Genomic DNA, 42,648 nt, shown 5'->3' on the forward strand with positions numbered 1-42,648 from the left:
AGACATAAAATTCTCTTACAAATATACATCTCTAATACTAATGCAAATTTTTGACTAAGTCAATTGATGCTGTATAAACATTTATGAATATTTGCTGAGGGATCCCCTCGAATTTGACCATAGTATCAGCTCTTTTCCAGTTTGATGACACCCCAGTCAAACTCTGCGGCCCAGAGCGTGACTTGCCGTCTTGCCGCTTGTATCTCTTCTTCAGTTAAGCCCAGCTGGGCGGCCTTTGATAATCGCATTCCCAGGTAGTTAAATGAGAGTACTCGCCGATGTTTGATGCTGTTAGCCTGAAACTGCAAGTGCTTCCCGGCCAGCTCTGCCGCCAGCCCTATCATGTAATGCAACCAATTTGCCAGTGCCGCCAATAGCAACAGCACTTCCAATCGTTCGCGTTTATAAGTACGGTGGGCTTCGCTACCTAAGCCATAGGTCTGGCTTTTCTGGTCGCGGAAGCTCTCTTCTATTTGCATGCGTTTGCCGTAGCATTTGGCAATCTTCGTCGCGTAATCGAAGCAATTGGGCAAGGATGAGACCAACAACCACGGCTCTTTATATTGCTTGTGTTTGTCGGATTTTCGCAGCTTCCAACCGGTGCCCACCAGCACGGCTTGAGTGCGATATTGCTGGGCTTTGGTCAGCTTAACCTCACCCAAGACTTGGGGCGTAGGGCGTGCTTTTTTGTAGGCTTTGGCAACCGTGATATAGGCATCCTGGCCGGGTAGTTGCAGTGTCTGGTTGCCACGAACTCTGGCAATGTAATGCCAGCCGAGCTTACGTATTTGCTTAAACCACGGCACTTTAAAACCCGCATCGGTAATAATCACCGGCTTAAAGTCTGCCGGCAGTACCTGCTTTAACCGGTATAAAAACGCCCTGTGTACGTGTGGGCACGTATACTCGTCCATCGGCACAACAACTTGATGTAACGTCAGTGGGCGACCTTCCAGCGCCAGGCTGGCACGCAGGATAAAATGGCGCTTTTCGGTGTCGGCATTGCTCCAGTCCACTAAAATCAGCGGCTGTTTGCCCTGACGTAGCAAGCGGGTCATTTCGCCATAAATAAGCGGCGCCTCTGCTTGAAGCGCTTCATTTCTTAGCAAACGGTCAGCTCGTTTGATGCCGTGTTTTTATGACGTTTCACTGTCAAAATTACGGCCGATAGCCGTTACCGTGCATTGGCCATTCTGCATCAAGCTTTGTACTGCCGCCCCCACAGCTAAAAATCGGGCTTTGTGCATACATTTGGGGGTGACAAATGAGAGGAAATCGGCGAGCATTGTTTTTACATTCATGGCAGCATTCATGGTTAGGTGTTTTTGGCGAAAGATCAGATCGGGAACTGCCATGAATGTTCCCTTCGCCTCTAACTATTTGTTTTATCTACGCCATTCGTGGGGATTCGTCAGCTATATTGCTTTAATTAAACTTACAAATACTTTTAGGTACATCTGATATTTGTGCAAGCTATAAATTCGTTGCTCACCATTGACTAGAAGTGTCCGCTTTTGGCACTCTCCAGCCACTCGACAACATAATAATTGGTAAAGTATTTTACTGTGTCTGATGGCGCTTAGCTTATCCGACCTACTCTGGCACTAACTGAAAATACTTTTACTCTAAATTAAAATTGAAGCTCTAATCAAAAATATCAATTTTTGTGCCCTGTTTTACTTCAAATTGTAGTTATTCTCAAGCTGTGGCTCAAAATCATCTGAAATGATGGTACCCACAAGCCCACACTTGATATCTAATATTTCATAATTTATACGTTGATGTTTGTCGAATCAAAATATTTTAACTAGCTTAAAGGCAGACTGGTCAAAAACTTAAATACTTATAAAACTAAAAAAGCGCCCTGATTAACTCGGAGCGCTTTGTGTTTAGGACAAATAAACAGGTTTTATACAAATTTAAATAACAAATATTTGAGCGCTATCTTCATACTACGCTTATTGCTTTGGCAATATTGCTCATAGTTAATTATGCCAATAGCCATTTTGCTACAGAATAAAGTGAGCGAAATAAACCACGCAAAATTTTGAGTTGATTGATATTGAAAAAATAGTATAGCTGAGCCAATGAATGCAATAGTCGAATAGACGACTTCTATTCGATATTGATTAATAGTTTTCAATATTTTGTGCATTAAAAACCATCATCAAACGAGTCAAATGCATCAAAACAGTCATCATTGTTTGAATCGGCTATCGAATCTTCAATCTCATAAACAGTCATTACCCTGTCTGGCTGGCCCACTACATTGCCGCCAACATCTACAATATTAGCGCTCGCATTTGTGATAGGTAATCCTGTTGTTGGATTAATCGCGATATCAGTAGCGTCATTATTTTTCATTTTTTAAACCTTCTTAATTATTAATTTATGCTTTCAAATTTAATGATTTCGTGATAAAAAACAAACTTGTTTGACTGCGCAGCTCAGCAACAAAAAGTTTGAATTAAGTAATTAGCCCTTCCCTTATTCCACCTAATTTTATTAAGTAAAAACCCCTTTATTCTTTATCTAAAAAGTTCATTAATAAGTGCAATTTGAAGGCGGTTTTTGTCTGAAAGACGCTCTTAAAACGCATTTTTCGGCACGACAAACTGCAAAAATAGCGCCTCAGAATGAGGCCAACAAGCGCGTAATGTGGTGTAGGCGAAGCCGTAGACACATGGAGACAGCGCGAATGTACAGGCTGGTCTGTACTAACCGCGATAGTGTTTCGCATAAGCGAAATTCGATATCAATTTGGCACAAATTGATATCGAACCATAATTTTCGTCAGAAAATAAAAGCAGATGAAAAATGCAAATTATGGGGGACCCATTGCATTGTCAGGCGCGGCAGTATGGCGGTTAGTACAGAGCGTAGCTCGGTGCATTCGCGCGGGGTCTATAACGCTAGCGCGATAGCGCGTTGAGCCAGCTCGTTGCGGAGCAACAACCAGAGCTGGCGGGCGTTTTAGGCCCTATGGTTGAGTAGCGCAGCGACGAGGCCATCCGCTGAAAGCGGCTTTTGTTGCGATTATTATCGCGACAATGATTCCGTGCCTGCTGTCAAAGCATCTCGGAATGAAAAACGGCAATATAATTATAAAAAGATGATAATTTTTGTGTTGCGGTACTAGTTAATTTTACTAATTAACTCACTAAAAGGATTTTGTGAATTGACTCAGCAACCATCAAAAAATTTAGAAACGAACAACCCACTTCATACTCTCTACCCTCGTTTTTTTGATATTGATATGCGGTATTGTGCAGGCGCAAATAATCATCAAAAAGGCGTTAATAGAGTCAAGCTTTCGGTGCTTATTGCAATTCGGTTTTCTATTGTTACACCAGGCATTGTGCGTTGGCTCTACGGCATTAATCATCGCCTCGCGTTGGAACACCTAAACAGGCTAGAAAAAGATGGTTTTTTGCGGGTGGTAAAAACACACCGCAGTCCAGACGGTCGAGTCTATGTACCCACGTATACTGCAGCTAAATTTGCCGAGGAATTAATGGGCATCGATGTGTATTTTAGGAGTAATAAAAACCCTGCTCTGCAGTTCAATCAAAATAATGTAGTACATAATCTTATAAACGCATTTGTCATGTTGCGCGGTGTACATAATTATCACAGTGATGAAACGTACACCCCAATGTGGAGTGGATTCATTACCGAGCCTGAATTTAAACGTATTAATAACCTATCTGATACACGAACAGTGGATGGTGCTGTGCGACTCATAGATGGCTCTGTTGCAGCAATTGAAATTGAGCATTCATTTAAAAATAAAACGGCACGGCAGGCTATTTTACTAAAATATTTGGCCTCGTTAAGAAGTCGCGATTACAGTAAGATTTTTTTGTTCTCTCAGTCGCTCAAAATTTTTGATGACATTAAACGACTCCACGAACAGTTATTTGAGGAGATGCCACAGCGTTTTGATAAAAAAACGCGAGCACCACTTCTCAGTGAAAGTGATGCTGAGCTGCTGCGTGCCTCAATAATATACCGAACTAAATTGTGTGAAGAAATTAATGAAATGTTTTACTCGTAATGCAGTAGTATAAACATTAAGGCTTTATGGTTTTTTTGTTCAATTGTTTAGAGTAAAAAATCTTAGTTTCATCGTCACCAAGGATTTTTGCATACGTTATACAGCGCCTTATATCGATTTTTGCCAACCTAAAAGCAGGGTTTTGATTCTGTTTTAACAACTCATAAGTCCTTAATAGCTCGAGATTTGCACGAGCCCACTCGCCCTCTTTAGCTGACCCTTTTTTAACTTTAGGGCGGCGAAATAGATGCGGCCTGGCTATATGTTCACTTTTACTAGGGCATTGGGTGAAGTACGCAAACTCAATCGCAGTAATACAATTGCCCATTTTTTGGGGCTTAAACGTTACGCATATATCTGTGTGGGCATTGATTTTTTCAATAGCAGGTATGAGTACGCGAGCCTTAAAATCCCGCCATGCTCCGTATGATTCGGATAAAAACAACTTCTTTTTCATCTCTGGTAATTGAAAATTCACAACTACCGCACCCCGTCGTTTGTAATTGTGGTAATTTCGCACCCGATTAAGGAGTGCGTACAATCGAAATGATGCCAGACTGTTTAATTTTACTGTGTTATGAAAAAATAACTCTGTGAAATCACCCTCAATATTAAAAATATACGGCTCGATGGCTTCTGAAAACTCAAGTGTAATGAAAGACCCTTGATTTTTCACCTTTTCGTATGTAGCGCTACTCATCCAAGGAATTGAAAGCGACTGCCCGCTATCGTCTAAAATGCTTACAGATTTATCTCTGAGTGACTCTGCGGCAGAACTCAGCTGCTCATAAACGCTGTGCTTACTCAGACCGAAACACTTGGCATATTCCGTTGGATAAATCAGAATTTTTCCTGGGTTAGACTTTTTGGAATTAATTTTAGACAACGCTAGATTTATTAATCGCTGCTCATTAATATCGAGTGAATAACCCGCATGCAACAGCTTATTAGCGAAAACAATTTTTGGAGAATTTTTACTGCTCATCTCTCTACCTCATTTTTAATTGATGGTGTTATGCTAAACGCGACCCAACCAATAAAAGAAATTTCGGTAAGTTTTTTGGTAAATAAAATTTTTATTTATTCACGGTAAAAGTGCCCCCCTAAACCGTATAAATTGCCTACTCATTTCGTATAAAGTGCCACAAAAAACATATAAATTGCCCACCAAACACTTAAATATTTCATTTCATTACACAAGCTTATGACTCTCTAAAAGTATTAAAATAGAAAAAGATAAAATAAAGACACATTTGCCACTTTTATTTTTTATTAATTAATTTCTGACGGTTAAAAAATAAATTAATTATTTTTTATTTTTTTACCCCGCCACTATCATTTGTAATAAAACTACTGAGTGAACTGACTTACTGAAATACGCAAAAGGGAGATAGATGTAAATCTACCTCCCTTTTGCATTTGACCTATGCGCCTTGCCAAACATTATTACAATGACCTCGCTTTTGGGACATCGTAACGAAACCCTGTATTTGCGCAGGACCTCCTCCCAGGTTTGATACTCAGTAACTGAGTAAAATGCCCTATTAAACGCTATTGCAGTTAGGGCAGCGAATCAGCAAATAATGATTCATGGCATATTTTGGGAGACATGATTAGGCTGTATTTTGATTTTGAAAATAACTATTATGACCTCAGTTTCAATCGCTAATTATTTCCAACTTGACCCTAAGAAAAAACATCATCCTCGAAGTCACACGGCAGCTCCACACGCTCTATTGGGTCGCTAATGAGGCTGTGCATGAGCTCATAAGTGAGTTTTCGCATAGCGTACTGATTTAGCTCTTTATTCGCTGTAATTTCAGAGCCAATAACCTCCCACAGCTCATCTAAATTCGCATTATCACTGCGTAATTCTAATAAGTTAATCTGGTGGTCATTCGCGGTGATTACCCGACTAAATGTGTGTAATAAATTTAAAAAATCCAATGTTGATACGTATGCATGTTTCATGTGTTCACTATCCTTGTGTGGTTTGTTATCAAAATCGATAACTCATTATTAGGTAATAATCAGGCATGGGTATTTAAATCGGTTTACGAAAAAAAATATCATAAAAAAAGCGAACAAATGTTCGCTTAGGGGGGTTATGCATTGTCGATAATATCGACCCAATCACTCTCTGCTGCTACAAAAAATGTAGTTGGCGTTTGCATAAATATTTGCTGAAACTCCTCAGAGAAGAGCTCACAAAACTGTGTTATTTGCTCTATGTGGATAAGTAAAAAAAGCGTCATGTCTTGTCCTTCTAAATATCTATTCTCAAAACTTGGATTTTTTTCCAACATACTATTTGAAATACTAATGCCAAGTATTTTTCCAACGCTATCTCTATGTAAATAGATGTAATTATTGAAATTTAACTCTAATGTTTGTTCATTAACTACATCTGCTAACAATAAAATTGTAGAGCAGTCATCCCACGGAGATCTACTGGCTCGAACGTATTGGCGAATAAATTGAGATTTAATATTTTTCATGATTTGTCCTCGTTAATTGTCCTGAAATTAACTAGGGCCATGCGATGGGTAAAAATAGAAAATCACGTTTATGTAGGCTAAATTTGCAAAAAGAATAAAAATCATTAAGGTTAAAAAAGTTCCTAACTTTGAGGTAGAACAATATGACTGATTATATTTGGCTATTACCTGCGACCATACTAACAATAGTTTTAGTCAAGCTTATTAAAAAGTCCAGAAAGTAAACCTACACTTTAAGTGCATAAATAATTCAGTGTGAAAAATAACTTAAGCCTACCTATTGATAATAAAAATATTGAACAATTAATGAACCAACCCTAACGATCGCTTAAAAAAAACACAAATAAAATTACTTTATCCTCCATTTATCTAAAAAAAATTAAATAAAATTTTGTATATTTTTCTGAATTTTAATCAAGATGAAACGTAAATCTCCATTTGGCGGAGGTATTCAGAAGTTCATCAAAAAAATCACTAAACTTTTGAAATTTATTGAAATTAGTTATCATAGTACTATTAGTTTGATTAATTAAAACTTCAAGCTAACCAATTCTTTTTTTAATAAATTAAAGGTTTCTATGCAAATTATTTTTTCTAATAATGATGGACTTCAAATGCAAAAAGGATTTGCGCTAGCGATAATTACCAATCAAGGTAAGATTATTCAGTCAGGAATGGTTGTTGAGTCAATGGTCTTTGAAGCCATGTTGGCCCACACTATTGAAACCTTTTGTTCTAAGTTTACAAGTATTGACCCTAATTATTTTAAAGAACCTCAATAGCTAAGCCCTTTAGCTAAGTAATATTAAGTATGGCCTGTTGCAAGGTTAAACTTGCAACTGACCTCTTCGTAATTACGTCAAAAGTCATAACCACTAACTAGCTCACCAGTATGTTTATGCAGACGTAACAAACGCCTCTTATCATTATGAAATTCAAGTAAAAGCTCACAGTAATCAGCATTTGAGGTACCTAACAGACGCTCAAATACATTATTGAGGCCACCTTTATCGCCGCTAAATGTATTTAATTGTAAACTGATGCTTTTAAAAGTGTCTTTAACTAGTTGACGAATAGCTAGACGTTCGTCGTTGGAAAGTTTTATAAGGTTTTTAGTAATTGATAACCACCGATCAGTTACTTCATCACGAAATGAGTTATCAATTCTAGCTAACTTATTTTTACTAATACTAATCTGCGACTCAACATCACGTGCCTCAGACTCAAGTTTGGATATTTTGTTAGCAATGGCCTGTGGCGGAGTTCCATTTAAAGTCAGAAGAGCCTCAGTAAATAAATCTATATCACCATTAATTTTAACTAAACGCGCCCTAAGATTAGCCTCTTGGCTGTTAATGGCCTCCCTATCTCCACCTTTTAACAAAATACGCTGTAGGTTAACCTTATCTTGGCAAAAAGTGACAACTGCTTTTTCTATCACATCAATTTGGACGGTTGAATTCATTTCACAGTTATTTTTTCGCCGTGCTTCAACACAGCCATATCGTTTATGGCTGCTTTTTACTTCATTCAAACATTTGTTTCGATAAACAACATGTGAACCTACAGACTTTCCGCAATTGCCGCATTTAAATACACCTACCCCAGATAAAATACCAACAAACTTCTGTGATTGTTTAGTAGCGCCACGCTTAGATGAATCAGCGACTAAAAAGTTAAATTCAGATTCACTCATCAGCGGAGGATAATAACCTTTAAGGCCATACTCTGCATTCCCTACTTTTACATTGAGCTCACCAATAAGTGAACGACGCTTAACCTCTTTATATACATTGGCACCAGTATGATGAATAGTGCCTGCACCAAACTCACTATTAATTAACATTGCTATTTTTATGCCGCCATATCCTTTTTTAAAAAGCTCTATTTTGCGGAGCATAATTTTTTTATGATGTGGCTCAAATTCAAATATTTTTTTATCATCATTCCACACAGTCCAACTAGGCGGCTTACCACAATTTACTCTGAATCCACGCTTGCCCGCACTCCAATCATCACACTGCTGTTTCAATACATCTCGTACACGTTGAGATTTGGTTTCACTCTCTTCATTTGCTCGCATGAAGATCATCAACATGGCAAGTAACTCAAACGGGTTTTCATCAATAAGTTGGCTGTTATATTCTTTGTTGTCTATTGCGGTTATTACTGTAATACCAGCATTGATTATCTGAGTTACAATACTTGCGCATTCTGAGACCTTCCTTCTTGACATTCTATCTAGACTTTCAATAAGCAAAACTGAGCCTGAAGGGATATTACCGTCCTCTATCGCTTTTAAAAATACTCCAAATGCACCTTTTTTAATATTATTTCCATGATATGCACTAAGGCCTAGATCTCTCATTGTAAGAGACTCATCCAATAATAATCCTCTTTCCTTAGCTACTTTATTTGCATAATCTAATTGCCTTTTAAGGGAATGTCCCTTGGCTTGCTCTTGAGTAGAAAATCTCACATAGCTGAACAACAAAGGTTTTTCTGACATAGGGCTTTTCAAATCGTTAGTTATCTATTATGAAAGGACTGTATCACAATCTAGTTTAATTATACATTGTCTGGCCAACAATAGCGGTGGACACGCACATCGACCGCGTATCAAACCGCACTAAATTTGCCATGGGTAAAAACGTGGTTGAGGTTGAGAGAAAACTCGAAAAAGTAGTACCTGCCGAGTTCAAAGTAGATGTACACCACTGGTTGATTCTTCATGGCCGCTACGTGTGTACCGCCCGTAAACCTAAATGTGGTAGTTGTATTATCGAAGACTTGTGTGAGTTTAAAGATAAAACTGACTAGCCTAGAGCAAATAATATTAATCAATAAAAACAAATAACCAGAATAAAATTTTGCATTCATCACAGCCATTGAAATTTTGCTATTGAACCTTCTATGATACACGCTTACAGTCAGTGGTGAGCGTTATGGCTTTCAATTTAACTTTTCCTACCTTACTACTTATTTAATCGATTAAAAACAAATCATTCACGCTATAACTACTTTGTTTCGACCAGAGTTTTTAGCTTCATATAGAGCAACATCAGCTCTTTTAATTACTGACTCATAGTCTTTATCGCCAGGCGATATTTCCCCGCCCCCAACACTCATTGTTACCTTTATTTTCTGAGTGCCATGCTGGACAATACTCTTTTCAACAGCTAATCGAACTCTTTGAGCAACAATAAACGCGTCTGACTTCTCAGTATTGGGAAGTAAGGCAATAAATTCTTCGCCACCATAACGTGCTAAAATATCAATGTCTCTTAAAGACTCTTTTAAAGTGCAGGCTAAGCTTTTTAATAATGCATCACCACCATCATGACCGTATCTGTCATTCACCTTTTTAAAAAAATCTATGTCGAGCATAAGGATACAAAAAGAAACCTTATCTCTCTGAAACATATCAAAAGTTCTCTTCATTACCTCATTGAAGTACCTTCTATTGTTAATCCCTGTTAATTCATCATTAATAGCAAGTTCATTTAATTTTTTAGTGAATAATACTTTTTCGGTAGTATTAATTGCTATCCATAAAACAGCCCTCAGATCAGACTTATACTGCTTTAGTGGGAATATTCTCCCTTGATAAAACTGATTGCTACAAAATTCAGGTGAAAGATATTTCTTTTCTACTTCATAATCTATACAGATTAGGGATTCATCTTCAATCGCCTTATTTATTGTATGTAAACATTTGTCAGCAACCTCTAATGGAAGTGTTTCGTGCAAGTATTGGCTTTCTCTAACATTGGGGAAGCAATTAACTTCATGTGAACTACCGCCAAGTACCCTAAGAATTAAACCGTTTCGGTTGATGACAAAGATCGGATCAGGCAATGCATCGAAAAAGATGGTTAATACTTCTTTAAAATAGTCAGAAGTAAAATCATCAGTGTACTGAGTATCTTTCATTCGACCTCTCCAAATTGTGTACGATTAATTAAATCTCTTTCATATGCTCGGTTGTTAATTGAGCTGCATGGCGCGCTGATGTCGTTTATGCTGTATTTAATAATATGACAATAACAATGCCAGTCAAGATCATCACCGCAAATGCTGTTCTAGTTTACATAAACTTTAAAACCTTCTTAATTGACCTAAAACCTCCTTTGCTTTGTAGCAGAAATAATGATCGACGTAAGTAATTAACTTCTCCATTTAGCTAACTATTTGACCAAAGAAAGTAGTAATCAAACCTAAACGTTGGGTGAATTATTATTACAGAAGAGCTTTACCTAGCACCTGCTGAATTCAAAGTTGACGTACACCACTGGCTCATTTTACATGGCCGTTATGTTTGTACTGCCCGCAAACCTAAATGAGGCAGTTGTATTATTGAAGACTTGTGTGAGTTTAAAGATAAAACAGAGTAAAAGATAAGTTTACGTATAGTGATCAACTTTTTACTTTAAAACAGTGGTAGGACATTGGCTTGCTTGAACTTTTATTGTGAATGAAACATTAAACATGGACGTGCATAAAATACAATTAATGCACATTTACAAAGTATTAATTTCACAAGTGCCAATGCATTGGTTATGCTACTGAGTATTATAAGCTTTTATTACGAAACCCCTTATGTTGCCTTTACTGCGTATATTATTAATTGAGCAAGACCAAGCCACTTTAAAAGAGTTGTCTACAAACCTTTCTAAAGCGATACCAAATTTTGAGCGCGATGATATCCATATCAAGATTCTTGAGCGTTTTACGCTTGAAGATGCGATAACAAGTGTTGAAGAAGATGGTGATATTCAAGCTGTTGTACTTAGTTGGGATTTACAAAACAAGGTTGGGGAGCGAACGTATAGCCGCTTTATTGAGCAGTTAAAGGCTATTCGATTAGAACTTCCAGTTTATGTAATTGGCGATGATACTAAAGGACTGGAAATAGTTAACGAGTCAGAAGAAATTGAGTCGTTTTTCTTTAAAGACGAGGTTATTTCTGACCCCGAAGCTATTTTAGGCTATATGATCAATGACTTTGACGACCGTTCAGAAACCCCGTTTTGGACTGCGTATCGCCGTTATGTTGGCGAGTCGAACGATTCATGGCACACACCGGGCCATAGCGGTGGCTCTAGCTTTAGAAACTCGCCTTATATTAAAGACTTCTATCAATTTTATGGCCGCAATGTGTTTGTTGGCGATTTATCGGTATCTGTCGATTCCTTAGGCTCTTTATCTGATAGTACTAATACTATTGGTCGTGCTCAAGAATCTGCTGCGGCAACGTTTGAGGTAAAGCATACCTACTTTGTAACTAACGGGTCTTCTACTTCAAATAAAATTATTTTACAAACCCTGCTACGCAAAGGTGATAAGGTCATCATTGACCGTAATTGTCATAAATCTGTTCATTATGGCATTTTGCAATCAGCCAGTTTACCCATTTATTTATCGAGTATATTAAACCCTAAATATGGTATTTTTGCGCCACCTTCGTTAGCCGATATAAAACAAACAATAGAGCAAAATACCGATGCAAAACTACTGGTGCTTACCGGTTGTACTTACGATGGTTTATTAAGCGATTTAAAACAAGTTGTGGATTTTGCCCATCAACACGGTATTAAAGTATTTATTGACGAAGCCTGGTTTGCTTACTCTTTGTTTCACCCGAGCCTGCGTTACTACTCAGCCATTCATGCTGGAGCCGATTATGTCACTCATTCAGCACATAAAGTGGTATCGGCGTTTTCACAGGCCTCTTATATTCATGTGAATGATCCAGACTTCGATGCAGACTTTTTTAGAGAAATTTACAGTATTTACGCCAGTACATCACCCAAATATCAGCTTATTGCCTCGCTTGACGTATGCCAAAAACAATTGGAAATGGAAGGCTATAAATTACTTAATGCCTTGTTAAACCATGTCGACGAATTTAAACAACAAATGGCATCGTTAAAATATATTAAAGTGCTGGGTAAAGACGATTTTATGGAAATATTTCCACACTTTAGTGAAGATAATATGGGTCACGATCCACTAAAAATCCTTATCGATATTAGTGAATTACCCTACTCATTCAAAGACATTCATAAGTTTTTATTAGATGAAATTGGCCTAGAAATTGAAAAATACACTCACAGTACAATTTTGGTATTATTAACGCTTGGTGGTACTCGTTCGAAGATCATTCGTTTATACAATGCATTAAAAAAACTTGATAGTGGGAGAGTAAAACTAGCCAAATCAACAAGGCGCTCTCGCTTGCCAGAAAGTTTACCAGCCATCGATTTAGCGTGTATTCCAGGCGATGCTTTTTATGGCGAACGCGAGTCGGTGCCTATTGCTAAAAGCAATAATCGTATTTGTGCTGGCTTAGTTACCCCCTATCCTCCTGGTATACCGCTATTAGTTCCGGGGCAACACATCACTGAAGAACATATCGAATACTTAAAAGAGCTTGCCGGGCAAGGGTTAACTATTCAAGGTAGCTTTGATGGTGAAATTTATGTTTTAAAAGGTAAAGTAGAAAAATAACGAGTTGTGTACCCATTCGCTTAATTAAGTGATCTATTTTGAGGTTTGAAAAACGTGTTGATAGCTAGGCAAAAATATCGCTATTTAGTTGCTCTAAATGAGCGTTTTTTAACGCAAGTAGCGACACGTCTAGCCCCAAAGATGATTAAATATTTTGTGGATTGGTATTATATACAATATTTTTCGAGGAATTAGTCAGCAGTTTTTAAATACTGCTGACGTTATTTTCAATACCAAATACTCTATCTTGGTCAGGCCTTATTTAACATAGCCAACATTAATTAACCGTTTAAATACAAACAACGCCTGAGTGTGCCATATAACTCGTTGATATCGATTGGTTTAGGAACATGAGCGATAAAACCTTCCTGGTAGTAATGTTTTACGTCTTTATCCATTACATTGGCTGTTAACGCAATAATGGGTATGTGTGGCAGTATTGCTTTTATTCGTTGATTGGCTTTAATCCCATCCATAACCGGCATATGAATATCCATAAATACCAAATCAAACAACTCTAGTTAAACTGCCTCAAACGCAAGTAAACCATTTTCGACAATTGTGATGTCGGCATTCGTTTTAGCCATCATGGCTTTAATCAGCACTTGGTTAATATTGTTATCTTCAGCAATAAGTATTTTTTTACCCTTTAAATTAGGCGCTTTAAAAGATTTTTTAGGGGCTTTATCTGCTATGTTATTTGCTTTAGGTAGTGGTAATTTAATCGTGACAGTTGTGCCAAGCCCTTGCTTACTTTGGATATCGATTTCTCCGCCCATCATTTTAACTAAACTAACAGTGATAGGCATGCCAAGTCCTGTTCCACCATACTTTCTAGTTGTAGATGAGTCTGCTTGAGAAAACCGCTCAAAAATATGATCGGTGACCTCTTTGCTCATCCCTATTCCTGAGTCTACAACCTCTAAAAATATAGCCTCTTTCTCTCCAAATACTTCACTGCTTACGTTTATTATCACACTGCCTTTTTCGGTAAATTTAACTGCATTTGAGGTTAAATTTAATAGTATTTGTTTTACCCTAACTAAATCACCAAGCCAGTATTCATTATAACTTTTGCTTTTGTTTATAATAAAATCAATGCGTTTTTCACTCACTAAAGAGTCTAAATCATAAGTAATAGAATCTAATACTTCAGTTAATGAAAAGCTCACTTTTTCTAATTCTAACTGGTTCGACTCTATTTTAGAGTAATCTAAAATATCGTTAATAATGGTCAAAAGGCTTTGTGCTGAGAAGGATGCATTATTGAGAATTACACTTAATTCGTCAGGTAAATTAATATTTTTTAACAGCTGTAGGCCGCCTAAAATTGCATTCATGGGGGTACGAATTTCATGGCTCATATTGGCCAAAAAGTCACTTTTTGACTGTGCTGCATTTTCAGCAGCTAATTTTGCATCAAATAACACACCTATCGCATCAACTTGTTCAGTCACGTCGTAATTCACACCAACTACTTTAATAGCGGCTCCATGCGAGTCTTTTAATATTTCGGCGCTGGCTTTAATGGTTCTGACGTTACCGTTAGGATGAACAACCCTAAATTCGGGATCATATGTTCCCACCCCGTTGATTGCATTTTCTAACTTCTTTTTTGCACCTTCTAGATCATCTGGGTGCACACAACTCAACCATGCATCATACGCACCCGAAAACTGAGATTCGGTAATACCATACAATTTGTACATCCAGCTATCCCACACAAGCTGACCTGTAATTAAATCCCACTCCCAAACACCAATACCCGCAGAATCATTGGCTAACTGCATTCGCAGTGCTAAAGAGTCTGCTTTTTCTTTTGCCTCTTTAATTTGTTGTTCGCTTTCTTTTTGATGAGTAATATCTTGAACAACCGACCAAATAAATGCTTCCCCCTTACTATCTGTAATTTTTATTCCAGAGAGTAAAACGGGATATACATTTCCATTTTTATGAATGTATTCTTTTTGATAAGGCCCATATTGGCCATATTTAGCAAGCAACTCCAATTGCTCATGCTCTTGTTTTTTGTACTTCTGTGGAGTTAGTCGCCAATAATCCATTTTATTTAGCTCTTCAACGCTATACCCAGTTATATGGCTAAATTCTTCATTAACAAATTCAAAACTACCATCTAATATTGAATTAATCGCGATGCCTACTGGGGCTAAATCCACAAACTTTTCAAACTTTTCCTTTTCACCCAGGTATGCGCGTTCAAAACGTTGTCTTTCTTGTGCCTCTGTACTAACTTGGTTTTTTATCGTTTCTAAATCTGATATGTCTCGCCCTACAGCCAGAACTAATTGGGCATTACCAATAAAAATAGCGGTTAAAGAAACCAAGCAATTAAACGTTGAGCCATCTAATCGTGAGTGTGTCCACTGAAAACTCTGAGACCCAAGTTGTACAGCGTTTTCTATATAGTTTTTAGCTAAAATATCGGAGCGTTTACCACAGGGCTGTAATTCTGGTGACAAATCAGCGGGGCTAAGGTTTAAATAGTTGTTCATGCTATTAACACCATGCATGTCAATAGCCGATTGATTGCACTCTATAAACTTGCCTGAACTTAAATCAATAATTGAATAGGCATCTGCTGATACGTCAAAAATTTTTTTGTATTTATCTCGTTGCTTGGTTAGCTCAGCAATTGTTTGCTTTAATTTTTTGTTTTCTTGCTCAAAATTATTTTTACCAGCAGGCACTGCTTTTAACCCATTAACAACACGTTTTACTTAGTATAGAAGCGATGAAAAGATATGGCACCTTAATTACAAAAAAATCAATCATCTAAATAGTTTATGTATAAAGACCATTAAAACATTAATGGCTAGCTGCACACATACAACACTTAGTAACTAACTTTCTATCTGCTCAAAGCTATTTAGAATCTCAGCCATATTAACCAAGTGCTTGCCAACTATAAATTGAATACTGGCCTTAACCCACTCCTTAGAAATGTTTTTATAATTTAATTTAGCCAGTAACCACACTGTAACTATAAAAAGTAATAGTGACGACAAAGAGTAAAACCAAGTCATGTGCTGCTCTAAATACGGATATAAGTCAATGCCAAAAAATAGGTCAAACCCTATAAACACATAGGCAAGATAAAAGGGAACTGACATAAGTAGCAACTTGGTTAGCTGTAATTTATGTGCGCAAACATGGTAAAAATCAGTCTGTAGTTGGCTAATCGGTTTTGAGTAGTCAATGTTTGAAATTAAAACAATTTGGCCAATATTGCCTGCAAGCCCAATAATGGCAAACACAGTGAGAATAAAAGCTGAAATTATTGGCGCTGAAAAAGTAAAGCCTGCTGCAATGTATTTCCACAACATAATAATGATGACTAAAAAAACAACACTTTCAATTATTCGTGCCCATTTCATTTTATTAAGTGCTTTCATCTGTTTATTTATTTTTATTTCAGCAAGCTTTGCTTGATTAATTTCAATAGCACTATGTGTACCCGTGCTTTGTTGTTGCCAAGCGCTTTTAAAGTTATCTACATTCATATTAAGAATCCTGTGTTTCAAATTGAAGTTTTAATGTGTGCTTAATTCGACTAATTCGCGTGGCAACATTGGTTTTACTAATCCCTAAGCTGCTAGCTATACCTTCATAAGGTTCACTTTCTAAATAAAGGAGCATAATTGCCTTATTTAATTTATCGAGTTGGCCAATAAAGTCATATAACTGTTTTACTGCCTCACTGCTCTCATCTTCTTGCGATAAATCAGCAATCTTTACTATGCACTCTTCATTTGCTTTATCTTCTCGCCGACTGTCTTTGCGGTAATAAGATATGGCTACGTTCAGCGCAATTCGGTACATCCACGTTGAAAACTTATAAGCGCTATTGTAATTATCATAAGCTAGCCACATTGTTGTTAATATTTCTTGGGCTAAGTCTTCTCGATCATCTTTGTTTTGACAGTATGAATTCACAATTTTATAAATAATGCCTTTATGTTGCTCCATTGCTTGAGCAAATAGCGTTTTTTTAGTTGAGTTCATTTACTGGTAAATCCATCACTTTTTCTTAATTTCATAATATTGAGGCTTTAAAGTTTATTTATCTAATAGCATAAAGCACCCTAGCCCTATTTACGGGTATGCCTTTGAAATGCTTTAAATACTATTTAAATGTAAACAACAACCCTAAAGTAATATCTGCTTAATTTATTACCTAGTTATTCGCAGCAACTGCGAAATAATCACAAGTTTAAATAAAAAATTTAATTGAAGTATTAAACGCGTTGTTATCTCTCTATTTTTAGTCGATGGTAAACATTGCTGAAGAGTCTTAATTAAGTGGGTTTAATATTTAAACGGTGGCTTTTAACCTCTCTGATAAGGTTAAATAAACTGAAGTATTTTTTGATAGTAGCTAGCCAAATAGGTATGAGCCGCGCAGTATTTCATCGTAAATTTAAGCAAGCAACTAACATGCCCCCTAAATCAATGAGGCTTAACCATGCCGCCATGAAAATAACACAAGGTACCAACGTCAACGTTGCGGCCATGGAAATGGGTTATGTAAGCAGTTCTCAGTTCAGCAGAGAATTTAAAAGAATGTATGGCTTGTCACCCAAGCAATGAAGTCAGCAAAAAGAAGCACAATAAAGGCAATACTTTATCGCCATAAACTAGCAAAAGAGCAAAAATTTAACTTGTGATAACTTAAGATTATTGGCTTAGTTATACAATATAACTCAGTGCACCTTATGATTCATAAATAATTTTATAACGATCTTTGCCAGACTTTTTAACTTGGTACATTGCGGCATCAGATTTTTTAATTTGATCGTCTATATCAGTGCTATTGCTTGGTGATACCACGTTTAGCCCCATACTTACAGTTACATTTATTGTGTTTTCACCTTCAACTGGCACTTTAAGATTTCTAATTGCATTTATAAGTTTTTCGGCAACGCGTTCAGCATCGTCAACTTCTTTTAAAATAACAGCAAAAGCAAACTCTTCACCACCAAAGCGGCAAAAAACATCATCAATTCTCAGTATGTGCGTTAATATATTTGCTAATTCAACCAGTAAGCGGTCACCCACATTATGGCCATAGGTGTCATTCACTAATTTAAAGTTATCAACATCAAATATTCCAAATGCAACTGGCCCCCCGTGTCGAATACTAGACCTAACCAGTTTATTGACTTGATCTGAAAAAAAGCGACGATTAGGAATACTGGTTAACGGATCAAAAAACGCTATTTTTTCAAGCTGCGATTTAGCTTGTTGTAGTTCAAATGTTCTTTCTTGTACTAAGTTTTCTAGGTTAATTTTTAATTCTTTTAGATCTTTATTTCTTTTTTCTAACTGTTCTGTTTGAAATTTACTTTTTGAAACGTCCCGTTGAATCGCTGCAAAATGAGTAACCTCATCAAACTTATTTTTCAACGGGATAATATTCATTTCAACCCAGTAAGGCCTCCCTCTCACGTCATAATTTAACAGTGTTTCAGTTACTTCTTCGTGACGCTCTAATGCAGAATAAATTCTTTGCTTAGCTTGCGGGTCGGTTAAGTTGCCTTGTAAAATTCGGGGTGTTTCACCAATTATCTCTGACGAACTATAGCCTGTAAGAATTTCAAAAGCCTTATTTACATAAATTATTTTAGGCCCTTCAGGGTGTTTAATATTTTTTGCATCGGTAATAACCACCATGTCTTGCGTATTTTCTACTACATCGTGAAACGAAATTTGCTGCTTAGCATCAGAAATATCACTAAGAGTCACTACTATAAAATTTTTATCATCGTCATGCCCTTCAAAATAAGCATTAGCCATAAACCAGCTTATTTCCTTACTTGACCCGCCAACAACACCTAAAACTTTATTGACCACTTTCTTTCTTGTTGATTTAACAACATTAACGGGATAGTCCTCAACGGCCATGAGGTTGCCTTGCTCGTCGATGAGTGTCCAATGAGGATCGTAAATATCTCTTCCAATTGCTTGCTCGTAGTCTAATTTCAATAACGCTAACCCCGTCGGGTTTATGTAAACAATCGATGTATCCCAGTTATGAATAACCACGCCTACCTGAGCGTATTCAAGTAGGTTTTTAAAATTTAAATCACTAATATCTTTCATAATTTTTTCATAAAAATTAAGTTCATAATAAAAAGATAGGTTAAAACTAAAAAAATAAAAGTAATTAAAAACCATTCGTACTAAATAAATGATGCGTTACTTCGCAAGTTAAACTTTTAATACCCTCCTCAATTAAATAGTTATTTTTAAGACACCTAAACCTGATCAGTAACCAGGCAAATGCTTTGCTATGCGGCTGCCCTCTTCAATACATTTTTTAGCACTGTTAACATCAAATTTAATTGTAAAAAAAAGCAAGCCGTAATGGCTTGCTTTTTACGCCCGTTCAAAGGCTACACACTTTCAACATAAATTTTAAAAACGGTAACTAGCACCAAACGTAATACGACGGTCAGTAAGGCCTTGGAAACATAATAGCGAGCCTTCGTTAACACATGACTGACTAATTTCAGACTCTGTGATATTTACGGCCTCTAAACCAATATTAAGCTGCTCGTTTACATCATAGCTAATACTTGCATTAAGCTGACCACGGTCTTCTTGCACCACTGGAAAGCCCCATGGGAAGCTAGATGTACTACCGAAATCATTAGAACGGTAACCTTCACGCCATGTGTAACGCATACGTGCTGATAAACCAAATTTTTCATAGTACAGAGTAAAGTTATAGGCATTTTCTGATAAGTTAAGTAGCCCTTGTATTTCGCTTACTTCAATACCCGATGTACCGGTACTTGCAGCAAATACATTGCTTGCTCTTGAAGTGGCCTTATTGACAGTTTCACCACCAGAAAACTCTTGAATGGTATAGTTAGCCAATACACCAAAGCCCGACGCCCAACCTAAATCTTTTTCAAAGCTAGATAGGTCATACTGGAACGCAAACTCAATCCCTTTTTGGGTTGTTTCGCCAGTGTCGTTTACTTTAGTTTCAGTCCCCACACACACACCACGACCATTTTCAGGGCCAAATACGTTAATGTCGGCAATCGGGTTGAAAATTCCCCCACCTTCACATGGGTCTGTTAAATCTCTGTATCCTGTTACTGGGTCTTCTACCGGCGAAGTTAGCTGATTAACATGAAGTTCTTTACGTGTTTTATGAAATATACCTACGCTAAATACGCTCGCTTCAGTAAAGTACCAATCAGCTGATAGATCGTAAGATAATACTTCTTCTGGTTTTAACCCGGGGTTGCCAAATTCAACTTCATCATTTGGGCTGGTGCTGTAAGTGATAGAGGTAGATAGGTCATTATAATCTGGACGACGAATATCTTTACCTGCACCAAAACGAACCACTACATCTTCTGACACATCGGCAACTAAATTTAAACGTGGTAACACAAAGCTATAATCTGATTCATTGGTAATACGCGTTACAAGCTCGTTACCACTGCCATCTTGTGTTACTGAGTTACCTGTAGATTCAACATCGGTTTGAATATAACGTAAACCAAAGTTACCGCGGAACATGTCGTATTCAAAGTTAGCTTGCGCGTAAAAAGCGTGGGTAATTTCTTCTATGTCAAAAAAGCCAGAAGAACTTGAAGTTGGTGCATTTAGCGTGCGGCTAGAACCATGAGTTTGTAATGCTTGCTGAAGTGTTGCAAGTACTGCATCTGGGTCTGAAGCCACGAGTTCTGGGTCAATAAGTAAAAAGTCGCCAATATATAACGAGCGGCCATCAGCCTCATTAAAGTTATCCGGGCCAGCTACTAAAAGGTCAGCGAATAAATCACCTCTTGGGCTATCTGCCATTGAACGCAAACCCACACTTGATGTGATCTCATTCTGCTTACTCGCTGATTTGCTGTAGCGATAACCAAAATCAACAGAAGTAACAATTGAATCTGTGTAGTATGTTGAATCTATACGGAACGCATCTTCAGAGTTCTCAACGGTATCTTGCCCAATGTTTACGTCACGTAGTACCACATTTGCCGGGTCAAGTAATTGCTCAACCGTAGGCGCATATTCAGCACCCTCTGCAATACCAAAAGCTAATGCACCACCTGATAAGTCGTATTCAAATGGCACGCTGTTATCGTTACCGCCACCAGCATCTAAAGGGGCATTTGGGTTAATAAAATTAAGCGTAGTATTAAAGCTTGGTGTTGTTGTATCAGAAGATGACGATGCAACCTCAGCGCTTACAAACCATTTGTCACCTTGCCATTCACCGCCTAATCTAAAAATATTACTGTCGGTTACGCGTGAGTTTGTGTCACTCGAAAAACGTAAATTTGGATCGTCATCATCATTTGCTAAATTTACCGGGATTACACCGCGTAAAGCCGCTTGAATTGACCCTAGGTTAGTACCACCTAGCGAACCTAAGTTAACTGTTTCAAAAGCATCAGGAACAGAGATGTCATTGAGTGCACTGACACCTGACGCCTGAACACGAGAGCTTTCTTGGCGACGCTCTTGGTCGTTAACTACCGCATCAAAATATAGCTTAGTATTATCGTTTGGTGCCCACTCAAGTGTACCTACAAAGTTTTTAGTTTCGTATTCGTAGTTATCGTAATCTTGCACAAAGAACTGAATAGGCAGAAAGTCGAAAGACTGTGCACTCGCGACCCCGCTATCAGCGGTAATTATGTTATCTCTATCTGCACGAGGGCGAAATGCAGTCACATCTTGCTCGGCATAACTGCCACTGACTAAAACACCAAATTTACCAAAGTCACCTTCCCAATTATCTGCAAAGGTACCTGAAAAACGAGGTTGTAAACCGCTATCAGTGCTTAGGCTACTATTCTCGCCTTGCACTCTAATTGTGGCTAATTGTTCACCTAGTTGAAGTGGGCGAATTGTTTTAAGATTTATTGTTCCACCTACAGAACCTTCAATTGTTTTAGCTTCAGGAGATTTGATGACCTCTAAACTAGATATGATCGACGCTGACACATCTTCAAAGCTAATACCACTTCGTCCAGAGCCTGAACCCACTGTTGATACACCGTTTATTTCGGTACGGTTTGCATCGGTACCACGAATTTGTACACCCGTACCAACACCTGCTTGACGTGTAATTTGAATACCCGTCACGTTCTCAAGTACTTCAGCTAAGTTTTGGTCAGGTAACTTACCAATATCCTCTGACTGAATAATTTCTACAAGGCTATCTGCTGAACGTTTTTCAGCAAGTGCATTAGTTAAAGACTGACGTATACCAGAAACTTCAATTACCTCCAGATCATCCTTAACCTTTTTGGTCTCTTCTTGCGCATGAACAGAGAGAGACATATTCATAGCTGTTGCAGATATAACCGCCAGTGTGATTTTTGATAAATTATAATTCATAGTTTTTTCCTGTGTGTGTGAAACGCTATGCTACTTGTTACTTTTCATACAAAAAGTGAATTAGTGTATTACAAAAGGTTAACTGAATATTTACACTCAAAACCAAAAAGGTCAACCACCCTGTAAGTCAAAAATCACAAATCAACCTGAATTTGTTATTACCAAAAATCATATTTTTAAACTTATCCACAACAAGATTATAGTACAGAAATACAACTTACTGTAATTAATATGGTTTTTAAAATAATAAATCAATACTATATCACTACACGCTAGGTATTTTTTGGTTACTTGGTCGGTTATATTATTTAGCTATAAACTGTGTTTTTTTGAGTATAAAGTGAAAAAAACCAAAAAATTGGTTAACCAATTAAAAGTCTATTAGACTTTTAGCTACATAAAAAAAGCAATTAAATTAGATAATGACTCGTTTTATGATAACTAGCTCAATAAAGTGATTTGTCTTGAGGTAGGAAAACATGCCTAGAAAGAGTGAAAATATATTAATTGATTATGCTAAATGAGGGTTATTGTGCGCCTAGGATCAAATGGGGTGACTAAATGGGTAAAGCACTAATGCGCATTGATACTTCTTAACCTAAACGCTGCTTAAGAGGTTTAATAACCAGTTAAATATTGATGATATTTAATTATGTTTTCTAGTTAGCATTTTAACTAAAAAACAAAGCAAATTTGCACGTCAGTAACGAGTCAATAGCAGAAATATTCAATACCGTTGGCGCTAGCATAGCCGCTTCAAATCAATTTATTACCCAAAGTTTGGATTATTTATTTTATTGGTATAACTAAACATAAAAAGCCCCAATGGGTATAAACCAATTGGGGCTTTTTAAGTTATAAACTATTACAGTTTATAACTTAAACCTAAGAATAAGCGTGGGCCGTAATCGTTTACTTCACCTAAGTTGTCTTCAACGAAGAAATCTTGCGACTTAGGAGCACTAAATAAATTAATTGCTTCTGCTTTAACTCTAAAGTGCTTATTAATTTTGTACGATGCACGCATTTCCCATACACCTACCGAATCAACATAACGTAAGCGTGTACCATTGCTTGTATAAGGTTGGAAATACTCACTACGGTATTTGTAAATAACCGCAGTATCAAAGCCACCTATTTGGTAATAAAGTTGGCTACTAAATACATGTTTAGAAAACCCTGGGACAGAGCCTGGCTCAACAATACCCTCTTGCAGCTGCGTCGTATTGCCATCAACGTCTGTTACAAATGTATCACCGTATAAGCTGTCTTCAAATTCAAAGTCCGTGTCGGCATAGTTATAACCAAACTTAACACCAATGCCACTATCCCAACGGTATGAAAAGGAAGTTTCTAGACCTAAGATCTCACTTTCTTCGTCGTTTGTTACTGAATTTGTAATAGGCAATGAAACGGTTTCACCCCCAACAACAAAATCTTCAATAACTGTGCGCTGTTGGAAGCCGCCTTGGAACTGCTTATAGTAAAGGCTTAATGCAAAAATTGAATCTTCATTAGGATACCACTCAAATGCTGCATCGTAGTTCCACGACATTAGAGGCTGTGTATCTGGGTTACCAGAACCGTTAACACCCACTAACAAGTCACTAATTGTAGTGGCTGTATCAGATGTGTCTTCTTGAAAAGAGCGGCTATAACCCAAATCAGATGGATCTGCACGCGACATACCACGGTAAATACCCGCACGTAATAAAATATCTTCGCTGTAATCAACCACTAAGTTAAAACTAGGTAAAAACTTGGTGTAATCACCGCCACCCTTTATTTTATCAAGTGTGCCAGTGTCTGATTCAACCAGAGAAAGAACCCCTGTATCACTGGTAACAACATCAAAACTATTTCTAAAACCAATTGATGTTACTTCAGTATCTACAATACGCAAACCAAAGTTACCACGAATGAATTTACCAAACATTTCTGTATCGTAATTAGCCATTAAGTAAGCAGCAGTTGTTTTTTCAGTTACATCAATGGTTCCTGCGTTTTGGTATTCGACCTCAGGGTATTCAAATACGCCACCCTCATTAGACGCGACAACTGCACGAGAAAAACATTCGTTGTCGTAAGTCGCCCATGATGAACCTGTACCTGAATCTACAACATTACCGTCGCTATCTACATGCGTGATGATATTTCCATCTGACACGCTAGACAAAAAGCCTGATTCAGGAAAGTCAATTTGACAACCCTGAAGCACGTCGAGTGCCTCAGCGCCTGAACCTAATGTAAACTGATTACGAGAACCGTTACCGTTAGTACCACCAAATTGTGTAAAGCTAAGCTCTGAAGTACGAATGCCACCTTGAATTGTAGTGAACATGCCGCTATCAAGTAAATAGTCAAAATCTAAACGCGCAGACACTACCTTATTATCACGAACATTTTCGCGGTCTATGCGTGTTCTTAAGCTATCAGTAAAGTTAGATATATCTGTTACGTCAAAATCAGTAAGCGTAAAATGTGGGATGTTTTCGCCCATATCCCACGAAAAGTAATTACGGCCAGCGGTTCTGCCTCGGTTAGAAATTTGCAGCTCTTCACGCGACGTTTTTGAATACGCTAAATCTAAATCAATGGTCAGTCTATCATTGACCGTATGTTCGATATTTAAGCCGTAACCACGGTAATTTTCTTCACGAGAAAATTGCTCACCAGCTGACTCAATACGCTCTTCACCTTCCCAATGCAGAATGCCTCCAACATCGTTAGTAACAAGTGATGGGCCTGTTATGCCTGGCGTTGCACGCTTTTGTAAAAAAATTAAATCATGGCGTGCTTCTCGTTGCGTTCTATCAGAAATTTGGCTATCAAAATTAATATCCCATTCTGCAGACGGTTGATACTGAAATGCAAAAAATACCGCATCACGCTCGTCAGACGTTTCGTTTTGACGAAAGCTTCGACTGCTGCCAGTCCATGCGTATGGAGTACCATCACTAACCGCTTTTCCTGTATCTGGATCGATCTCAGTGTCATAACCTTGGTTATTACTGCCGTTTACTTGATCCTCACAATCCCCAGCGCTACTTCTGTAAAAGCCTTCATTGGTATTAGTAGGATCGTTTAAACACGCCCAAAGTGACGAACCAGATGGGCTAGAACTACGATACTCTGCTTCTGGCTGTGAAATATCTTGGCGCTGTACACCAAAAGAAAAACCAACTGCTTGGCCATTGTCGAATTCAAACTGGTCAACATAACTAAATGTTCCGCGGTAACCTAAGTCACTTTGTAATGAGTTATCTACATTACTTTCATCCGGGTTATAGTTTAGTTTAACTTCACCTTGCAAGCGCTGCTTGCCAAAATCTAGTGGGGTTACAGTTTCAAGTGCAATAACACCTGCAACCCCCCCTTCAATCATTGAAGCATCTTGGGTTTTATAAATAGCTACTTTCTTTACAAGTTCAGATGGAAATTGTGAAAAGTTTACTGAGCGGTCACCGCTACCATTGGTCGCTTCACGGCCGTTTATGTGTGTTGCACTTAAAAATGGGCCTAAGCCGCGAATGGTAATTTCTGTTGCCCCACCATTTTCACGATGTGATGCAGCGCCTGTAATAGACTCTAATGCTTCACCTATCGATAAAGCGGGTAAATCACCAATATCTTCAGATGAAAGACCGTCAACAACGGTTGTGGCTTCGCGCTTTATGGCTATTTGATCTTGAATTGTTCTACGAGTGCCTGTAACACTGATGATTTCTACATCAGGCTCGACCTCAGTCGCTTTTGCTTGTTCTTGTTGTGCGTGCGCTGAAAATACACATGAGCTTGCTACACTCGCAATAGCGGCTGTTCGTACCCATTTAGCTACCGGGCTCAGTGCGAATTGACCTGAACGCATTTTATTATTTTTTGAAGACTTCAACGACATTTTTATGCTCCGTTGGTTATTGTTGTGTGAGTGTTGTGTGTTGACTTGTTATTCATCTGTATAAGTTATGTGACAACTGTTGTTAATATACTCAAGTAACCACAGATGATCAACCAATTTTACAGCCAAAACATTACCAATTAACATACCAATTTTCACAAACCAGCATTACCAAGGGGTCAAGCGGCGTTGTAATGAAAAATAATTAGAAAAGCAAAGGCATTTTTCGGTCATATTTTACTCACAGGCATAAAAAAACCCCAAAGAAGGGGCTTTTTATTTAAGAGTATTTACCAAGGTTAATCGTTCTTAACAACCCATGTTGAGCCAACACCTACATCACTCGCTTGAATGTAGTAAAGCCCTTTTGCACCTGCCACAGCTTGTAAACCAGCTGGATCTGTTTCAAGTAATGTGCTTGCTGCAAATACATATTCAAGTATTTCTTTACCGTTTGCAGCTGGGTCTTGGTCAATAGCACCATCGGTATCAAATGAGCCGTTACCATTTAGGTTTCTGATTGCAACCCAATCGCCACTTGTATCACCAGATACACGGCTATCCATGTAACCAAAGTTGTTGCTTAATACCGACGTATCATGCTTGATTAAATCACAGTCGTATTCAAAAGCATGGTCGCTATCAAGCGTATTTGGATAAAATAACCCTTGTGTTAAGGCGCTACTTTCAATGGTATCTGCATCAGTTTGATCACCTAAGCCATTAGCAATAAGGTTTCCATCAAAGTTTATAACAAATGCATTTTTAGTTAAGCCATACAGTACAGGAGCATTATCCACTGTAAGTTCATCACAATCACCCACTGGGGCACGAGAACCTATTTCAGTACTAAACACAATTGGTTGCTGAGAGTTCAAAACCGTGTTGTTTGTTACCGTCAACGTAAAGTCACCCGCAGCGTCTAATACGGCTTGGTTGCCTGAGTTTGGTACACCACCATCAGCTTGAGAGAATGGGTTTGCAGTAAATACAATTCCACCAGCCTCTTTATTACCAGAACGAATACCTGCAATGTAATTGTTACTAATAGTATGCCCAAGAGGTGTAATTAATACGCCAGCAGGACGATCGCTAGAGCTTGCAATATCAGTAGTACGAATAATAACGTTGTCTGTCACGCTGTTAAAACCACCATCCTCTAGTGAAATCCCGCCATTAGGGTTAACAACAGTGTTACCTTTGATAGTTGCTCCCGATGTTTGCACACGCATTAAACGACGACCGGTTACAAAGTTTTCTACGCGGTTATATTGAATCTTAAAGTTTGCATCGTCAGCGGCATCTGAACCAGTAGTACTTCCCGCATTAATTAAATGAAGGCTTGAGTTACCAAAATTTGGATTCGCACTGGTGCCACTAAATAAATTGTATTGAACAACATGGTCGCTGCCTGATGAAGCAATTTTAATAACGGAGCCATTTTCAGCATTATCACGGTTACTAAATGTATTTCGCTCTATTAGCGCGCCCGTACCTTTGATCATTAACCAGTGGTAAGTCGAATTATTTAACTCGGCTTCATCGCCATCCATTGTATTTTGAGTAAACTCGAAGTTATTACCTTCAGAATAAATAATTGCACTTTCTTCAGTCTCACAAAATGAGCCTGATTTTGTATCTATATTTTTAAACGTAAGCCCTGTTAACGCAGCACCTTCTACCCCTGCGGCAACATGAATACATACTTCCCCGCTAATCACTGGCGTTTGCTCTTCAACAGCGCGAAGCGTTACACCACTAGTCAGTAAAACTTCATCCATATCAGCGTAAACACCGGTATTGAGGCCAACAACATCACCATCAGCAAGGCCGCCACTTACCGCACTTAGTAGCTCTGTTGGTGAGCTAACAAGTTGAGAATAAATAACCGTTTCTAGTGAACCAGTTACAGAACCCTCAAATCCGTCGTTATCGGTGTAAGAAGCACTCACAGAAATAATCGCACCTGCATATGCCGCAGGTGAAAACGTGTTACTGTTTGTATCGGCTACTTCAACGCCATCGGCAAACCAGCTGTAGGTTACATTTGTTTCTTCAATACCATTATTATCTGTTAGTTGCGCTGTCAATTCACCGCTAACTATGTAAGGTGACGTGCCTATAATTGCAATACTTCCCGCTTCATCAACCGCAACGGCAGATACGGGAATTGTTTTTTCTGATGTATTATCTTCTGCAAAACCATTGTCATCTGTATAAGTTACCTGTACTGATACAGCTTGCCCAATTAATGCAGCCTCTACAATATATTCGCTTTGGGTTGCACCCACTATTTCTTCATCATCAGCGAACCATTGATAAGTAATTTCTCCGGATACGCCATCCATGTCTGTAATATCGGCGCTAAGCGTATTGCCGACTGTCGGTGTGCCACTAATTGCTACATCACCTTGCGCATTAACGCGCGCAACAGGCGTTGTAGCAGCTGAAGTCACAGACTCAGCAAACCCGCGTTCGTCTTCAAACGATGCTGTAACTGTAATTACACGGTTAAACTGTGCTTCTGTAAGCATGAGTGAAGAAAGCACTTCTCCCTCAATAACCACGTCATCTGCTAACCACTCGTACACAACAGTTAAGCTATCAAAGCCGTTTTCATCTTCAACATTTGCTGTTAGCTCAGAGCCAATAAGTGCATCCCCTGTTATTGTTACGCTTGCTGGAAATGCAATGGCGGCAACATCTGAGGTAGGATCTGAAATATGCGACTCGTTAACCCCTCCATCATCGGTGTATTTAGCTTGAGCTGTAATAGCTAAGCCAATTTGATCGTCTGTAAGTGTAAACGATGCGCTATTAGCACCTTCTATTACTTCGTTATCTGCATACCAAAAATAAGAAACAGTACCTGATATACCATCAGGATCTGACACGTTTGTTGTTAATGTTTGACCACTTGTGGCTGTCCCTGACAAAGCAATGGCGCCCAATTCGTTGTCATTATTATTTGCGTCAGTGTCACAACCAACTATTGCAGCTGCAATAGCGCATAGTGCAAAGTGTTTTAAATTCATGATGCCTCTATTCTCCATTTTATAGGTTAAATATTTGGCCAGCTATTGTGTGTGTTACCAAATAATCGTACTGGTTGTTACCAAACTTACTTTATTTGAAAATAAATTGTTAACCAACTTGGTCATATAACCATAATGAGAATGATATTTCCAGCTTATTTACTGAATTTAGTGCGGCTTTGCATAAATAAAACATAGGTGGTGCAAGTAGAAATGAAATAAGGTGTTTACCAATTGGTTTTACAAAGCCATATAAAAATACAAACGAATACTGAACGAGTTTGTATAATAAAGAGTTCCTAGAACAAGAAGATTTGTAATTAGTTGAGGAGGAAAGTAACAGAGAAAAGCGTTCTCTGTTACTAAATAACCGAAGTGAAGGGTAATGAATTAATTTAGCGCTGACTTGTTAAAATAATCAACCGGTTCAGTTGAACCTAGAGTAACGGGTACTCGTTGGTGTAAATCGTCAGGAGCTATCTCTAAAATTCGAGCGCCACGTGATGTGGCTTTACCGCCTGCATTTTCTGCAAGCATTGCAAGTGGATTGGCTTCATATAAAAGTCTAATTTTGCCATTATCATTGCCTACCCGCTTATCTTGCGGGTATAAAAATAAACCACCGCGACATAAGATTCGGTGTACATCGCCAACCATTGCCGCATTCCAACGGATTGAACTTTTTTCAAAGCTTTCAGATGTGTAAAGCAACTTGTCAAAATAGACTTGTGTAGGCTCATCCCAATAACGGTAATTTGCCATATTTACGGCAAACTCACGGCTTTGAGAAGGAATGTGTAACTGTTGGTTTGTTAGTAAATACCCGCCATGTGTTGAGTCAAGCGTATAACAGCGTGTTGGCCCACCGGTGGTCATTACAAGTAATGATGAAGGGCCGTATAATACATAACCTGCACACACTTGGTTTACACCCTTTTGGTTAAACTGCTCATCACTGTCAAAAGGTACGTCATCTCTTGCCAAGTAAATAGTAAAAATTGTGCCTATTTGACCATTTACATCAATATTAGAAGAGCCATCGAGCGGATCAAAGGCAACAATAAATGCACCATCAGGGTGGCCACCTACCGCGTGATCTTCTTCCTCAGAGGCCACTGTTCTGACCGAACTGTCCTCAAGAAGAATATCTTTAAGCAATTGATTGGCAATAATATCTAGTTTTTTTTGAACTTCACCCTGAATGTTTTCATTCATTGTGGAGCCTAGCACCCCTGCAAGTTCACCTTGACCAACCCTAAACGCAATCTCTTTACTTGTGGCTAAAATGGTACGGATAAGCAAAATTAAATCCGTTCTTACACCGTCTTCTTTTAATACTGTATTTAGTCTTTTCATGAGCTATACCGATTTACACAATTAAGATCTTTAAAGCATTGGGTTAGTCTAGAAACCATATGCTGCTCAGAGTGGCGAAGCCACACGCGTGGGTCGTAGTACTTTTTATTTGGTTTATCGTCACCGTTGGGGTTACCAATTTGACCTTGCAAGTAGTCCTGGTTGGTGTTGTAGTAATCTAAAATACCCTTCCAACATGCCCACTGCGTATCGGTATCAATATTCATTTTAACTACACCATACGTTAATGACTCCGCAATTTTTTCTTCCTCAGAGCCACTGCCACCATGAAACACAAAGTTAATTGAATTACTTGGTAAATTGAATTTTTTAGACACGTAAGCTTGTGAGTCTTTTAAAATAGTAGGTGTGAGTACAACGTTTCCTGGTTTATATACGCCGTGAACATTGCCAAAAGACGCAGCAATAATAAAATTAGGGCTAATAGCAGTTAAGCGTTCAAATGCGTAAGCCACATCTTCTGGCTGAGTATAAAGCGCTGAACTATCAAGGTGTGAGTTATCAACACCATCTTCTTCTCCGCCTGTACAACCAAGCTCAATTTCTAGTGTCATCCCGATTTTAGCCATGCGTGCTAAGTAGCGCTCACATATTTCTATGTTTTCTTCTAAAGACTCTTCAGATAAATCGATCATGTGTGAGCTAAACAGCGGCTTGCCTGTCAATCTAAAATGCCTTTCGCCTTCATCTAACAAACCATCTATCCATGGCAATAGTTTTTTAGCGGCGTGATCGGTATGAAGCATAACAGGCACTTCGTAATGTGCCGCAACACTGTGAACATATCTTGCCGCGCTCACAGCACCAAGAATTGCACCTTGTTGTTCAGGCAATGAAAGTCCTTTACCACAAAAAAACTGTGCTCCGCCATTAGAAAGTTGAATAATAACTGGCGACTTCATTTTTTTAGCCGTTTCTAAAGTTGCATTAATAGAGGTTGTGCTAACCACATTAACCGCAGGCAGTGCATACTGATTAGCACGCGCATGATCATATATTGCACTTACCTCGTCACCCACTATTACACCAGGTAAAATAGTTGGAGATAAATCATTCATTTTAGCGCTCCCTCCTATTTGATTGCTTGAATGCATGAATCAGTAATAGCTTGCCAATTTTCTTGTGCAACCCATTCCTTTTTAGCAACCCAAGTTCCACCCACTGCAAATACGTTATTTAAAGAAAGATAATCCATTTTATTACTTTCACTTACCCCACCCGTTGGGCAAAAGCTAACTGCTCTAAACACACTTGATACAGCTGATACAAATGGCGCTCCTCCAGCAAGTGAAGCTGGGAATAACTTTTGCTCCTCAAAACCATATTCTAACGCCATTAAAATATCACCGGTATTTGATACGCCAGGTAAAACAGGCACCCCACACTTTGCTAACGCGCTAAGTAATTTAGGGGATACTGCTGGGGTAACAATAAAATCAGAACCAGCATCAATTGCTTGCTGTAAAATAGTTTCGTTAATAACGGTACCTGCGCCAACTTTAAGCTCTGGGACTTGCTCTTTAATCGCTTTTAAAGCATCAATTGAGGCGTCTGTTCTTAGCACAACTTCAACCAAAGTAAGGCCTGCTTTAGCCATTGCTTTTGCAATTTGTACACCCTGCTCTGGTGTATCAGCTTGAATTATAGGTAGCAGTGTTTGCCCTGACATAAGTTCAGAAAAGCGAGTCATAACGTTGTTCCTTTATTTTAAGTAATTTGGCCGAGGTATGGAGGCCTTAAATTTTATTAAATGCCAGCTTCAACCATTGCCTGTTGAAAAACATCTTTTGGTGCAATGGCACCCGGTTGTTGAATAACAGCTCCGGCTGCTTTGGCGCCCAATTGCACTGCATCTGCAATTGGCTTACCTGAAAGTCGAGCGCCTAAATAGACTCCGTTAAAGGCATCGCCCGCGGATGTTGTATCTATAACTGTAGTAACAGGTATTATTGTGTGACTTTGAAGTGTATTGTCTAATTGTGTAATAACAGACTCAGGACCATTTTTAACAACGATCTCATTAATTTGATATGGTTTTAAGTATTCGATGACCGCCTCAACACTATGCACATTATAGAGTGTTGTTAAATCTTCAACCCCTGGAAGGGTTACATCGGCAATACTAAACGCTAAATGGTACTGCGCTTTAGTGTCTTCAACACTCTCCCACAAACGGGGTCGGTAATTAGGATCGAATACAATTTTTACACCAGCGTCTTTAAGTTGCTTTAAAACATCCCAAAACTGGTCGCGTGATGTTTTATCTATAATCGCTAAAGATATTCCTGAAAAAAAGAACATGTCACCTTGGCATAGTTGGCTAACACAATCGGGGGTTAAAAATTCAACGGTTTTTTTTGCTGCTGAATCATTGCGCCAGTAAATAAAGCTTCGTTCACCATGTTCATCTGTCTCAATGTAATACATACCCGGCACTTTGCTTTCGTGACTAAATACGAGCTGTGTATCAAGTTGCTCACTTTTAAAGCGATCGCGCATTTTTATACTTAGGTTGTCTTGCCCTAAAGCCGTAATTACAGATGTTCCTACTTCAGGAAAACAGCGTTTCAAATATACAGCTGAATTATATACATCGCCTGCAAAAGATTGATGTAACGTAGCAGCGCTCATAGCTCTGAGCTCTACCATGCATTCACCCATAAAATAAATAGTATTCATTTTTGAAAGTATCCTTTGTAACTAACTGCTATGCGCAGACACTGGCGTGTTGGCATAGCAGTTGAAGCAGATTAATCAGGCTTTTTAAGGGGTTCGATTTTAGGAATTAAAATCCATACAGCCGCCATAGCAATAATGGCAAGTGATGCACCAATTATGAATGCCGGAGCATAATTACCATCAGCAGTTAATATTGGTACCAGTGAAGTAAGGCCTACCGCACCCAGTTTTGCAGCCATGCCTGAAAAACCAGACAAGGTACCGACCGCCTTTTTACCTAGTAAGTCACTTGGTAAAGTTTGGACATTACCAATAGCGGTTTGAAAACCGAACAGAATAACAGCCATTATAAGAACAGCCGTAGTTGGGCCACCTGGGTTTGCCATAGCTAATAATGCAGGGAGCATAATTAAACAGCCAATCGTAATTGTCAGCTTACGGGTTTTATCTGTATTCCAACCCGATTTAAGTCTGTTTTGAGCCAATAGACCTCCAAACCATGCGCCAAACATTGCACCTACGTAAGGAACCCAACCATATATACCAATAGATTTAACGTCCATTGCATATACTTCGTTTAAGTAAATTGGTATCCAAAAAACAAATAACCACCAAATAGGATCTATCGCTGCTGATGCAATAATGACACCCCAGCTTTGTTTACGAGAAAGCAACTCGCCAGTAGAAGGGTTGTACTCTTCTTCGTCTTCGCCCGTTACGTCGCCGTTGTCATCAACACGTCTTTGACCGGTTAGGATATATTCGCGCTCTTCCTCGCTTATCCAAGGGTGAGAGCCCGGTGGCGCTTTCACTAAAATCAACCACGGTACTAACCATAAAAAACCTAAAGCACCAACAAAAACAAACACCATTTGCCAGCTAAAATATACCGTTAAGTAAGCAATTAATGGTATTGCTATAATGCCACCAATTGCAGCACCTGAGTTAAAAATACCCTGTGCAAGCGCACGTTCTTTAGTTGGGAACCATTCAGCGTTACCCTTGGCTGCACCTGGCCAGTTACCGGCTTCAGCTACACCTAAAATGGCACGAAAAATACTTAAGCTTAAAACGCCTTGCGCAAATGCATGAGCAATTGTTGCCAACGACCACACACCAATTGATAACACAAAACCAAAACGGGTACCCACCCAGTCAAATATTTTACCAAAAATGGCTTGGCCAAATGCGTAGGCAAATACAAACACAATAGAAATGTTTGCGTAGATTTGTTTACGTTCTAATGCAGATTCATCAGGAAATAGTTCTTCTACAATATCTGGCCAAAGTACACTTAGTGCTTGGCGGTCAATGTAATTTATGATGGTTGCTAACGCGATTAACGCAATAACCCACCAGCGTAAGCCTTTAAGTTGCATAATTATTCCTCAAGAAAGTCTTCACGGGCTGGACTAAAGGTATCGATTAAAATACCACCTGTTGGGCACGTAGCGCCATGATCGGCAAATGGAGGAATAAAACAGCTATCACCCGGTTTCAAAATTTCAGTTACACCGTCAATATTAAAGTGAAACTCGCCTTCAACTACGTAGGTTACTTGTGAGTGTCTATGCGCATGGTTATAACCAATTGCGCCTTTTTCAAACCAAATTTTAACGGCCATTAGTTCTTCGTTAAATCCTAACATTTGACGCTTTAAACCATTGCCTAGATCTTCAATTTCAGTTTTGTCACCAAATGAAAAATGTGCACTTTGCTTTTGCATCCTAATTACTCCTAATTATTCTTCAACGCATAAACGCCAAGTCGGTCGCTTAAGGTGAATGACTTATTTTTAAATGTGAAATCGTTTTTAGCTGCGCTTTGTGACTTATTAATTGCAACTAAATATGGCGTATTCTTTACGTTTAGTTCAACAAGTATTAAGTCACCCTGTGTGCTGTACGTTAACTCTGAAACACGGCTAACTGCTTCTAATGTGTATTCTTTGCTTGGGTTATATTCACCATGAGGCTCTAGAACAGACACAAACGTGTGTTGTTTTTGCCCTTCTACGCGACGAATAAAACCATTTTCGTTGCGTAGGTTAAAGTTAGGGTCATTTGCGCCTATTTGAGTAAATAAAAATAACTCGTCGCCGTTAACTAGGCTTGTTTGTGTATAGAAGCGGCCATTATCATTTAACCATGTTACCTTTGCTAACCCCTTTTCAGGCGTTGCTTGTCCTTTTAACCATAGGTGTTGATAACCATTGCTTTCACCTAGAGCCTTTAGCTGCTTTGTATTAGCACGTAAGCTAAAGTTGGTATCAATCAATTGGCCTTTATAGTGTAAAGGCAAATCAAATTGATGCGCTTTATTTGCATCTATATCGAACATGTCAAGTGCTACAGTGCTTTCTAGCTCTGGTAAGTTAACAAGTGCTAAAATACGTTTTAATGCAATCCCTTTGTAGGCTGTGGTTATTTCCCCACTTGCGACAGTGCCAAACTCATTGGTTTCAAAAAAGTTAAGCTTAGGATAGTTATTATTTCCTACTTCTACATTGGCATTAAAGTGAGATGTTTCATCTACAACAACAGTGTTATGCGCAACAGTATGTTTTGCATAGGTTTCGTTCTCTGGAAGATAACGGCCACCGTACTTAGCCTCTACATTTAAAAAGCGTGCCGCGCCGTAGTCAGATATGATTTCGTTACCATGGTCGTAAAACTGCCATGTAAGCTTATCAAAGTGACCATGACCTAAACCTTGTGCAGCAGGTTTAAACAAAAGGGCTTGATCGCCGCCTACCTTAGTTCGCATAACCACTAAAGCGCCTTGCTTTCCATCGTTACCGTCGCCAAAGGCAACTGATTTGAATATGTATGGCGTTTCATTCTTATCATCTAGCGCTTGAGCCACCTTTAAACCGTCGCCTGTAAGGACTACCTGATCTTGATACTTAGCAATGTCTAGGTAACCCGCATCGTTAGTTAAACCGTAAGCAGCCGTTACACCTTGTACTAATTCAATCGTGTCAATACCTTTACTTTTTATGGCATCGTTAATCGGGAAGAACAAACCGTTATAACTAAGCTGAATAGTGGTATCAATTGCTTTTGGTAAAATGCCATCGCGGTAATCAAAAATTTTTCTTTGTGGCTCATTGTTTTCAATTGCTTTTGCAAAGGTAACAAACGGCAGTAATGCAAAACGTTGATAATAAGGTCCTTCGTTGTAATAGCCTTGTGGAGAAAACAGCATTTCTAATTGCTTAATGAAACCACCTTTGCCCGATTTGTTTAAATCATAGAGTGATTTTTCTACCCACTCAGGTTCATCTAACACATAACCTGCCATACCCACACCTGCAGTAGCCCAGGTACCATGGTTATGCACTTTATTAAATGTTGAAGGCTGACCTACTGACGTAAACAATGAAACAGGACGTAATAAATCGCCTTCTATCACTTTTTTATTTTCATCACTTAGCGAATCATGAATTAAGTCGTATGCCTGAATTGTATAAACAAGCCACATTGCTTCATTCAAGCTTTGCCAAAAAAACTTACCTGGGTTTTGAGAATTCATTTTACGTTTTGGGTGTAACCCTAGCGTAGGGTAAAGCTCAGCATATTGAAGCAACATATCGCGCACATAATATGCGTATTTATCATCTTGGCTTAATTGATAAATAATCCCAGCGTTATACATTAACTGGTAGTTCTTTTTATGACGTTCGTGCGTATAGCCGCCCCCACCATCTTTAGGCACGGGCACCGTAATAGGTTGCGTTATTTGCTCGTCTACTTGTGTTTTTAAATTTTTATATGCCGCTGTAAACTGCCCTTCGCCTTTTATTGCTTGGCGCATAAGCTTTACGTCGTCAACAGTAATAACCAGATTTGGATGCGATGCTGCACTCACAACTGACGACAATAATAATGAAAATAAAGCTAAAATAACGGCTTGTATGTGTGTATTTCGTTTAAATAAATTCATTAGTTCAAAGCGCCTTATTTATCACGTTGTTATCTTCAAGTATTGCGGTGTGAGGGCCTGCGACTCTAAGCTCTTTAACACTTGGGGCGGATGTTGCATCAAATGTGTTGCGCGATACCTCAGTGATTGGCTCGCCAACAGTGTGCTCAATTACAACGGGTGCTGAATTAACAAATGCGTTATTTTCAATTTCAGTTACCTGCACTCCATGAACATAAATACTGGCCTTTTCTTTATTGCGTTTTCCAAGGCCAACATTATTTAGCGTGTTGTTTTTCATTTCAAAGTGAGGGCCAAATGTACTCTCATCTGAGCCGCCTCGGTATAGCTTTAGCAAGCCGCCTTTTACATCATTAAAGTTGTTACCAATAACAGTAACGTATTCAGCGTTGTAAATACCTAGGTCTTCTATTTCTGTGTTAAGGCGTAATATGTCACCGGTTACGTTGTTAAAAGTATTATTTGTTAGTGTAATTTCATCAGCCATTGCACCTTTACCCGTTACAAAAAAGTGAAACGAGTGATTAATATCTAACTTAATTAATTGTGAGTTATGAATTTCAAAACGGTAGTTATCGACCATACCCCATTTTTGAGTACGAACTACACTGTTGCCTATAGCATCGGGTGCGCTTTCACCAGAGATAACTAAACCATCTAGCTTTAAGCTACCGCCATCGTGAATTTCAAATAAAGTAGAACGCTGATAAGTAAGCTTTGCTTTACCTGGGTTTTTAGCTTTAATAGTAAGTGCTTTACTAATCTTAATAAGTTTTGATACATCGTATTGGCCATCTGCAAGCGCTAGCACATCTCCAGATTGGGCGTTATTAATTGCATTAAGTAAGTCGCTTACATTTGCTTTAACTTGATGCGTTTTACCTGAGTCAAACTCAACAACCTGCGCTATTTTTGGATACCAACTAACGCCGGTATCGTCCTTTTTTAGCACATTTAAACCACGTTTAGCACCTGCTTTCACATTACTTGATTTAGGGTAAAGTAAGCCGTTACTTGCTTTGCTAAGTGTTACATTTTGCTTTTTAACACCATAAGCAAGCTCTTTTAATACAGTGGTATTTGCAACGTTGTTGGTCAAAGCAATACCACTTACATCATCGAATGTAGTAAATGGCTGCTCGCCATTTTGATTAATAATCAGGTTATTTTTCATTACGCTGTTAATAGGTGCAGCACTTCGCTCTGCATCGCTACCTGCAGCAAGTTGTACATGGCTTACATTTACAAAGGTGTTGTTTTCTAAGGTTGCGTTTTCAACTTGGTGGTAACGGTTAATTGGCGAGTTTGGTACACCGTTCATAACGGTAAACCCACTACCAAATCGGTAACCTGTGAGCCCTTCAAGGTAGTTATTTCTTACAATTTGGTCTTTATTGATAATACGAATACCGCCAGTGTGGTCTACGCCATTACCAAAGAAAATGTTCTCTTCAATTACATTGCCATTACCATGGCGAAGGGTTAACGTACCGCGAGATTCAAAAAATACGTTATTACGAATTTGGTTTTTACCTGATTTTACCGAGATGATTTCTACTTCACCGTTAGTGCGTTCAAAATAATTTTTTTCAACTACTGTAAATGAATCACTTAGTGAGTAATGGCTAGTGCCAATACGTAGGGTTTCACCACCATTAGAGCCAAAAGTAGGACGGTAACCAAAGAAATTATGATCTATTTGGTGATAATTTTGCTGGCTTTGCTCGCTATTTAATCTTACAGCAACCGTAACACCTTTATTTCGCTTGCCGATTAAATGGCTGTGATCAAAGCGGTTGTGCTTACCATATAAAGCCACCCAGTAATCTGACTCTCGCTTATCTGGATTATTATAATTATCGATTACAACATTGGTAACACGTGAATGGTAAGCTAACTCTTTTTTATTGCGACGGAACTCTATTACCGCTGAACTTGGCGTATAACCCTCTTTGAAAACTAAGCCCGAAACCTCAAGGTACTGGCCCGCAAGACGAAGATTAGATTGGCCTGATAAAATAACCTTGCCGTGTGTTTCGGCTGTTAACGTAATAGGTGCATTTTTTGTGCCTTGACCTTGTAATAAAATTTCGAAATCAAGCCAAGTTCCATTTTTAAGAACAACCTTATCGCCTGCAACTAAGTTTGCCGCAATATCGTTAAAATCCTGTTTGTTGTCTACAAAATAATCTTTGGCCGCTATTTGTGTAGATAGGCAACCGATGAGAACTAGACTAAGCTTTATTGTACTAATCAAACGCATAGTTAACTCTTTTTCGTTGTGACTAAGTAAATGCGCTGTCAGGGGTTACTGTGCTGACAATACATAAAGACTTAAGTCGATTGGTGTCATGTGTGTTTAAGCGCTTTAAATTAAAAAACTTAAAGCGCTTTATAGCTCAAAATTACTTTTCTAGTTTTTTGAAGTAATCGAAAATTTCTGGCACGTTACCTTGGCCCATACCTGCGTCAAATGCTGCTTGTAAGTTAGCAGACGACCCTTCAGCAATTTTTGATTGAGTACCTAAGTCTTCAACCATTTGTAAAAAATAACCAAGGTCTTTATTTGCATTAGCAATAGAAAAGCCAAGGTCGCTTACGTTGTCTACTGCATAGTTTTTACAAAAATGCATGAATGGAGAATTTGACGGGCCGGTAGACATAATGTCGAACAACTGTTGACGGTCAACACCTGCAAGTTCTGCAACTGCAAATGCCTGTGACATTGCACATACTGTGGTCATCCCCATAAAGTTATTGATCAGCTTTGTCGTGTGGCCAGCACCTAAATCACCTAAGTGAAAAACGTTCTCGCCTTGATCTTCTAACACTGACTTCACTTTGTTAAAAGTTGCCATGTCGCCAGAAGCCATAATATTTAATAAACCATCTTTTGCATGTGCAGGTGTACGACCAAGCGGTGCGTCAATCATACCAGCACCTTTTGCAGCTAAATCAGCGCCAATTTTTTTAGTTGAAGATGGAATTGATGTACCAAAGTCAACAAGTACTGCGCCTTCTTTAATGCCCGCTAAAATACCGTCGTCAGCGTAAACTATTTTTTCAACAACAGCTGACGTTGTTAGACAAAGCATTACAATATCTGCACCTGAAGCTAGTTCCTTTGCTGTGCTTGCTGTTTTTGCGCCTCGAGCGACACATGCAGCAACTGCATCCTTACTCAAATCCATAACAATCAGCTCATAGCCTTTGTTTTGTAAATTTTCGGCCATATTGCCGCCCATAAGGCCTAGACCGATGAAACCGATTACAGGTTTTGACATGAATAACTCCTAGATATGATGGCGCAAACTTTTATGAGAGTGAGTGAGTAATTATTTACCCCATAAAATAGGTACGCTCTGTCTTTATTTAATTCAGTAGAGCCACTTTATTAGATAAATAGAATAAGGTTTGTACTTGTTAAAGTAAGTAAAATGGCTTATCTAACTCTCATTAAACGCAGCATTTTTTATCTCTTATTTACTTATATAATCATGTGTAACTCTGATTATTTACTAAGCCATTTAGCAACAACGCTCAGGAGGTTACCAATTGGTATGTAAAAACATTATTACCAAACGCCTTTATTGTCAACCAATAAGTTATTTTTGTAAGCTGAAAAGTTACAACCAAAAGTTAATAGAAATAATATAATTCAATAAATACAATATGATGAAAACTATTAAATTAAATTTTCATGCCAAAACGATGTTAAATAATATTTAAACGAATAGGCCTTGGGAGGTTGACCAATAAGCACAAATAATTCGCTAACCAGCCATATGAAAAGCCAAAATTGGTAATTAAGTTAAACTGTTAACCCATATATCAACAACAGATGATTCAATTCGACAGACTTTAATATTAAAGAAAGCTTTTTTGCTTGTAATACACATTTCCTGCCCTCATATAATTTAAAACTTATAAAATAATCAGCTGTCTCTAAATATTTTTTTAGAAATAGATATAGCTGATGAATTACATCAAAATAAAGCCTGAGGTTCCTTAAATGCGCTTATTACACACTATGCTTCGCGTTGCTGATTTAGAAAAATCTATCGCGTTTTACACCCACATTCTCGGCATGAAAGAGCTTAGACGCTCTGAAAATGAAGAGTACCGCTACACTTTGGCTTTTGTTGGTTATGGCGATGAAAAAGATACAACGGTACTTGAGCTCACATATAACTGGGATCAAGATAACTATAGCCAAGGTGATGCCTACGGACACATCGCAATTGAATTTGATGATATATACAAAGCATGCGATGACATAAAAGCTGCTGGTGGTAATGTAAGCCGAGAGCCCGGTCCAGTTAAAGGTGGAACAACTCAAATTGCATTTGTTAAAGACCCTGATGGGTATTCAATAGAGCTTATTCAGAAAAAGTCATAAATAATCACGGGTGGTATTTTACCCATAAAAAAAGGTGCCTTGAGCACCTTTATCGTAATTGACTATCTTTACTACCACGGCGATTAAACGCGTTAGAATTACTTGGTAGCCCTTCTAATTCCGCTTGGCATGAAATGCAGTAGCGCACGCCTGGCAACGCTAACCTTCTTGCTTGTGGTATCGTCTCGTCACACTCATCACAAAGCTCAGCGCTCGCTCCTGAAATTAGGTTACTTCTTGCGTATTGCACTGCATCATTAACACTAGCATCTATTTGATCTTGAATTGCGCCATCACGCGCCCATCCACTTGCCATAAATCCTCCTCATTCTTTGGAAGTTTTATACATGCTAACAAGTAGAATATTTATTAGCCCTGAATAAAAAATACAGATACTTTAATTAATACCAATTCGCTTAATTTATTGAGTTATTTTGAGGGTAGAAAAATGTTTTAGTAGCAAGGCAAAAAATCGTTCTTTATTTTTTCTAAATAAGAGTTTTTAACGTGGGTTGTGACACGTTTAGCTCAGCAAAATGATTAAGTATTATTGCGGGTTGATATAAATGTTTTTAGAGCTGTGATCTGATAGAGCTAAATATTTAACTTTGAAAGGTAATTTATATATGACTATGGGAAATGCTTTGTGAGGTATGTTTAAATCTTAATAACACTGACCTACTTTAGAAAAGTAAATGCGTCCCCAAGAGATCAGCACTCTTGATACGGCGTGCATAGAGAGTGCGGTGTCACACTGCTTTAATACTGTACTTAAAATAGTAGATGGCGTCCCCAAGGGGATTCGAACCCCTGTTACCGCCGTGAAAGGGCGGTGTCCTAGGCCTCTAGACGATGGG

General features: G+C 38.4%; 29 protein-coding genes and 4 pseudogenes (1 of these 33 cut by a window edge). 7 read left to right on the plus strand and 26 right to left on the minus strand.

Annotated elements, in window-relative coordinates; genetic code table 11:
- The 3 genes and pseudogenes from KZZ04_RS14760 to KZZ04_RS14770 form a co-directional block, all read right to left on the minus strand.
- Window positions 1-6: the beginning of a hypothetical protein gene (locus KZZ04_RS14760; RefSeq protein ID WP_130049672.1), read on the minus strand. Its footprint begins 348 nt before the window's first position; 6 of the gene's 354 nt are visible here — the first part of the coding sequence; its start codon is at window positions 4-6; the stop codon falls past the left edge of the window.
- Between the two features lie 119 nt (window positions 7-125).
- Window positions 126-1,301: pseudogene (locus KZZ04_RS14765) on the minus strand (IS4 family transposase).
- An 853-nt stretch (window positions 1,302-2,154) separates the two neighbouring features.
- Window positions 2,155-2,364 carry a hypothetical protein gene (locus KZZ04_RS14770; RefSeq protein ID WP_219423044.1) on the minus strand — a complete coding sequence of 70 codons (210 nt, stop codon included), beginning with the start codon at window positions 2,362-2,364 and terminating at the stop codon, window positions 2,155-2,157.
- Between the two features lie 814 nt (window positions 2,365-3,178).
- On the opposite strand from KZZ04_RS14770, the gene KZZ04_RS14775 reads away from it, so the two are divergent.
- Window positions 3,179-4,057 carry a hypothetical protein gene (locus tag KZZ04_RS14775; protein WP_219423045.1) on the plus strand — a complete coding sequence of 293 codons (879 nt, stop codon included), beginning with the start codon at window positions 3,179-3,181 and terminating at the stop codon, window positions 4,055-4,057.
- Between the two features lie 16 nt (window positions 4,058-4,073).
- Here KZZ04_RS14775 and KZZ04_RS14780 read toward each other — a convergent pair whose 3' ends face one another.
- From KZZ04_RS14780 to KZZ04_RS14790, 3 genes are all read right to left on the minus strand, one after another.
- On the minus strand, window positions 4,074-5,042 hold the full coding sequence (locus tag KZZ04_RS14780; protein WP_219423046.1) for a replication initiation protein: 969 nt from the start codon (window positions 5,040-5,042) through the stop codon (window positions 4,074-4,076).
- Between the two features lie 701 nt (window positions 5,043-5,743).
- The gene (locus KZZ04_RS14785; protein ID WP_219423047.1) at window positions 5,744-6,028 is read right to left on the minus strand and encodes a hypothetical protein; all 285 of its coding nucleotides are present in this window, start codon (window positions 6,026-6,028) and stop codon (window positions 5,744-5,746) included.
- Window positions 6,029-6,162: 134 nt separating this feature from the next.
- The gene (locus KZZ04_RS14790) at window positions 6,163-6,555 is read right to left on the minus strand and encodes a hypothetical protein (protein WP_219423048.1); all 393 of its coding nucleotides are present in this window, start codon (window positions 6,553-6,555) and stop codon (window positions 6,163-6,165) included.
- Between the two features lie 578 nt (window positions 6,556-7,133).
- Here KZZ04_RS14790 and KZZ04_RS14795 point away from each other — a divergent pair.
- A complete protein-coding gene (locus KZZ04_RS14795; protein WP_004589242.1) occupies window positions 7,134-7,337 on the plus strand; it encodes a hypothetical protein in 204 nt (67 codons plus the stop codon).
- A gap of 77 nt (window positions 7,338-7,414) precedes the next feature.
- On the opposite strand, the gene KZZ04_RS14800 is transcribed toward KZZ04_RS14795, so the two are convergent.
- On the minus strand, window positions 7,415-9,064 hold the full coding sequence (locus tag KZZ04_RS14800; protein WP_219423049.1) for a recombinase family protein: 1,650 nt from the start codon (window positions 9,062-9,064) through the stop codon (window positions 7,415-7,417).
- Window positions 9,065-9,135: 71 nt separating this feature from the next.
- On the opposite strand from KZZ04_RS14800, the pseudogene KZZ04_RS14805 reads away from it, so the two are divergent.
- Window positions 9,136-9,375: pseudogene (locus tag KZZ04_RS14805) on the plus strand (endonuclease III); the annotation flags it as partial.
- Between the two features lie 186 nt (window positions 9,376-9,561).
- Here the strand turns inward: KZZ04_RS14805 and KZZ04_RS14810 are convergent.
- Entirely contained in the window at window positions 9,562-10,488 is a 927-nt protein-coding gene (locus KZZ04_RS14810; protein WP_219423050.1) for a sensor domain-containing diguanylate cyclase, read from the minus strand.
- Between the two features lie 317 nt (window positions 10,489-10,805).
- On the opposite strand from KZZ04_RS14810, the pseudogene KZZ04_RS21270 reads away from it, so the two are divergent.
- Window positions 10,806-10,898 (plus strand): annotated as a pseudogene (locus tag KZZ04_RS21270) (endonuclease III); the annotation flags it as partial.
- 256 nt (window positions 10,899-11,154) lie between these two features.
- Window positions 11,155-13,065, plus strand: a complete 1,911-nt coding sequence (locus tag KZZ04_RS14815) for an aminotransferase class V-fold PLP-dependent enzyme (RefSeq protein WP_219423051.1) — start codon at window positions 11,155-11,157, stop codon at window positions 13,063-13,065.
- Between the two features lie 281 nt (window positions 13,066-13,346).
- Here the strand turns inward: KZZ04_RS14815 and KZZ04_RS21275 are convergent, their stop codons facing one another.
- The 4 genes from KZZ04_RS21275 to KZZ04_RS14830 form a co-directional block, all read right to left on the minus strand.
- On the minus strand, window positions 13,347-13,580 hold the full coding sequence (locus KZZ04_RS21275; protein ID WP_306430585.1) for a response regulator: 234 nt from the start codon (window positions 13,578-13,580) through the stop codon (window positions 13,347-13,349).
- A gap of 6 nt (window positions 13,581-13,586) precedes the next feature.
- Complete coding sequence (locus KZZ04_RS21430; protein ID WP_368735894.1) at window positions 13,587-15,773, minus strand: PAS domain S-box protein; 2,187 nt, start codon at window positions 15,771-15,773, stop codon at window positions 13,587-13,589.
- Between the two features lie 153 nt (window positions 15,774-15,926).
- Window positions 15,927-16,586, minus strand: a complete 660-nt coding sequence (locus KZZ04_RS14825; RefSeq protein WP_138529312.1) for a hypothetical protein — start codon at window positions 16,584-16,586, stop codon at window positions 15,927-15,929.
- Window position 16,587: 1 nt separating this feature from the next.
- The gene (locus KZZ04_RS14830) at window positions 16,588-17,088 is read right to left on the minus strand and encodes an RNA polymerase sigma factor (protein WP_138529314.1); all 501 of its coding nucleotides are present in this window, start codon (window positions 17,086-17,088) and stop codon (window positions 16,588-16,590) included.
- Window positions 17,089-17,460: 372 nt separating this feature from the next.
- On the opposite strand from KZZ04_RS14830, the pseudogene KZZ04_RS14835 reads away from it, so the two are divergent.
- Window positions 17,461-17,673, plus strand: a pseudogene (locus tag KZZ04_RS14835) (helix-turn-helix transcriptional regulator); the annotation flags it as partial.
- A gap of 123 nt (window positions 17,674-17,796) precedes the next feature.
- On the opposite strand, the gene KZZ04_RS14840 reads toward KZZ04_RS14835, so the two are convergent.
- The 13 genes from KZZ04_RS14840 to KZZ04_RS14900 form a co-directional block, all read right to left on the minus strand.
- Window positions 17,797-19,185, minus strand: a complete 1,389-nt coding sequence (locus KZZ04_RS14840; RefSeq protein ID WP_058404163.1) for a sensor domain-containing diguanylate cyclase — start codon at window positions 19,183-19,185, stop codon at window positions 17,797-17,799.
- 315 nt (window positions 19,186-19,500) lie between these two features.
- Window positions 19,501-22,458: a TonB-dependent receptor gene (locus tag KZZ04_RS14845; protein WP_138529317.1), complete on the minus strand. Its 2,958-nt coding sequence runs from the start codon at window positions 22,456-22,458 to the stop codon at window positions 19,501-19,503.
- Between the two features lie 865 nt (window positions 22,459-23,323).
- Window positions 23,324-26,356: a TonB-dependent receptor gene (locus KZZ04_RS14850; RefSeq protein ID WP_219423052.1), complete on the minus strand. Its 3,033-nt coding sequence runs from the start codon at window positions 26,354-26,356 to the stop codon at window positions 23,324-23,326.
- A 299-nt stretch (window positions 26,357-26,655) separates the two neighbouring features.
- On the minus strand, window positions 26,656-29,391 hold the full coding sequence (locus KZZ04_RS14855; protein WP_219423053.1) for a poly(beta-D-mannuronate) lyase: 2,736 nt from the start codon (window positions 29,389-29,391) through the stop codon (window positions 26,656-26,658).
- A gap of 390 nt (window positions 29,392-29,781) precedes the next feature.
- On the minus strand, window positions 29,782-30,747 hold the full coding sequence (locus KZZ04_RS14860; protein WP_219423054.1) for a class 1 fructose-bisphosphatase: 966 nt from the start codon (window positions 30,745-30,747) through the stop codon (window positions 29,782-29,784).
- Window positions 30,744-31,826, minus strand: coding sequence for a class II fructose-bisphosphate aldolase (gene fbaA / locus KZZ04_RS14865; protein ID WP_219423055.1), 1,083 nt, complete (start codon window positions 31,824-31,826; stop codon window positions 30,744-30,746). The genes KZZ04_RS14860 and fbaA overlap by 4 nt, the downstream gene beginning before the upstream one ends.
- Before the next feature lie 14 nt (window positions 31,827-31,840).
- Window positions 31,841-32,458: a bifunctional 4-hydroxy-2-oxoglutarate aldolase/2-dehydro-3-deoxy-phosphogluconate aldolase gene (eda, locus tag KZZ04_RS14870; RefSeq protein ID WP_219423056.1), complete on the minus strand. Its 618-nt coding sequence runs from the start codon at window positions 32,456-32,458 to the stop codon at window positions 31,841-31,843.
- 56 nt (window positions 32,459-32,514) lie between these two features.
- Window positions 32,515-33,447 (minus strand): sugar kinase, encoded by a 933-nt coding sequence (locus KZZ04_RS14875; RefSeq protein ID WP_219423057.1) that lies wholly within the window; start codon window positions 33,445-33,447, stop codon window positions 32,515-32,517.
- A gap of 71 nt (window positions 33,448-33,518) precedes the next feature.
- The gene (locus tag KZZ04_RS14880) at window positions 33,519-34,826 is read right to left on the minus strand and encodes an MFS transporter (RefSeq protein WP_219423058.1); all 1,308 of its coding nucleotides are present in this window, start codon (window positions 34,824-34,826) and stop codon (window positions 33,519-33,521) included.
- Window positions 34,827-34,828: 2 nt separating this feature from the next.
- A complete protein-coding gene (locus KZZ04_RS14885) occupies window positions 34,829-35,173 on the minus strand; it encodes a cupin domain-containing protein (RefSeq protein ID WP_058404113.1) in 345 nt (114 codons plus the stop codon).
- An 11-nt stretch (window positions 35,174-35,184) separates the two neighbouring features.
- Entirely contained in the window at window positions 35,185-37,392 is a 2,208-nt protein-coding gene (locus KZZ04_RS14890; RefSeq protein ID WP_219423059.1) for a heparinase II/III family protein, read from the minus strand.
- Between the two features lie 4 nt (window positions 37,393-37,396).
- Complete coding sequence (locus tag KZZ04_RS14895; RefSeq protein WP_219423060.1) at window positions 37,397-39,655, minus strand: polysaccharide lyase 6 family protein; 2,259 nt, start codon at window positions 39,653-39,655, stop codon at window positions 37,397-37,399.
- A gap of 142 nt (window positions 39,656-39,797) precedes the next feature.
- Window positions 39,798-40,676 carry an NAD(P)-dependent oxidoreductase gene (locus KZZ04_RS14900; protein WP_008131457.1) on the minus strand — a complete coding sequence of 293 codons (879 nt, stop codon included), beginning with the start codon at window positions 40,674-40,676 and terminating at the stop codon, window positions 39,798-39,800.
- Between the two features lie 728 nt (window positions 40,677-41,404).
- Here KZZ04_RS14900 and gloA point away from each other — a divergent pair.
- Window positions 41,405-41,791 carry a lactoylglutathione lyase gene (gene gloA, locus KZZ04_RS14905; protein ID WP_058404110.1) on the plus strand — a complete coding sequence of 129 codons (387 nt, stop codon included), beginning with the start codon at window positions 41,405-41,407 and terminating at the stop codon, window positions 41,789-41,791.
- A 49-nt stretch (window positions 41,792-41,840) separates the two neighbouring features.
- On the opposite strand, the gene KZZ04_RS14910 is transcribed toward gloA, so the two are convergent.
- Complete coding sequence (locus KZZ04_RS14910) at window positions 41,841-42,107, minus strand: DksA/TraR family C4-type zinc finger protein (RefSeq protein ID WP_058404109.1); 267 nt, start codon at window positions 42,105-42,107, stop codon at window positions 41,841-41,843.
- Window positions 42,108-42,648: the final 541 nt, after the last annotated feature.

Origin of the sequence: Pseudoalteromonas sp. CR1 (assembly GCF_019392235.1) — a bacterium.
GTDB lineage: Bacteria > Pseudomonadota > Gammaproteobacteria > Enterobacterales > Alteromonadaceae > Pseudoalteromonas.

Excerpts from the sequence above, each read along its gene's own strand:
- KZZ04_RS14880 (WP_219423058.1), bottom strand. The coding sequence starts at position 34,826 with ATGCAACTTAAAGGCTTACGCTGGTGGGTTATTGCGTTAATCGCGTTA.
- KZZ04_RS14910 (WP_058404109.1), bottom strand. The coding sequence starts at position 42,107 with ATGGCAAGTGGATGGGCGCGTGATGGCGCAATTCAAGATCAAATAGAT.
- KZZ04_RS14890 (WP_219423059.1), bottom strand. The coding sequence starts at position 37,392 with ATGAATTTATTTAAACGAAATACACACATACAAGCCGTTATTTTAGCT.
- KZZ04_RS14785 (WP_219423047.1), bottom strand. The coding sequence starts at position 6,028 with ATGAAACATGCATACGTATCAACATTGGATTTTTTAAATTTATTACAC.
- KZZ04_RS14900 (WP_008131457.1), bottom strand. The coding sequence starts at position 40,676 with ATGTCAAAACCTGTAATCGGTTTCATCGGTCTAGGCCTTATGGGCGGC.
- gloA (WP_058404110.1), top strand. The coding sequence starts at position 41,405 with ATGCGCTTATTACACACTATGCTTCGCGTTGCTGATTTAGAAAAATCT.
- KZZ04_RS14830 (WP_138529314.1), bottom strand. The coding sequence starts at position 17,088 with ATGAACTCAACTAAAAAAACGCTATTTGCTCAAGCAATGGAGCAACAT.
- KZZ04_RS14780 (WP_219423046.1), bottom strand. The coding sequence starts at position 5,042 with ATGAGCAGTAAAAATTCTCCAAAAATTGTTTTCGCTAATAAGCTGTTG.
- KZZ04_RS14840 (WP_058404163.1), bottom strand. The coding sequence starts at position 19,185 with ATGAAAGATATTAGTGATTTAAATTTTAAAAACCTACTTGAATACGCT.
- KZZ04_RS14885 (WP_058404113.1), bottom strand. The coding sequence starts at position 35,173 with ATGCAAAAGCAAAGTGCACATTTTTCATTTGGTGACAAAACTGAAATT.
- KZZ04_RS14770 (WP_219423044.1), bottom strand. The coding sequence starts at position 2,364 with ATGAAAAATAATGACGCTACTGATATCGCGATTAATCCAACAACAGGA.
- KZZ04_RS14860 (WP_219423054.1), bottom strand. The coding sequence starts at position 30,747 with ATGAAAAGACTAAATACAGTATTAAAAGAAGACGGTGTAAGAACGGAT.
- KZZ04_RS14850 (WP_219423052.1), bottom strand. The coding sequence starts at position 26,356 with ATGTCGTTGAAGTCTTCAAAAAATAATAAAATGCGTTCAGGTCAATTC.
- eda (WP_219423056.1), bottom strand. The coding sequence starts at position 32,458 with ATGACTCGCTTTTCTGAACTTATGTCAGGGCAAACACTGCTACCTATA.
- KZZ04_RS14815 (WP_219423051.1), top strand. The coding sequence starts at position 11,155 with ATGTTGCCTTTACTGCGTATATTATTAATTGAGCAAGACCAAGCCACT.
- KZZ04_RS14845 (WP_138529317.1), bottom strand. The coding sequence starts at position 22,458 with ATGAATTATAATTTATCAAAAATCACACTGGCGGTTATATCTGCAACA.
- KZZ04_RS14800 (WP_219423049.1), bottom strand. The coding sequence starts at position 9,064 with ATGTCAGAAAAACCTTTGTTGTTCAGCTATGTGAGATTTTCTACTCAA.
- KZZ04_RS14875 (WP_219423057.1), bottom strand. The coding sequence starts at position 33,447 with ATGAATACTATTTATTTTATGGGTGAATGCATGGTAGAGCTCAGAGCT.
- KZZ04_RS14790 (WP_219423048.1), bottom strand. The coding sequence starts at position 6,555 with ATGAAAAATATTAAATCTCAATTTATTCGCCAATACGTTCGAGCCAGT.
- fbaA (WP_219423055.1), bottom strand. The coding sequence starts at position 31,826 with ATGAATGATTTATCTCCAACTATTTTACCTGGTGTAATAGTGGGTGAC.
- KZZ04_RS14895 (WP_219423060.1), bottom strand. The coding sequence starts at position 39,655 with ATGCGTTTGATTAGTACAATAAAGCTTAGTCTAGTTCTCATCGGTTGC.
- KZZ04_RS14855 (WP_219423053.1), bottom strand. The coding sequence starts at position 29,391 with ATGAATTTAAAACACTTTGCACTATGCGCTATTGCAGCTGCAATAGTT.
- KZZ04_RS14810 (WP_219423050.1), bottom strand. The coding sequence starts at position 10,488 with ATGAAAGATACTCAGTACACTGATGATTTTACTTCTGACTATTTTAAA.
- KZZ04_RS14795 (WP_004589242.1), top strand. The coding sequence starts at position 7,134 with ATGCAAATTATTTTTTCTAATAATGATGGACTTCAAATGCAAAAAGGA.
- KZZ04_RS14825 (WP_138529312.1), bottom strand. The coding sequence starts at position 16,586 with ATGAATGTAGATAACTTTAAAAGCGCTTGGCAACAACAAAGCACGGGT.